This is a genomic window from Pandoraea terrae, from assembly GCF_902459695.1.
GTDB classification, from domain to species: Bacteria; Pseudomonadota; Gammaproteobacteria; order Burkholderiales; family Burkholderiaceae; genus Pandoraea; species Pandoraea terrae.
The window spans coordinates 1-55,094 of the sequence record NZ_CABPRZ010000028.1 but is presented as its reverse complement, the minus strand read 5'-3'; the positions used below and the strand labels follow the sequence as shown (position 1 = coordinate 55,094).

The 55,094-nt window shown below is 62.5% G+C and carries 62 protein-coding genes and 1 riboswitch (1 of these 63 running past the window's edge); of the genes, 8 read left to right on the top strand and 54 right to left on the bottom strand.

What is annotated here, in order from left to right:
• The 10 genes from PTE30175_RS23700 to PTE30175_RS23655 all read right to left on the bottom strand — a co-directional run.
• Positions 1–22, bottom strand: partial view of an STAS domain-containing protein gene (locus PTE30175_RS23700; RefSeq protein WP_150699528.1) — the 5' end (the start) only. Its footprint begins 236 nt before the window's first position; only the first 22 of its 258 coding nucleotides appear in the window; it begins with the start codon at positions 20–22; its stop codon lies off the left edge, out of view.
• 4 nt (positions 23–26) lie between these two features.
• Positions 27–647 carry an MlaC/ttg2D family ABC transporter substrate-binding protein gene (locus tag PTE30175_RS23695; RefSeq protein ID WP_150699527.1) on the bottom strand — a complete coding sequence of 207 codons (621 nt, stop codon included), beginning with the start codon at positions 645–647 and terminating at the stop codon, positions 27–29.
• Between the two features lie 132 nt (positions 648–779).
• On the bottom strand, positions 780–1,724 hold the full coding sequence (locus PTE30175_RS23690) for an MlaA family lipoprotein (protein ID WP_150699526.1): 945 nt from the start codon (positions 1,722–1,724) through the stop codon (positions 780–782).
• Positions 1,721–2,257, bottom strand: a complete 537-nt coding sequence (gene mlaD, locus PTE30175_RS23685) for an outer membrane lipid asymmetry maintenance protein MlaD (RefSeq protein ID WP_150699525.1) — start codon at positions 2,255–2,257, stop codon at positions 1,721–1,723. The genes PTE30175_RS23690 and mlaD overlap by 4 nt, the downstream gene beginning before the upstream one ends.
• An 18-nt stretch (positions 2,258–2,275) precedes the next feature.
• Entirely contained in the window at positions 2,276–3,046 is a 771-nt protein-coding gene (gene mlaE, locus PTE30175_RS23680; RefSeq protein ID WP_150699524.1) for a lipid asymmetry maintenance ABC transporter permease subunit MlaE, read from the bottom strand.
• A complete protein-coding gene (locus PTE30175_RS23675; RefSeq protein WP_224788945.1) occupies positions 3,043–3,855 on the bottom strand; it encodes an ABC transporter ATP-binding protein in 813 nt (270 codons plus the stop codon). Before PTE30175_RS23675 ends, mlaE begins: the two co-directional genes overlap by 4 nt.
• 328 nt (positions 3,856–4,183) lie before the next feature.
• Complete coding sequence (locus PTE30175_RS23670; protein ID WP_224788944.1) at positions 4,184–5,389, bottom strand: thiamine phosphate synthase; 1,206 nt, start codon at positions 5,387–5,389, stop codon at positions 4,184–4,186.
• Positions 5,386–6,255, bottom strand: coding sequence for a thiazole synthase (locus PTE30175_RS23665; RefSeq protein WP_150699561.1), 870 nt, complete (start codon positions 6,253–6,255; stop codon positions 5,386–5,388). Before PTE30175_RS23665 ends, PTE30175_RS23670 begins: the two co-directional genes overlap by 4 nt.
• Positions 6,256–6,271: 16 nt before the next feature.
• Positions 6,272–6,469, bottom strand: coding sequence for a sulfur carrier protein ThiS (gene thiS, locus PTE30175_RS23660; RefSeq protein WP_150699560.1), 198 nt, complete (start codon positions 6,467–6,469; stop codon positions 6,272–6,274).
• Between the two features lie 8 nt (positions 6,470–6,477).
• Positions 6,478–7,620: an FAD-dependent oxidoreductase gene (locus PTE30175_RS23655; protein WP_150699522.1), complete on the bottom strand. Its 1,143-nt coding sequence runs from the start codon at positions 7,618–7,620 to the stop codon at positions 6,478–6,480.
• A 58-nt stretch (positions 7,621–7,678) separates the two neighbouring features.
• Positions 7,679–7,798: riboswitch (TPP riboswitch) on the bottom strand.
• Between the two features lie 310 nt (positions 7,799–8,108).
• Between PTE30175_RS23655 and PTE30175_RS23650 the strand changes: the two genes are divergently transcribed.
• Entirely contained in the window at positions 8,109–9,815 is a 1,707-nt protein-coding gene (locus PTE30175_RS23650; protein ID WP_150699521.1) for an ABC transporter ATP-binding protein/permease, read from the top strand.
• A 205-nt stretch (positions 9,816–10,020) separates the two neighbouring features.
• On the opposite strand, the gene PTE30175_RS23645 is transcribed toward PTE30175_RS23650, so the two are convergent.
• From PTE30175_RS23645 to PTE30175_RS23635, 3 genes are all read right to left on the bottom strand, one after another.
• Positions 10,021–11,487: a glutamate synthase subunit beta gene (locus tag PTE30175_RS23645; RefSeq protein WP_150699520.1), complete on the bottom strand. Its 1,467-nt coding sequence runs from the start codon at positions 11,485–11,487 to the stop codon at positions 10,021–10,023.
• 94 nt (positions 11,488–11,581) lie between these two features.
• Entirely contained in the window at positions 11,582–16,297 is a 4,716-nt protein-coding gene (locus PTE30175_RS23640) for a glutamate synthase-related protein (protein ID WP_150699559.1), read from the bottom strand.
• Between the two features lie 420 nt (positions 16,298–16,717).
• Complete coding sequence (locus tag PTE30175_RS23635) at positions 16,718–17,419, bottom strand: transposase (RefSeq protein WP_150699519.1); 702 nt, start codon at positions 17,417–17,419, stop codon at positions 16,718–16,720.
• A 196-nt stretch (positions 17,420–17,615) separates the two neighbouring features.
• Between PTE30175_RS23635 and PTE30175_RS23630 the strand changes: the two genes are divergently transcribed.
• Positions 17,616–18,461, top strand: coding sequence for an OmpW/AlkL family protein (locus PTE30175_RS23630; RefSeq protein ID WP_150699518.1), 846 nt, complete (start codon positions 17,616–17,618; stop codon positions 18,459–18,461).
• A 255-nt stretch (positions 18,462–18,716) separates the two neighbouring features.
• Positions 18,717–19,478, top strand: coding sequence for an OmpW/AlkL family protein (locus PTE30175_RS23625; protein ID WP_150699517.1), 762 nt, complete (start codon positions 18,717–18,719; stop codon positions 19,476–19,478).
• Between the two features lie 100 nt (positions 19,479–19,578).
• On the opposite strand, the gene PTE30175_RS23620 is transcribed toward PTE30175_RS23625, so the two are convergent.
• From PTE30175_RS23620 to pilM, 5 genes are all read right to left on the bottom strand, one after another.
• Complete coding sequence (locus PTE30175_RS23620; RefSeq protein WP_150699516.1) at positions 19,579–20,715, bottom strand: deoxyguanosinetriphosphate triphosphohydrolase; 1,137 nt, start codon at positions 20,713–20,715, stop codon at positions 19,579–19,581.
• Positions 20,716–20,734: 19 nt separating this feature from the next.
• Complete coding sequence (gene aroB, locus PTE30175_RS23615; protein ID WP_150699515.1) at positions 20,735–21,811, bottom strand: 3-dehydroquinate synthase; 1,077 nt, start codon at positions 21,809–21,811, stop codon at positions 20,735–20,737.
• A 68-nt stretch (positions 21,812–21,879) separates the two neighbouring features.
• The gene (pilQ, locus tag PTE30175_RS23610) at positions 21,880–24,855 is read right to left on the bottom strand and encodes a type IV pilus secretin PilQ (RefSeq protein ID WP_191629193.1); all 2,976 of its coding nucleotides are present in this window, start codon (positions 24,853–24,855) and stop codon (positions 21,880–21,882) included.
• Positions 24,856–25,007: 152 nt separating this feature from the next.
• Complete coding sequence (locus PTE30175_RS23605; protein ID WP_150699513.1) at positions 25,008–25,616, bottom strand: PilN domain-containing protein; 609 nt, start codon at positions 25,614–25,616, stop codon at positions 25,008–25,010.
• Positions 25,613–26,665 (bottom strand): type IV pilus biogenesis protein PilM, encoded by a 1,053-nt coding sequence (gene pilM, locus PTE30175_RS23600; protein WP_150699512.1) that lies wholly within the window; start codon positions 26,663–26,665, stop codon positions 25,613–25,615. Before pilM ends, PTE30175_RS23605 begins: the two co-directional genes overlap by 4 nt.
• A gap of 248 nt (positions 26,666–26,913) precedes the next feature.
• Here pilM and PTE30175_RS23595 point away from each other — a divergent pair, with 248 nt between their 5' ends.
• The gene (locus PTE30175_RS23595; protein WP_150699511.1) at positions 26,914–29,313 is read left to right on the top strand and encodes a penicillin-binding protein 1A; all 2,400 of its coding nucleotides are present in this window, start codon (positions 26,914–26,916) and stop codon (positions 29,311–29,313) included.
• A gap of 87 nt (positions 29,314–29,400) precedes the next feature.
• Here PTE30175_RS23595 and cyaY read toward each other — a convergent pair whose 3' ends face one another.
• Entirely contained in the window at positions 29,401–29,721 is a 321-nt protein-coding gene (cyaY, locus tag PTE30175_RS23590) for an iron donor protein CyaY (RefSeq protein WP_150699510.1), read from the bottom strand.
• A 57-nt stretch (positions 29,722–29,778) separates the two neighbouring features.
• Between cyaY and lptM the strand changes: the two genes are divergently transcribed.
• Entirely contained in the window at positions 29,779–30,006 is a 228-nt protein-coding gene (gene lptM / locus PTE30175_RS23585) for an LPS translocon maturation chaperone LptM (protein WP_150699509.1), read from the top strand.
• Positions 30,007–30,070: 64 nt separating this feature from the next.
• Positions 30,071–31,342 (top strand): diaminopimelate decarboxylase, encoded by a 1,272-nt coding sequence (lysA, locus tag PTE30175_RS23580; protein WP_150699508.1) that lies wholly within the window; start codon positions 30,071–30,073, stop codon positions 31,340–31,342.
• 74 nt (positions 31,343–31,416) lie between these two features.
• Here the strand turns inward: lysA and ccsB are convergent, their stop codons facing one another.
• The 3 genes from ccsB to PTE30175_RS23565 all read right to left on the bottom strand — a co-directional run bounded on the left by ccsB (position 31,417) and on the right by PTE30175_RS23565 (position 35,539).
• Positions 31,417–32,601, bottom strand: coding sequence for a c-type cytochrome biogenesis protein CcsB (gene ccsB / locus PTE30175_RS23575; protein WP_150699507.1), 1,185 nt, complete (start codon positions 32,599–32,601; stop codon positions 31,417–31,419).
• A gap of 11 nt (positions 32,602–32,612) precedes the next feature.
• Positions 32,613–34,748, bottom strand: coding sequence for a cytochrome c biogenesis protein ResB (locus PTE30175_RS23570; RefSeq protein WP_150699506.1), 2,136 nt, complete (start codon positions 34,746–34,748; stop codon positions 32,613–32,615).
• Positions 34,749–34,882: 134 nt separating this feature from the next.
• On the bottom strand, positions 34,883–35,539 hold the full coding sequence (locus PTE30175_RS23565) for a c-type cytochrome (protein WP_150699505.1): 657 nt from the start codon (positions 35,537–35,539) through the stop codon (positions 34,883–34,885).
• Between the two features lie 252 nt (positions 35,540–35,791).
• On the opposite strand from PTE30175_RS23565, the gene yihA reads away from it, so the two are divergent.
• Both yihA and hemB read left to right on the top strand, forming a co-directional pair.
• Positions 35,792–36,478, top strand: coding sequence for a ribosome biogenesis GTP-binding protein YihA/YsxC (gene yihA / locus PTE30175_RS23560; RefSeq protein WP_150699504.1), 687 nt, complete (start codon positions 35,792–35,794; stop codon positions 36,476–36,478).
• Positions 36,479–36,793: 315 nt separating this feature from the next.
• Positions 36,794–37,792, top strand: coding sequence for a porphobilinogen synthase (gene hemB / locus PTE30175_RS23555; protein WP_150699503.1), 999 nt, complete (start codon positions 36,794–36,796; stop codon positions 37,790–37,792).
• A 77-nt stretch (positions 37,793–37,869) separates the two neighbouring features.
• Here hemB and dsbD read toward each other — a convergent pair whose 3' ends face one another.
• The 32 genes from dsbD to PTE30175_RS23395 all read right to left on the bottom strand — a co-directional run.
• Entirely contained in the window at positions 37,870–39,819 is a 1,950-nt protein-coding gene (gene dsbD, locus PTE30175_RS23550; RefSeq protein ID WP_224788942.1) for a protein-disulfide reductase DsbD, read from the bottom strand.
• Positions 39,812–40,144, bottom strand: a complete 333-nt coding sequence (gene cutA, locus PTE30175_RS23545) for a divalent-cation tolerance protein CutA (RefSeq protein WP_150699502.1) — start codon at positions 40,142–40,144, stop codon at positions 39,812–39,814. Before cutA ends, dsbD begins: the two co-directional genes overlap by 8 nt.
• A 146-nt stretch (positions 40,145–40,290) precedes the next feature.
• Positions 40,291–40,683 (bottom strand): 50S ribosomal protein L17, encoded by a 393-nt coding sequence (gene rplQ, locus PTE30175_RS23540; RefSeq protein WP_150699501.1) that lies wholly within the window; start codon positions 40,681–40,683, stop codon positions 40,291–40,293.
• Between the two features lie 153 nt (positions 40,684–40,836).
• Complete coding sequence (locus PTE30175_RS23535; protein ID WP_150699500.1) at positions 40,837–41,814, bottom strand: DNA-directed RNA polymerase subunit alpha; 978 nt, start codon at positions 41,812–41,814, stop codon at positions 40,837–40,839.
• Between the two features lie 106 nt (positions 41,815–41,920).
• On the bottom strand, positions 41,921–42,544 hold the full coding sequence (rpsD, locus tag PTE30175_RS23530) for a 30S ribosomal protein S4 (protein ID WP_150699499.1): 624 nt from the start codon (positions 42,542–42,544) through the stop codon (positions 41,921–41,923).
• A 148-nt stretch (positions 42,545–42,692) separates the two neighbouring features.
• Positions 42,693–43,097 carry a 30S ribosomal protein S11 gene (gene rpsK, locus PTE30175_RS23525; protein WP_150699498.1) on the bottom strand — a complete coding sequence of 135 codons (405 nt, stop codon included), beginning with the start codon at positions 43,095–43,097 and terminating at the stop codon, positions 42,693–42,695.
• Positions 43,098–43,114: 17 nt separating this feature from the next.
• Positions 43,115–43,480 carry a 30S ribosomal protein S13 gene (rpsM, locus tag PTE30175_RS23520; RefSeq protein ID WP_150699497.1) on the bottom strand — a complete coding sequence of 122 codons (366 nt, stop codon included), beginning with the start codon at positions 43,478–43,480 and terminating at the stop codon, positions 43,115–43,117.
• A 34-nt stretch (positions 43,481–43,514) separates the two neighbouring features.
• A complete protein-coding gene (gene rpmJ, locus PTE30175_RS23515) occupies positions 43,515–43,631 on the bottom strand; it encodes a 50S ribosomal protein L36 (protein ID WP_150699496.1) in 117 nt (38 codons plus the stop codon).
• Between the two features lie 20 nt (positions 43,632–43,651).
• Positions 43,652–43,870: a translation initiation factor IF-1 gene (gene infA / locus PTE30175_RS23510; protein WP_007869286.1), complete on the bottom strand. Its 219-nt coding sequence runs from the start codon at positions 43,868–43,870 to the stop codon at positions 43,652–43,654.
• 15 nt (positions 43,871–43,885) lie between these two features.
• A complete protein-coding gene (gene secY, locus PTE30175_RS23505; protein ID WP_150699495.1) occupies positions 43,886–45,223 on the bottom strand; it encodes a preprotein translocase subunit SecY in 1,338 nt (445 codons plus the stop codon).
• A gap of 30 nt (positions 45,224–45,253) precedes the next feature.
• Entirely contained in the window at positions 45,254–45,694 is a 441-nt protein-coding gene (gene rplO / locus PTE30175_RS23500) for a 50S ribosomal protein L15 (RefSeq protein WP_150699494.1), read from the bottom strand.
• Positions 45,695–45,705: 11 nt separating this feature from the next.
• On the bottom strand, positions 45,706–45,888 hold the full coding sequence (gene rpmD, locus PTE30175_RS23495) for a 50S ribosomal protein L30 (protein WP_023593832.1): 183 nt from the start codon (positions 45,886–45,888) through the stop codon (positions 45,706–45,708).
• An 11-nt stretch (positions 45,889–45,899) separates the two neighbouring features.
• Complete coding sequence (gene rpsE, locus PTE30175_RS23490; protein WP_150699493.1) at positions 45,900–46,418, bottom strand: 30S ribosomal protein S5; 519 nt, start codon at positions 46,416–46,418, stop codon at positions 45,900–45,902.
• Between the two features lie 11 nt (positions 46,419–46,429).
• Entirely contained in the window at positions 46,430–46,795 is a 366-nt protein-coding gene (gene rplR / locus PTE30175_RS23485; RefSeq protein WP_150699492.1) for a 50S ribosomal protein L18, read from the bottom strand.
• 11 nt (positions 46,796–46,806) lie between these two features.
• Entirely contained in the window at positions 46,807–47,340 is a 534-nt protein-coding gene (rplF, locus tag PTE30175_RS23480; protein ID WP_150699491.1) for a 50S ribosomal protein L6, read from the bottom strand.
• Between the two features lie 18 nt (positions 47,341–47,358).
• Entirely contained in the window at positions 47,359–47,754 is a 396-nt protein-coding gene (gene rpsH / locus PTE30175_RS23475; RefSeq protein ID WP_150699490.1) for a 30S ribosomal protein S8, read from the bottom strand.
• Between the two features lie 13 nt (positions 47,755–47,767).
• Positions 47,768–48,073, bottom strand: a complete 306-nt coding sequence (gene rpsN, locus PTE30175_RS23470; protein ID WP_150699489.1) for a 30S ribosomal protein S14 — start codon at positions 48,071–48,073, stop codon at positions 47,768–47,770.
• 7 nt (positions 48,074–48,080) lie between these two features.
• Positions 48,081–48,620, bottom strand: a complete 540-nt coding sequence (rplE, locus tag PTE30175_RS23465) for a 50S ribosomal protein L5 (protein WP_150699488.1) — start codon at positions 48,618–48,620, stop codon at positions 48,081–48,083.
• A 16-nt stretch (positions 48,621–48,636) separates the two neighbouring features.
• A complete protein-coding gene (rplX, locus tag PTE30175_RS23460; protein WP_150699487.1) occupies positions 48,637–48,948 on the bottom strand; it encodes a 50S ribosomal protein L24 in 312 nt (103 codons plus the stop codon).
• A 9-nt stretch (positions 48,949–48,957) separates the two neighbouring features.
• Positions 48,958–49,326, bottom strand: a complete 369-nt coding sequence (gene rplN, locus PTE30175_RS23455) for a 50S ribosomal protein L14 (protein WP_150699486.1) — start codon at positions 49,324–49,326, stop codon at positions 48,958–48,960.
• Between the two features lie 268 nt (positions 49,327–49,594).
• A complete protein-coding gene (gene rpsQ / locus PTE30175_RS23450; protein WP_150699485.1) occupies positions 49,595–49,867 on the bottom strand; it encodes a 30S ribosomal protein S17 in 273 nt (90 codons plus the stop codon).
• Entirely contained in the window at positions 49,864–50,058 is a 195-nt protein-coding gene (gene rpmC / locus PTE30175_RS23445) for a 50S ribosomal protein L29 (protein WP_150699484.1), read from the bottom strand. Before rpmC ends, rpsQ begins: the two co-directional genes overlap by 4 nt.
• Before the next feature lie 16 nt (positions 50,059–50,074).
• Positions 50,075–50,491, bottom strand: coding sequence for a 50S ribosomal protein L16 (rplP, locus tag PTE30175_RS23440; RefSeq protein ID WP_150699483.1), 417 nt, complete (start codon positions 50,489–50,491; stop codon positions 50,075–50,077).
• Positions 50,492–50,493: 2 nt separating this feature from the next.
• Positions 50,494–51,300, bottom strand: a complete 807-nt coding sequence (gene rpsC, locus PTE30175_RS23435; RefSeq protein ID WP_150699482.1) for a 30S ribosomal protein S3 — start codon at positions 51,298–51,300, stop codon at positions 50,494–50,496.
• A 9-nt stretch (positions 51,301–51,309) separates the two neighbouring features.
• A complete protein-coding gene (gene rplV / locus PTE30175_RS23430; RefSeq protein WP_150699481.1) occupies positions 51,310–51,639 on the bottom strand; it encodes a 50S ribosomal protein L22 in 330 nt (109 codons plus the stop codon).
• A 9-nt stretch (positions 51,640–51,648) separates the two neighbouring features.
• A complete protein-coding gene (rpsS, locus tag PTE30175_RS23425; protein WP_150699480.1) occupies positions 51,649–51,924 on the bottom strand; it encodes a 30S ribosomal protein S19 in 276 nt (91 codons plus the stop codon).
• Between the two features lie 11 nt (positions 51,925–51,935).
• Entirely contained in the window at positions 51,936–52,763 is an 828-nt protein-coding gene (gene rplB, locus PTE30175_RS23420; protein ID WP_150699479.1) for a 50S ribosomal protein L2, read from the bottom strand.
• Positions 52,764–52,765: 2 nt separating this feature from the next.
• The gene (rplW, locus tag PTE30175_RS23415) at positions 52,766–53,080 is read right to left on the bottom strand and encodes a 50S ribosomal protein L23 (RefSeq protein ID WP_150699478.1); all 315 of its coding nucleotides are present in this window, start codon (positions 53,078–53,080) and stop codon (positions 52,766–52,768) included.
• The gene (rplD, locus tag PTE30175_RS23410) at positions 53,077–53,697 is read right to left on the bottom strand and encodes a 50S ribosomal protein L4 (protein WP_150699477.1); all 621 of its coding nucleotides are present in this window, start codon (positions 53,695–53,697) and stop codon (positions 53,077–53,079) included. Before rplD ends, rplW begins: the two co-directional genes overlap by 4 nt.
• 2 nt (positions 53,698–53,699) lie before the next feature.
• Positions 53,700–54,356, bottom strand: coding sequence for a 50S ribosomal protein L3 (rplC, locus tag PTE30175_RS23405; RefSeq protein ID WP_191629192.1), 657 nt, complete (start codon positions 54,354–54,356; stop codon positions 53,700–53,702).
• A 174-nt stretch (positions 54,357–54,530) separates the two neighbouring features.
• Complete coding sequence (gene rpsJ, locus PTE30175_RS23400) at positions 54,531–54,842, bottom strand: 30S ribosomal protein S10 (protein WP_010804138.1); 312 nt, start codon at positions 54,840–54,842, stop codon at positions 54,531–54,533.
• Between the two features lie 114 nt (positions 54,843–54,956).
• The coding region (locus PTE30175_RS23395; RefSeq protein WP_476703890.1) for an EF-Tu C-terminal domain-related protein at positions 54,957–55,094 on the bottom strand (138 nt) is incomplete at its 5' end.

The following is a 55,094-nucleotide window of genomic DNA, read 5'->3' as shown; positions in this document are numbered from 1 at the left end:
GTTCGGTTTGCAGCGCCAACATGGGCTTACTTACCACTGCTTGCAAGCTGGCGATTGCGTTCCGTCAGGAATTTGATCAGGCCGTCGACGCCGCCGCGGCTGATCTGCTCGGTGAACTGGCCACGATAGGCTTCGATCAGCCATGCGCCCAGCACGTTGATGTCGTAGACCTTCCAGCCGGCCGGCGTCTTGATCAGGCGGTAGTCGATCTGGACCGGCTGGCCATTGTTGATGACTTCCGTGTAGATGACGGCGTCAGTGTCCGACGGTTGGCCGCGATACGGCTTGAACGTCACTTGTTGGTCGCGGATCTGCGCGATGGCGCCCGAATACGTGCGCAGCAGCAGTTGCTTGAACTGCTCGGCAATCAGTTGCTGCTGTTGCGGATTCGCACTTTGCCAGTTGCGGCCCATCGCCAGACGCGTGGTGCGCTGGAAATCGGCGTGCGGCATGATCTTCTGCTCAACCAGCGAAGTGATGTGCTGCAGGTCACCCTTGGAGATCGCCGGGTCCGACTTGGCCGCAGCCATGACTTCGCCAACGGTTTCCTTGACCAGCACGTCCGGTGCCTGCGCATCCTGCGCGAGCGCCGAGCCGGCGGCGAACGTCATGAACGCCATAACGGGAATAAGCCAGAATTTCTTCATCTTGCGTGTCCTTGTCCTAGTGCATGTTGACGGGTTTGAACCCGTGGCGCGCCGTGAGTTTCGTTTTCGCGGCGCGCGCCTTGTAACAAACTGTTGCCCGCGCCGCAGCGCGGGACGAAAACCGTTCGCCGGTCAGTGCTTGAACGGCAAGCTGCCGGGAATTGGGACGTGCAACGGCAACGGCGCGCCTTGCGGCGCTGCAGCAGGCGCCGACGCCGGCGTCGGCGCGGACGTCATGTCCCCGGAAGCCGGTGCCTGCGGCGCTGCGGCCGCCCCCGACGCCGGCATGGGTGCCGCAGATGCCCCGGAGGCCGGCGCCTCCTCTTCATAGTTCGGCAGCGCCGGCTTGCCGCCCGGGGTTTCGTCTTCGTAATTCGGCAATGCAGCCTTGCCTGCCGCCCCGCCGCTAATCAGGTAACGGCGCCGCTGCAGATAGGCGTCGCGCGTGAACGAATACGGATCCAGCGCAGCCGCCGCCAACAGGTCGGAGGCGTCGAGCAGGTTGGCGCGGGTGTTCACGACACGCACGCCGTACAGCGTGTAGCTGACCCAAGCCGGGTTCACGTAGGTCGTGGGATCGATGTACATGTTGCCGACCAGGCCGGCGGTATCGCGAATTGTGCTCGGGCCCAGGATCGGCAGCACCAGATACGGACCCGGCGGCACGCCCCACTTGCCGAGCGTCACGCCGAAATCCTGGCTGTGCTTCGGCAGGCCCGCCGGCGTGGCGAAATCGACCAGGCCGCCGACACCGAACACCGTGTTGATCGTCAGACGCATCAGATCCTGCGCGGCCGCCGTGATCTCGAGTTGCAGCAGATTGTTGACAACGTTGTACACGTCGCCGATGTTCGAGAAGAAGTTGGTGACCGAATCGCGCGCCGGTTGAGGCAACACAAACCGGTAGCCCTTGGCCACCGGCGTCAGCACGGCGCGGTCCACCGTGTCGTTGATCTGGTACATCGTCCGGTTGAACCCTTCAATCGGGTCCGCCGGATTGGGGTTGGTGACCGTCGCACACCCGGCGAGGGTCACGGCACCCGCCGCAAGCGCGGCAGAGGTTCGGAGACTGGTCATTTTTTATTTTCCTGAGGTGCCGTCGCGCCCGGCACGGCAGGCACGGCGGATGCCGGCGTACCGTTCTGGGCGCCACCTGCATCGGCGGCCTTGTTATACAGGAACTGGCCGATCAGGTTTTCGAGCACGATGGCAGATTGTGTCATCGTAATCGTATCGTTGGCTTTGAGCATCTGGTCGTCGCCGCCCGGCTCCAAACCAATATATTGTTCTCCCAGCAGACCCGACGTCAGGATCTTGGCCGACGAATCCTTCGGAAAGTGGTATTGCGCATCGAGGTTCAGCGTGACTTCGGCGATGTACCGCTTGTCGTCGAAGTTGATCGAGGCGACGCGGCCCACCACGACGCCGGCGCTCTTGACCGGCGCGCGCGGCTTCAAGCCGCCGATGTTGTCAAAACGAACCTTGACCGGGTAGGTGCTGTTGAACGACAGCGCACTCATATTGCCGGCCTTCAGCGCAAGAAACAGCAGCGCAGCGAAACCCAGTACCACGAAGAGGCCTACCCAGAAGTCGAGAGCGTGTTTTTTCATTATCAGTCGTCAAACGAATCAGTTACCGAACATCAGCGCGGTCAGGAGGAAGTCGAGGCCGAGCACGGCCAGCGACGCATACACGACCGTGCGCGTCGTCGCGCGAGCCACGCCTTCCGGCGTCGGCTGGGTTTCATAGCCTTGATAGAGCGCGATGAAAGTCACTGCAATGCCGAACACCACGCTCTTGAGCACGCCGTTCGCCACGTCGGCCCAGACATCGACGCCGCCCTGCATCTGCGACCAGAACGCACCGGCATCGACGCCAATCAGCTGCACGCCGACCAGATAACCGCCCATGATACCCACGGCCGAGAACATCGCCGCCAGAAACGGCATCGCGATCACGCCGGCCCAGAACCGCGGCGCAACCACACGCGAGAGCGGATCGATCGCCATCATTTCCATGGCCGTCAGTTGCTCGCCGGCCTTCATCAGTCCGATCTCGGCAGTCAGCGACGTGCCGGCGCGCCCGGCAAACAGCAGCGCCGTCACGACCGGCCCCAGTTCGCGCACGAGCGAAAGCGCCACCAGCAAACCGAGCGCCTGTTCCGAACCGTATTTGTTGAGCGTGTAATAGCCCTGCAGGCCGAGCACGAAGCCGACGAACAAACCTGACACGACAATGATGACGAACGAATAATTGCCGACGAAATGGACCTGGTCCGTCACCAGCCGCGGCCGGCGCAACAAGCCCCGGCTGACGCCCAATACCCGCAGGAACATGCGCGCCGCGTAGCCGGCGCTTTCGACCTGGGTACGGACCAGGCGCCCGAGTGCCGTGATCATGCCCGCCCCCCGATACCGAAGTCCTCGGCCAGCGGCGCTGCGCCGTAATGAAATTTGACCGGGCCGTCGGGCTGCGCGTCGATGAACTGGCGCACGCCCGGGTCGCTCGAGGCGCGCAATTCCGACGGCGTACCCTCGGCGGCAATCTGGCCTGCCGCGATGAAGTACACGTAGTCGGCAATCGCAAACGATTCCGGGACATCGTGCGTCACGAGAATCGACGTGGCCCCGAGGGCGTCATTGAGCTTGCGGATCAAGTTGGCGGTAATCCCCATCGAAATCGGATCGAGGCCGGCGAACGGCTCGTCGTACATGATCAGCGACGGATCGAGCGCGATGGCTCGCGCCAGCGCCACGCGCCGCGCCATGCCGCCGGAAATCTCGGCCGGCTTCAGGTCGCGCGCGCCGCGCAGACCCACGGCGTTGAGCTTCATCAGCACCAGGTCGCGGATCATCGTTTCGGGCAGACGCGTATGCTCGCGCAACGGAAACGCCACATTGTCGAATACCGTCATGTCGGTAAACAGCGCGCCGAACTGAAACAGCATGCCCATGCGGCGGCGCAGGGCATACAGCCCGTCCCGATCGAGCCCGCCGATGTCGCGGCCCTCGAACGCCACGGCCCCGCTGTTCGCGTGCACCAGGCCGCCGATCAGTTTCAGGACGGTGGTCTTGCCACAGCCGGAACCGCCCATTACCGCTACCACCTTGCCGCGGCCAAACCGCATGTTCAAGCCGGAAAGCACGAGCCGCTCGTTATAACCAAAGCTGACGTCGCGCAATTCGAGCAAATTTTCGGAAGCTGGGATAGGCACGTTGTCGGATTCTATAGTGCAGCGCAAAACGGCAATTATAGGGGGGAATGCGCTTCCATGCGCCGAACGGCGGCGCGCCCGATTCAAGGGTGAAACACTTTTGGAGAGCCTGCCAGCTGAATCGCCCGGGCAAGGCATGGCGCGCCGCCCCGCGCCCGCCTTGGCCGGACCGGCGCACAGACCGTCAACCGGACGAACGCGATATTGTTGCGAAATTGCTACAATATGCCGAAGTTCGCAATACAGTATTGATCCACATGACAATACGGCCGGCTTTCCGATGTTTGGGCGAATCCCCAAAAAGATGCCCTAAGCGAGTGCCCTAATCGCGATTCGCAAAGGTCGCCTGGAGTCCGTTGACCGCGCGCTCCGGATCTGCCGCTTCGGTGACGGCCCGCACGACGGCCGCACTGCCGACGCCGGTCGCCAGCACGTCCGCCAGGTTTCCCGCATCGATCCCGCCAATGGCCACGAGCGGGTAATGCGGCTGAATCAGACGGACGAATCGCGCCAGCTTGGCCAGCCCCTGGGGGGCCGTGGCGATCACCTTGGTGGTCGTCGGAAATACGGCGCCAACCGCCAGGTAGCTCGGCATGAAATGGTGTGCCGCGAGGATTTCATAGTAGCCGTGGGTGCTGATGCCGAGCCGCATGCCGGACGCGTGCAGCGCCGCCACGTCGTCCGCCGAGAGCGCCTCCATGTCTTCCTGCCCGAGATGCACCCCGTAGGCCCGCGCTTGCGCCGCCTGGCGCCAGTGGTCGTTGATGAAATATTGGCCGCCCGCACGTAACCCGGCCTCGACCGTTCGCGCGATTTGCGCCACGAGACCGGGGGTTGCGCCGTCTTTGATACGCAACTGCGCCGTCCTCACCCCATAGTCGGCCATCCGCTCGCACCATCCGGCATCGGGCAGCACCGGGTACAGGCCGAGTGCCGGGGCACAGCCCGGAAAGCGCCCCGGGCCCGGCTTGAGTCCGGTCACGCGCGGGAACGTCTGCAGCTTGACGGGCCAGTCGCCCAAGCCGTTGCCGGGTTCGGCGTGGCTGCCATCGCTGCGCCACGCGCGGCCCAACGCCAACGCATCCTGGGCGGCAAACCCGCAGTCGAGGAACGCCGCCATCGCCGGGAGAAAGGCCGGATCGCCGGCGCCCGCCAGGCGGTACACCACGCCATCGAGATGCAATTCGTCGGCCACTTCACCGCCCTCGGCGGGACGCGAAAGCAGCACGGCCGCCCCCGCTTCACACCACGCCGCGACCTGCGCGCGCGCATCGGCCCCTTCGGGGACGCTCGGCGGCCAGATCAAATCGCCCTTGCCGGCGCGCACCGGCATACCGGCATGCACGCGCCATGCGGGTGCTTCGGCAGCATCCGGCCAAGGGGCGAGCCGGGCGCGAATCGCCTCGGCCTCGGCCTGCCTTGCGCGCGAAACATCATCGCCGGCCGGCGCAAAGGTGACATTCGCCAACGCCTTGCGCGCTGCGTCAGGCGATACGGCGCCAAAGGTGGATGCGGCGGCCGGGTTCACGCGCCCGCCTGATGCCAGAACGGCACACCCACGACTGGCGTGCTTGCCTGGGCACTGTCGCGCTCGGCCATCGGACCGGCCAGCCACGCCGCACGTCCGGCACGAATTGCAGCGGCGAATGCGCCGGCCATCTCCACCGGCTGGGCCGACTGCGCCACGGCGGTGTTGAGCAGCACGCCGTCGAACCCCCACTCCATCACCTGACACGCATGCGACGGCAGGCCGAGACCCGCATCGACGATCAAGGGCGTGTCGGGCAGGCGATCGCGCAACAGGCGCAGGCCGTAGGGATTGATGACGCCCTTGCCGGTGCCGATCGGCGCGCCCCACGGCATCAGCGCCTGACAGCCGACGTCGAGCAGGCGGCGGCACAGCACCAGGTCTTCGGTGCAATACGGCAGCACCTTGAAGCCGGCCTGGATCAGCTGCTCGGCCGCGGCCACCAGGCCAAACGGATCGGGCTGCAGCGTGTAGTCGTCGCCGATCAGTTCCAGCTTGATCCAGTCCGTTTCGAACACTTCGCGCGCCATATGCGCCGTAGTCACGGCTTCCTGCACGGAATGGCAGCCGGCGGTGTTCGGCAACACGGGCACGTCGAGACGGCGCAGCGTGTCCCAGAAATGGCCGCCCGTCGACTGCGCGTCCTGGCCCGACAGCTGCCGGCGAAGCGCCACGGTCACCATGCCCGGACGCGCCGCGTCGATCGCATCGCCCAGTGTCTGCAACGACGGATACCGCGCCGTGCCAAGCAGGAAGCGGCTTGCGAAGCGGGTGTCGTAGAGCGTGAATGCGTCGCGCGGGCCGTTCACGCCAAAACTGCCGGCGGCATCGGCATGCGATCCCGTGTTCGGGTTCGTCTTTTGCATCGTTTGCGCGCTCATTTCAGCCTCCCGCGACCGGTTGCACAACGTCGATCTTGTCACCCTGGGCGAGTGCGTGCGCGGCATATTGGCTCTTCGGCACGAACAGCCCATTGATGGCCGCCGCGAACGGCGGTTTGGCGCCGTAGGCGCTCAGCGCCTCGGCGAGCGTAGCCGAATCGGCTACGGTCAGGGTGTCTTGATTGATCTGGATGTCCATCGTCTTGCTCATGCCTCCGTCTGACGGAACAGGTCCGGCCACGGCCGTCCTGCTCTCCATGTGTCCCAATCCAGCGTGCGCCCGGCGGTCGCGCCGCCCAGCAGCGCCTGCGCCAGCGCGCACGCTTCGCCCGTCACCGCCGGGGCCAGCAGGTAGCCGTGGCGGTACAGGCCGTTCACGCGCAGCGTACGCTTGCCGTCCCACTGCACGCGCGGCAGATGGTCCGGCAGCGCTGGCCGGCAGTTGACGTTCAATTCGAGGATGCGCGCCTCGCCGAACGCCGGATGCAGCGAAAAGGCCGCCGACAGCAACTCGAGTGCTGAACGTACAGTCATCGGCGACATGTCCTCCGACTCGAGTTCCGTGGCCCCGATCACGTACAGGTCGTTTTCTTTCGGCGCGATGTAGATCGGGTAGCGCGGATGCAGCAGCCGCACCGGCCGGCGTAGCCCGATGCCCGGCGCATGAATCCGCACCACTTCGCCGCGCACGCCGCGCAACGACGGCATCACGGGACGCGCCCCGAGCCCCCGGCAATCGATGACGAGCCCGGCGTCGGGCACATTCCCCTCGTCGATCGCGGTATGCCAATGCAGCTCGGCACCGGCCTTCTGCAGCCCGGCCCCGAGCGACTTCAGCAGTTGACGGTTATCGAGTTGCCCTTCGTTCGGCAACAGCCAGCCTTCCTGGAAGCGTCCGGCCAACGCCGGTTCCACGTTGCCCAGTTGTTGGCCGGACAAGCGTTCGACTCCGCCACGCAGCAGTTCCGGGGGCGCGTTCGCGCGCATGCGGCGGTCGAACATGACCGCCTCGGAACGATCCGGCTGATGCCAGACGACGAGCGTGCCGTTGCGTTGAAAGAAGACCGGATCGGGCAGCCCCTCGAGGAGGAACGGCCATTGCTCGAGCCCGGCAGCCCCCATGGCGACGATACTTGGCTCGGCGACGGCGGCTTCGGCCAGCGGCGCGAGCATCGCGGCGGCGACCCAGCCGGCGGCGGCCGAACCGTCGGCGCCGCCGCGCTCGTAAAGCGCGACGCGCAGCCCCGCGCGCACGAGTTGCCACGCGACGAGGCGGCCCGACAGCCCGCCGCCGAGAATGGCGACGTCCGGACGGGACGCGTTGGCGCTATGAAGTTCGAGGGATTGCATGGGGAACCTTTATGCCTGTTCGCAAAAAGGACGAAACGGTGATGGCCACCTTACCCCATTGGAGGAGTCGGAAACTTCCCACGCCGGTATTACCCGGGTCGGGTGCAAAGGGTCTCTCTCAGCCCCGCGCGGCGTGTCTGCCGACACCGCTTCGCACGAAGCACCCCTGTTTCGCCCGGAGTCATTACAACATAAACGCCGTTGGGCGTGCAATACGGACGGGGCCCGCATCGCAGTGCACAAACGTCCCGTTTTTCAATGTTTCCCTTATTGCGGGCGCTTGCGTCCTGCCGGGCATGTAACACGTGGTAAACGACAAACGCTGACATTTCCCGTCCGGGAAACCCATAATGCAACGCAGCATCGCCGCGCCGGTCCAACGGATCGTTGCGCCATTGTCCCGCGAACATCGGGGCCATGGTTCACAATGCGCTGTGAAGTCTGCCCCCCGCCCGTTCGCGGGCTTGCCTGTCGTCTCCAAGCACACTATGGCTCGTTCCTACCCGACCACCTGGCAGCTGATCCGCCCGTACTGGGTCTCCGAACAACGCTGGCAAGGCCGCGGCCTGCTGGCGCTCGTGATCGCGCTGAACCTCGGCATCGTCTTTATCAACGTCCGCATCAACGCGTGGAACACCAACTTCTATAACGCGCTCGAGAATCGGAACTGGCCTGTGTTCAAGTCATCGATCATCGAATTCACGATTCTCGCGTTCACGTTCGTCTTCCTTGCGACGTTCCGCATCTACTTCCGGCAGATGCTGGAAATCAAGTGGCGGCAGTGGCTCACCGACGTGAACCTGCGCAAATGGTTCGCGCGCCGCGCGTACTACCGCATCGAGCGCGATCACCTTGCGGACAACCCCGACCAGCGGATTTCCGAGGATCTGCGCTCGTTGACATCGACCTCGCTCGCGCTGTCTGTCGATTTGTTGTCGACGTTCGTCACGCTGCTGTCGTTCGTCACCATTCTCTGGACGCTCTCGGGCGCCGTGTCGTTCACGCTTGACGGCATGGGCGTGACAATCCCCGGCTATATGGTGTGGGTCGCCGCGGTGTACGCCATCGTCGGCTCGTTCATCATCTTTCGCGTCGGCCGGCCGCTCGTTGGCTTGAGCTATCGCCAGCAACAGGTCGAAGCCGATTTCCGTTTCCTGCTTGTGCGATTGCGCGAGAGCGCGGAGCAAGTCGCGCTGTACCGCGGCGAAGATGCGGAGCGTCACCGTTTGTGGGGCGCGTTCGACATGGTGCGCGAGAACTGGTGGAACATCATGCGCTACACGAAGCGGCTGATGCTGTCCAACTCCGTATATACGCAGGCGGCGATCATCTTCCCGCTGGTGGCTGCCGCGCCCCGTTATTTCGCCGGCGCCTTTACGTTCGGTGTGTTGATGCGCGTGACGGACGCCTTCGGCCAGGTCAGCGAGGCGTTCTCGTGGTTCATCAACAGTTTCGCGACGCTGGCGGAATGGAAGGCGACGGTCAACCGGCTGCGCGAATTCACGCGCGTCGTCGAAGCGCCGCCGGTGGATGGCGGCATCGTGCGCGAGACGGGTCACGCCCTCGCCACGAACAACCTGCGGCTGTCGTTGCCGGATGGTGCGCCCTTGTCTTCGGTGGGCTCGATGATCATTCCGGCCGGTGCGCGATGGCTGATTCGCGGGCCGTCCGGATGCGGCAAGAGCACGTTGCTGCGGGCGATGGCCGGGCTTTGGCCCTTCGGCAGCGGCCGTATCCGCGTGCCCGCCGATGCACGGCTGCTGTTCCTGCCGCAACAAAGCTATCTGCCGATCGGTTCGCTGAAAATGGCGCTGGCGTATCCGTCGGAGCCCGAGGCTTTCGATGACGCCGCCTGTCTCGACGTGCTTGACGCCGTGCGCCTCGCCCCGTATGCCTCGCAACTTCACACCGAGGCGCATTGGGCGCGACGGCTCTCCGGCGGCGAGCAACAACGGCTCGCGGCGGCGCGCGCGTTGCTGCAACAGCCGGATTACCTGTTCCTCGACGAAGCCACGAGCGCACTCGATACGGAGACCGAACAGCACATCTACGAAACGCTGCGCGACCGGCTGCCCAGGTCGACGATCGTCAGCGTCGCCCATCGCGAGACGCTGGCGGCTTTTCATGACCACACGGTCACGTTGGGCAAGACAGCCATCGCCGACGAAGCGGATCTGGTCGCCGTTCCGAATTAAATAACTTCAGAATCAAGAAACACGCGGCAAGGTGCTGACGACCGCCGAGGCCGCCCAGGGCTGATGCCCCCCGCTTACGCCAGCCAAGGAAGTCCGCAAGCGCCGGACAAAAAAACCGCCCGGAACGTTGCCGTCCGGGCGGTTCTCCGTGGTGTGGCAGCCTACCGCCGCACCCTCCTCCTCTCAACCTGTCCTCACTCGACGATCAGCGCGGCAGCTCCGAGTGTCCCATCAGGAACGCGTCGACCGTGCGTGCGCACTGACGGCCTTCGCGGATCGCCCATACCACGAGCGATTGACCGCGCCGCACGTCGCCGGCGGCGAAGACCTTCGGTACGCTGGTTGCGTAAGCGCGGTCGCCTTCCGTGGCGGCGCGCGCATTGCCGCGTGCGTCCTTCTCGACACCGAAGGCATCGAGCATCGTCTGGATCGGCGAAACGAAACCCATGGCCAGCAGTACCAGGTCAGCCTTGAGCTCGAACTCCGAGCCCGGCACTTCCTGCATCTTGCCATCCTTCCATTCGACGCGCACGGCGATCAGCTTCTCAACTTTGCCGTTCTTGCCTTCCAGACGCTTCGTGGCGACCGCCCAATCGCGCTCGCAACCTTCGTCATGGCTCGACGAGGTGCGCAGCTTGATCGGCCAGTACGGCCAGACCATCGGCTTGTTCTCTTCTTCGGGCGGCTGCGGCAGCAGCTCGAACTGCGTGATGCTCTTCGCGCCATGGCGGTTCGACGTGCCCACGCAATCCGACCCCGTGTCGCCGCCACCGATCACGATGACGTGCTTGCCCGTCGCGAGCATCTGGTTCGGCAGCTTGTCGCCGGCGTTGACCTTGTTCTGCTGCGGCAGGAATTCCATCGCGTAATGGACGCCTGCGAGCTCGCGGCCCGGCACCGGCAGGTCGCGCGGCTGCTCGGCGCCACCGGCGAGCACCACGGCGTCGAATTGCGCCTGAAGCTGCTCCGGCGAGATTGTCTCTTTCGAGAAGTTGTTGATGAACGCGTCGGGCGCTTCGCGGCCGATGTAGACACCGGTGCGGAACGTCACGCCTTCGGCTTCCATCTGGCGCATGCGGCGGTCGATCAGCCACTTCTCCAGCTTGAAGTCGGGAATGCCATAACGCAGCAGGCCGCCGACACGATCGTTCTTCTCGAACACGGTCACGTCATGACCGGCGCGCGCCAGTTGCTGGGCGACCGCCATGCCGGCAGGGCCCGAACCGACGACGGCGACCGTCTTGCCGGTCTTGTGCTTCGGCAATTGCGGCTCGACCCAACCCTCGCTCCAGGCCTTGTCGATGATCGCATGTTCGATCGACTTGATGCCGACCGCGTCGCTGTTGATGTTCAGCGTGCACGCCGCTTCGCAGGGCGCCGGGCAGATGCGGCCCGTAAACTCGGGAAAGTTGTTGGTCGAGTGCAGCACCTGGATCGCCGTCTTCCAGTCCTGGCGATACACCAGGTCGTTGAAGTCGGGAATGATGTTGTTCACCGGGCAACCGTTGTTGCAGAACGGAATGCCGCAGTCCATGCAGCGTGCGCCTTGCAGCTTGGCCTGTTCGTCCGACAATGCGAGCACGAACTCCTTGTAATGCTTGACGCGTGCGAGCGGCGCTTCGTAGGACTCATGCTGGCGCTCGAATTCGAGAAAACCTGTGACCTTGCCCATGTCTCTTCTATCGATAGATTCGTATTAACTCATGTCTGAGCCGGCGCGGCCGGCGCCGGGGCCCTCACCCCGTCGCCGCGCCGCGCTTGCGGTCTCAGGCCGCCAGTGCTTGCTTTTGCGTGGATTTCGCCATGTCGCCCAGGGCCCGCTTGTACTCGTTCGGGAACACCTTGACGAATTTGCGGCGTGCGCTGTCCCAGTCTTCGAGCAACGCCTTCGCGCGCGACGAACCGGTGTACTGGAAGTGGCGCTCGATCAGGTCGCGCAGCAAGGCTTCGTCGGTCTGGCCGCGATGCCACAGGCCCGTATCGACCGTGCGCTCCTGCTCGCCGTGCGGCAGCACCGGATCCAGCGCGACCATCGCCGTGTTGCACTTGGCGTTGAACGTGCCGTCTGCGTCATAGACATAGGCGACGCCGCCCGACATGCCGGCGGAGAAGTTGCGGCCCGTCTCGCCGAGCACGACCACCGTGCCGCCCGTCATGTATTCGCAGCCGTGATCGCCCGTGCCTTCCACGACCGCCGTGGCGCCCGAGTTGCGCACGCAGAAGCGTTCGCCGGCCACGCCGTTGAAGAACGCTTCGCCTTCGATCGCGCCGATCATCACCGTATTGCCGACGATGATGTTGTCTTCGGCGTCGCCGCGGAAATCGTTGGTCGGACGCACGATGATGCGGCCGCCGGACAGCCCCTTGCCAACGTAGTCGTTACCGTCGCCGACCAGATCGAGCGTGATGCCCTTCGCGAGGAACGCACCGAAGCTCTGGCCGGCCGTGCCCTTCAACTGAACGTGAATCGTGTCGTCCGGCAGACCGTCGTGACCGTAGCGCTTGGCGACTTCGCCCGACAGCATCGCGCCGACCGTACGGTTACGGTTGCGCACCGGCTGGATGAACGACACGTGTTCGCCCTTTTCCAGCGCCGGCAGCGCCTTCTCGATCAACGTGTGGTCGAGCGCATGCGACAGACCGTGATCCTGATTCTCCACGTGCAGGCGCGGCACCGCGTCTTCGACTTCCGGCAGATGGAAAATGCGCGAGAAGTCGAGGCCCTTGGCCTTCCAGTGATCGACACCCGACTTCGTGTTCAGAAGGTCCGCGCGGCCGATCAGGTCGTCGAACTTCGAGATGCCGAGTTGCGCCATGATTTCACGCACTTCTTCGGCCACGAAGAAGAAGTAATTGACGACGTGTTCCGGCTTGCCCTGGAATTTCTTGCGCAGCACCGGATCTTGCGTCGCGACGCCGACCGGGCAGGTGTTCAGATGGCACTTGCGCATCATGATGCAGCCCTCGACGACGAGCGGCGCGGTCGCGAAACCGAACTCGTCCGCACCAAGCAGTGCGCCGATCACGACGTCGCGGCCCGTTTTCATCTGGCCGTCGGCCTGCACGCGGATACGGCCGCGCAGACGGTTCAGCACCAGCGTCTGTTGCGTTTCGGCGAGACCCAGCTCCCACGGCGAACCGGCGTACTTGACCGACGACAGCGGCGAAGCGCCCGTGCCGCCGTCATGACCGGCGATCACGACGTGATCGGCCTTGGCCTTGGCGACACCGGCGGCAACCGTGCCGACGCCGACTTCCGACACCAACTTGACCGAAATCGACGACGCGCTGTTGACGTTCTTCAGATCGTGGATCAGCTGCGCCAGATCTTCGATCGAGTAGATGTCGTGGTGCGGCGGCGGCGAGATCAAGCCGACACCCGGCACGGCGTAACGCAGCTTGCCAATGTATTCCGTGACCTTGTGGCCGGGCAACTGACCGCCCTCGCCGGGCTTCGCGCCTTGCGCCATCTTGATCTGGATCTGGTCGGCCGACACGAGGTAATCGGCGGTCACGCCGAACCGGCCCGAGGCGACCTGCTTGATCTTCGAACGCAGCGAATCGCCTTCCTGCAGTTCGATGTCCGCTTCGATCACATCTTCACCGACGATGCCCGCGAGCGTCTCGCCCTTCTTGATGGGAATGCCCTTGAGTTCGTTGCGGTAACGGCGTGCGTCTTCGCCGCCCTCACCGGTATTCGACTTGCCGCCGATCCGGTTCATGGCGACGGCCAGCGTGGCGTGCGCTTCGGTCGAGATCGAGCCGAGCGACATCGCGCCGGTGGCGAAACGCTTGACGATTTCCTTCGCCGATTCCACCTGGTCCAGCGCAATCGCGCGCTGCGGATCAACGCGGAACTCGAACAGACCGCGCAGCGTCATCTGGCGCTTGCTCTGGTCGTTGATGAGGTTCGCGTATTCCTTGTACGTCTGGTACGAATTCGAACGGGTCGAGTGTTGCAGCTTCGCAATCGCGTCCGGCGTCCACATATGGTCTTCGCCGCGGATGCGATACGCATATTCGCCGCCGGTGTCGAGCATGTTCGAGAGCACCGGATCGTCGCCGAAGGCGTCGCGATGCAGACGCACCGCTTCCTCGGCCACTTCGAAGATGCCGATGCCGCCGACGTTCGACGCCGTGCCCTGGAAGTACTTGTTGACCAGTTCAGGCGACAGGCCGATGGCTTCGAAGATCTGCGCGCCCGTGTACGACATGTACGTCGAGATGCCCATCTTCGACATGACCTTGTGCAGGCCCTTGCCGACCGCCTTCACGAAATGCTTGACCGCCTTTTCCGGGCTCAGGTCGCCGCCCTGCTTCTTGGCGATCGACGCCAGCGTTTCCATGGCGAGGTACGGATGCACCGCTTCCGCGCCGTAACCGGCCAGCAGCGCGAAATGATGCACTTCACGCGCCGAACCCGTCTCGACGACGAGACCCGTGCTCGTGCGCAGCCCTTGCGCCACCAGATGCTGGTGAACGGCCGATGTGGCGAGCAGTGCCGGGATCGCGACCTGATCGCGGTTGGTCAGGCGATCCGAGACGATCAGGATGTTGTAGCCCGACTTGACCGCATCGATGGCTTCGGCGCACAACGAGGCCAGACGCGCCTCGATGCCTTCCTTGCCCCAGGCGGCCGGATAGCAGATGTTCAGTTCGTACGAACGGAATTTGCCGCCCGTGTACTTGTCGATGTGACGGATCTTGGCGATGTCCTTGAAGTCCAGCACGGGCTGGGACACTTCGAGACGCATCGGCGGGTTGATGTTGTTCGTATCGAGCAGGTTCGGCTTCGGGCCGATGAACGAGACAAGCGACATCACCAGGTTTTCGCGGATCGGATCGATCGGCGGGTTCGTGACCTGCGCGAACAACTGACGGAAGTAATGATAGAGCGTCTTGTTCTTGTTGCTCATGACGGCCAGTGGGCTATCGTTGCCCATCGAGCCGACCGCCTCTTCGCCGGCGATCGCCATCGGCGTCATCAGCATCTTCACTTCTTCCTGCGTGTAGCCGAACGCCTGCTGCAGGTCGAGCAGCGGCGTGGCCGTGTCGTGATGCGCGACGACTTCCTCGACCTTCGGCTCGATTTCATCGAGCTTGATGCGCACGGCATCGATCCAGCTCTTGTACGGCTTGGCGTTGGCGAGGTTGTCCTTCAGTTCCTTGTCGTCGATGATGCGGCCCTGTTCCATGTCGATCAGGAACATCTTGCCCGGCTGAAGACGCCACTTCTTGACGATCTTCGACTCCGGCACCGGCAGGACGCCGGATTCCGAGGCCAGGATGACCATGTCGTCGTCGGTGATGCAATAACGTGCCGGACGCAGACCGTTACGGTCGAGCGTCGCGCCGATCTGGCGGCCGTCGGTGAACGCGATTGCCGCGGGGCCGTCCCACGGCTCCATCATCGCGGCGTGGTATTCGTAGAACGCGCGGCGGTTGTCGTCCATCAGCGTGTGCTGCTCCCAGGCTTCCGGGATCATCATCATCACGGCGTGCACGAGCGGGTAGCCAGCCATCGTCAACAGTTCGAGACAGTTATCGAACGACGCAGTGTCCGACTGGCCCGGATAGATCAGCGGCCACAGCTTTTGAAGATCGGTGCCGAGCACGGCCGACGAGATCGCGCCGGTACGTGCATTGAGCCAGTTGACGTTGCCCTTGACCGTGTTGATTTCGCCGTTGTGGGCGACCATGCGGTACGGGTGGGCGAGTTCCCAGGCCGGGAACGTGTTCGTGGAGAAGCGCTGGTGCACGAGCGCCAGCGCCGAGACCGTGCGGGCGTCGGACAGGTCGCGGTAGTAGCGGCCAACCTGATCGCACAGCAGCAGGCCCTTGTATACGATGGTACGCGCCGACATCGACGGCACGAAGTATTCCTTGCCGTGCTTGAGCTTGAGGGCCTGGATGCGGTGGCTTGCCGTCTTGCGGATGACGTACAGCTTGCGCTCGAGCGCGTCCGTCACCATGATGTCCTGGCCGCGGCCGATGAAGATCTGGCGGATGACCGGCTCGGTTGCCTTCACCGCGGGTGACATCGGCATGTCGTGGTCGATGGCGACATCGCGCCAGCCGAGCACGACCTGGCCTTCCGCCTTGACCGTACGCTCGAGTTCCTGCTCGCACGCAAGGCGCGACGCATGCTCCTTCGGCAGGAAGATCATGCCGACGCCATATTCGCCGGCCGGCGGCAGGGTCACGCCCTGCTTGGCCATTTCTTCGCGGTAGAACTGATCGGGGATCTGCAGCAGGATGCCTGCGCCGTCGCCCATCAAAGGATCGGCGCCAACGGCGCCGCGGTGATCGAGATTCTCGAGGATCTTCAGACCCTGCTCGACGATGGCGTGGCTCTTGATGCCCTTGATATGGGCGACGAAACCGACGCCGCACGCATCGTGTTCGTTGCTCGGGTCATACATGCCCTGCGCCTCGGGCGCACCAAACACCTCGCCCGACAGTTGCGTGTCTGCCGTTGCCATCGGTTGCTGTTTCATTTCCACGAGTTACACCGTCTTTAGGCGAGGCCGCCAGCGAAAACGCCGCTGACAGCCGGGTTAAGTGGGGTTGCCGGACACAGGCGCCTGCCCGCGTCGAACACCGGACCGTACGCTGGATCGCTCTGCGGATCACTCATCAGTACGCACCGGGGCCCGTCCGACGCACGCGCACGCTATTTTGCGCATCGCACCATCGACCGAAGTTTGGAATATACGCGATGGTTTTCAGAATTACAAAGACTTTAATTAGGGTCAGACACCAATTAAAAACAGCACCAAAAGGAGGCCCTCATTAATTAGGGTCGGATTATTTTGGGGCATGTTTCCAGGTCGGCTTTCCTCCACTGTAACAACGGGTTACCTACGAATCCAGCGTCTGGCCGCAACCGGCCGGCGTCATGATCAGGATGACGACGCGGGAGTTCGGCGCGGGCGTCCGCGCGTCAACGGGCTGATCCGGCGGTTGGCCGCGAGGGTCATCCGCGCCTGATATTCGGGGCTGCCGAGCAACCACCCCTTTTGCGTAGCTGTACGCAATGCGTCGAGATCGGCGGCGGAAATCGGCTGCGCGAACGCCTCTGCGTAGCTGCGCTGCCGTTCGAACGGCGTGTTGCCGAGCGCCCAATAAAGGGCATGGTCGGTGACAAGACTATCCACCGTCACACCGACGTGGTGGTTGTAGCTCGACCAGAGAAAATTCCCGGGCGCGTCGGTCAGCCCGGTGCGCACCGGATTGAGTTCGATATACCGGCTGCACAACAGCAGATACCGCTCGGCCTCGATGACGGTCGCACGGTAGCGTCCTTCCCAAAGCGTGCCCGTGCGCTGGTGGCGGCGGTTGAAGTACAGCACGTAGTGACGGCCGACCGATTGCAGCGTCGCCGGCAGGCTGCGTTCGTCCGCAGGCGTTGCCAGCAAATGCAGATGGTTCGGCATCAGGGCATACGCGTGGATCGCGAGCCCGTGCGCGCGCGCCGCCTCTCGCAGGCGGTCGTGAAAAGTGCGACGGTCTTCGTCGTCGGCAAAAATCGCTTGCCGGTTATTACCGCGCAGAATCACATGCTGCGGCTGACGGGGAATGAAAAGACGCGGTAGTCGGGCCATGCGAACGAAGATGAACCTTTAAAACTGAACATTTCACTTTTCGAGGCAATTCAGCCAATCGAAAAGCCTTTAAATACGGACACCTAGCGTATTTAGCCACATTCGTACAAAAGCTCTAGAGTCGCGTGTTGCGTTGCCGGAACGCAAGCGCATAATGCTCCGAAAAATCAAACTAATAATCTTGGGAGGATGGACAATGACAACTCGGACTTTATCGTCCGTGGCGCGCCTTTGCGCGCTCGGCCTTTGCACCTTCACTGCGACCGGCGCGTTCGCCCAGCATGCAGGCGACAGCGTCATCAGTACCGGCTGGTTCCATATTGCGCCGCAGGACTCCAGCAAGCCGATGACGACGCACGTCAATCAGGACTTTATCAATCCGCTGATTATCCCGCCGAGCTTCACATCACCGGGCTCGGGCGCGAAGGTGAGCAACTCCGATACGCTCGGCCTGGTGTTTACCCACTTCCTGACCGACAACATCGCCATGCAGACGGTCGCCGGCGTGCCCGCGAAGTTCAAGCTCAATGGCCAGGGCGTCATCGCCCCGCCAGGCATCGCCGGCGCGCTGACCAGTATCGACCTCGGCGCGCCCGCGAACAATCCGATCGTGCAAAGCGTGCGCCAATGGAGCCCGGCGCTCGTCTTTCAGTACTATTTCCGCGACGCCGACGCCAGTCTTCGCCCGTTTCTCGGTCTCGGCGTCAGCTATACGTTCTTCACGGACGTTAAGCTGAATCCGAACTTCGAAGCGCAATTGAACCGCAATTTTGGCGACGTGCTTGCCTCGACCTCCGGCCACAACGGCCCCACGCGCGTGGAAGCGAAATCGTCGTCGTCATGGCAGCCGGTGCTCAACGCCGGCGTCGGCTACACGTTCGACAAGCACTGGATTGCAACCGCATCGGTCTCCTACGTGCCGCTGAAGACCACGGCGAACATCAAAATCAAGGCGGCTGACGGCACTGTCCTGTCCTCGTCGGACGCGGAGATTAGGCTTAATCCGATTGTGACGTTCGTTTCGCTCGGCTACAAGTTCTAAAGCCAGCACGCGGGACTGCCCCCCCCCGGCGGCACGGCAATCCGCCCGAAACGCGCGGCCATAGGGCCGCGCGTTTTATTTTGTCCACACCTTTTTTCCCTTAGGGGACCTGTGCGACGATGCAGGAAAACAACAACTTTAGAGCCCAACCTCCATACTGACGCTACCTCGGCCTTCAACCGGTCGGCATAATGGCTTGGAATTTCAAGTTTCGGAATTCTCGACAACAAAGAATCTTGAGCAGGAGACAACTCAATGAAGTTGAAGTATCTGACCATCGCCGCTCTGGCCATGCTGACGGCATCGGGCACCGCACTCGCACAAAAGGCAGGTGATAACGTCGTCAACGTGGGGTGGTTCCACTTCACGCCGCAAGATTCCAGCGATCCGCTGCAGATTACCGGCAGCACGATTCTGCCGCCGGCCTTCCAGGGGGCCGTGAACCAGCGTCTGCAAAACTCCGGCGCCAGGGTCGACGATGCGGATACCGCCGGCCTCACATTCATGCACTTCTTTACCGACAACATCTCTGCGGAAGTGGTGCTCGGCGTTGCGCCGAAGTTCAACCTGACGGGTACCGGCGCGCTTACCGCCCCCGATGGCCAGCCGCTGGCGTCCGCCACGCAGTGGAGCCCGGCCGTGCTGGTGAAATACTATTTTGGGCAGGCAGCCGACACGTGGCGTCCGTTCGTGGGCTTGGGCGCGAGCTACTTCTTTTACTCGAACATCAACATCCATTCGAACCTGCAGGCGATGGCAGCCCAGTCCTTGGGCGGCGGCCAGCCGACGGCATTTACGACGGCCAAGCTGAAGAATTCGTGGGCGCCGGTGTTCAATGCAGGTATCAACTACAACATCGACAAGCACTGGAGCATGGCTTTCTCCGTGTCGTACGTCCCGGTGAGCACCACCGCCACACTGACCACGTCGCTGCCCAACGGCGCCGCGACCGTCAGCCAATCCAAGGTGCGTCTGAACCCGGTCATCACGTTCCTGTCGCTGGGCTACACGTTCTAAGCGTCAGACACTTCCGACAGAAGGCGCCGCCGTGTGCGGCGCTTTTCTTTTGTGCTCGAAATACATGTAACTTTGACGACGCCTGAACGCCCGGCTGCTGTTACAGCACCGGCTCGATCGTGAACAGACGCCGATATTCCTTGATCGCGTAACGGTCGGTCATGCCGGCGATGTAATGCGAGATCCAGCGAGGCTGGTCCGCGGCATCGCCCGGCCGATACGATGGCGGCAGCAGGCGCGGATCGTCGAGAAATGCGGAAAACAACTCGCTGACAATGCGTCCGGCCTTGCCTGTCATGCGCATGACGACGTAGTGACGGTAGAGGTTGTCGAACAGGAAGCACTTGAGTTGCGTGGCGTCCTCCCGCATCTTCGCGCTGAACGCGACGAGCGGCCCAAGCAGGCGCACATCATCGGGCGAACTGGGCGACGCATCAGAAATATGCTGGCGTGTCGTGGCGATCAGGTCCACGATCAACGCGTTGATGATGCGTCGCGTGGTCTCATGTACCAGCCTGCGCCCGGTGATCCCCGGCCACGCGAGGCGCGCTTCATCGCAGAAGTGCCGCCACAGCGCCACCTCGTCGAGCTGTTCGAGCGTGAGCAGGCCGGAACGGAGACCGTCATCGATATCGTGATTGTTGTAGGCGATTTCGTCGGCGAGATTGGCGATCTGCGCCTCGATCCCCGGCTGATGTCCGCGCAGGAAACGCTGCCCCAACTCCCCGAGCTTGGTCGCGTTGGCCCGCGAGCAATGCTTCAGGATGCCCTCGCGGGTCTCGAAGCAGAGGTTCAGGCCATTGAATCCGCCGTAATGCTCTTCAAGCTCGTCGACCACCGTCAAGCTTTGCAGATTGTGCTCGAAACCGCCGTACTCGCGCATGCACGCGTTCAGCGCGTCCTGTCCCGCATGCCCGAACGGCGTATGGCCGAGGTCGTGCGCGAGCGATACCGCTTCGACGAGGTCTTCGTTAACCCGCAGGTTTCGGGCGATGGCACGTGCGATCTGCGCCACTTCGAGACTGTGCGTTAGCCGCGTGCGGAACAGATCCCCCTCGTGGTTCACGAAGACTTGCGTCTTGTACTCGAGGCGGCGAAATGCCGTCGAGTGGATAATCCTGTCGCGATCGCGCTGAAACTCGCTGCGCGTGGGCGGTTCAGGCTCAGGATATCGGCGCCCCCTGCTGTCAGCGGAGCGTGCCGCGAAAGGGGCCAGGGAAGCTTCGTAATCGATCATCGCCTGCGCCCCCGGTCCGCTAAACGCCCGCGCGCAGCGTCGCGCGCAAGTCGTCGTCGGGCACGCTCGTCATGAACGCTTGGCCAAGCCGGTTGAGCAGCACGAAGCGGATATCGCCGCCTTCGGCCTTTTTATCGACGCGCATGAGATCGACATAGCGATCCTCTCCGAGCGCCGGGCCCTTGACGGGCAACCGCGCGGCAGCCACCAGCGCACGCACGCGCGCGGTCAACGCCGGTTCGACAAAGCCGAGGCGAGCGGAGAGATCCGTTGCCATCACCATGCCGCAACCGACTGCCTCGCCGTGCAGCCACTCACCGTAACCGAGCCCGGCTTCGATGGCGTGGCCAAACGTATGGCCGAAATTGAGCGTGGCGCGCAGCCCCTGCTCACGTTCGTCGCTCGCCACCACGTGCGCCTTGATTTCGCACGAACGCTGGACAGCCCACGTCAGCGCCTGCGGGTCGCGAGCATTGAGCTTGTCGATGTTCGCCTCGATCCACGTGAAGAATTCGGCGTCGGCAATGGCGCCATGCTTGATGACCTCTGCGAGTCCCGCTGCCAGTTCGCGCTCCGGCAACGTCTGCAGGGTGCCGATATCCGCGAGCACAGCGCTGGGCTGCCAGAAGGCGCCGATCATGTTCTTGCCCAGGGGATGATTGATGCCCGTCTTCCCGCCCACCGAAGAATCGACTTGGGCAAGCAGCGTCGTCGGTACCTGAACGAACGGCACGCCACGCATATAGGACGCAGCCGCGAATCCGGTCATGTCGCCGACGACACCGCCGCCCAGCGCAACCAGCGTGGTCTTGCGATCGGCTTGTGCACCGAGCAGTTGATCGAAGATCAGGTTCAGCGTTTGCCAGTTCTTGTACGCCTCGCCGTCAGGCAGCGTGACGGTCACGACCTGCTTGCCCAGGCTCGCAAGCGACTGCGCGACGTGCTCGGCGTAGAGCGGCGCCACGGTCGTATTGGTGACAATGACCGCGTGGCGGCCACGGACATGTGGCGCAAACAGGTCGGCTTGCGCGAGCAGGCCGCTGCCGATGTGGATGGGGTAACCGCGTTCCCCGAGGTCGAGTTTTAGCGTGATCATGGGCGATATTATGCCGTGTTTGGGCGCCGCGGCCCGCCATCGCGCTGCCGCCGGGCCAGTCTCGCCGTTCAGCTGGATGCCGCCGACGGTTCGTCCACCGGCGCGGCAGGCGGCACGATGCCGGCGACTTCGAGCTGCATGAGTACCATGTTGACCAGCGCGGTGACGCTCGGCCGCCCCGTTTCGATCACGAACGTGGCGCATTCGCGATACAGCGGGTCGCGCTCCTGGAACAGTTGCTCGAGGCGTCCGCGCGGGTCAGCGGTCTGCAACAGGGGCCGATTCTTGTCCCGGCGCGTGCGCAGCCACAAATCGTGCGGGTTGGCACGCAAATACACGACCGTGCCGCGCTCCTTCAGGTATGCGCGATTCTCGGCGCGCAAGACAGCGCCGCCGCCCGTGGCGATCACCACGCCGCTGCGTTGCGTCAGCTCGTCGATCGTCTGCATTTCACGCAGACGAAAGCCGTCCTCGCCTTCGTGTTCGAAGATGATCGGGATACGGACACCGGTGCGGGCTTCGATTTCATGGTCGGAGTCGAAGAACGGCCGTCCCAGCCGGCGCGCAACGGCGCGGCCCACGGTCGTCTTTCCGGCGCCCATGAGACCGACGAAAAATACGTTTTCCAGCATAAATCGCTGCAAATTAGGTTCGATTTCAAGATCATACCGGGATATGTCACGCATGTGCGGACCACATCGGCGTCGCGGGCGCTCCGATCGTGTCCATGGCGACCGGCGAGCGGGCGGATTTTCGTACGGTTCCGGATCCTCCGGGACGCCGTTGGGGGCGCCTTCGCGCGTATCCGGCGCAGCATCGGCCGGGCGCCCGTCAAGGACGGCCGGCAACCGGTCGGCGCCCGCCCGGACAGGCCACGGAACGTCGGCGCCGGCGTCCGGAACGATGCTCGGGGTGAGAAACACCAACAATTCCGTACGCCGGTCGTTGGCCGACCGATTGCGGAACAAATTCCCGAGCAACGGCAGATCCCCGAGTCCGGGCACCTGCGCCGTCGCGCCGCGCCGCTCCTGCTGGTAAATGCCGCCAATTGCGACGGTGCCGCCACTTTCGACCTGAACCTGCGTTTTCACATGCTTCGTATCAATCGCGAAACCGTTGGCGGTTTCCTGGCCGACGCTGTCCTTGCTGACGTCGACATCGAGAATGACGCGGCCATCCGGCGTAATTTGCGGGGTGACTTCCAGGCGCAGGCTTGCCTTGCGAAACTGAACGGAAGACGTGTTCCGGCGCCCGCCACGCTGCGAATACGGCAATTCCGTACCCTGCTCGATGATGGCCTGCACCTTGTCGGCGGTCACCACCCGCGGGCGCGACACCACACGTCCGCGGCCCGCCGCCTCCAGCGCGGACAACTCGAATTGCAGCATGTGGCTTGCCGCGCGCCCGAACAGGGTGATCGCCAACGAGGGCGCCACAAAGCCGCTCAAATCGCCGGCCGGCAGCGCGATCCGGGCGGCCTGCCCGCCTGGGCGCGTGTCCCGGGAGGCGTCCGGCGAGGGGGCCGCAGCGCTGTCCGTCGATGCGGCATGGCCGGACGGACCCCGTTCTTCCCTGCTTTCGCTTCCCAGCCGCCCGGCCAGCCGGACGCCGAGGTTGCGGCTGAAGCGGTCGTCGGCTTCGACGATGCGCGCTTCGATCAGGACCTGCCGTACAGGAACATCGATGCGGGCAATCAGCGCAGCCACCTCGTCGAGTTTCTCTGGCAGGTCGGAAACGAACAGCTGGTTCGTCCGAGGATCCGCAATCAGGTTGCCGCGTGTCGACAGCAGGCGATGTCCTGCCTCCCCCATCAGGACTTTCCGTAAATCCGCCGCCCGTTGGTAATTGAGTGCGAATCGTTGGCTGGCGAGCGGCATCAACGCATCGCGTTTCGCCCGGGCTTCCAACTGTTGCCGCTCATCTGCCACCACGTCGGCACGCGGCGCGATCCATACGACCCCGTCCAACCGACGTTGCTCCAGACCGGCCGCGCGCACCAGCACGTCGAGCGCTTGTGCCGGCGCGAGACCGTCGAGTGAAATATCGAGTCGCCCTTTCACACGCTCGCCGATGACGAGGTTGGTCCCGGTCAGCTTCGCAAACGCCCGCAGGACATGGGGGATATCGGCACCGGCCACGTGCAGCGACACGGCGCCGGCCGGCGGCGACGGCATGCGCATCAACGCTGGCCATGACGTGCGATCCGTTGCCGCCGTGACTTCGCCCGTGCCTGTCAGGGCCAGCGCCCGGTCGCCGTAGTGCATCACCCCGAGCCAGCCGGACGCCGAGGGCGACGCATCACTCCCCTTCGCTGCCGTTGCCGCACGCTCGGCCGGGCGGCTGCGGATGCCCAGCGGCATCACGAACGGGTCCGTCATTTCAGACGGCACGTCTAGCGGCGGGCTGGATTCAGGAAGATCGGGCAACGTCGCCAAGTCATCCGTTGTACGTTGCGCCGTTTCATCCACGCTGCCCTCGTCGTCCGGCCGGTGCCGCGCATCGTTGCGCCAGGTATGGGTTGCCAACACCAGCGTCAGTTGCAGAACGTTTGACGCGGCACCGGGCGCCGAGTCCGGGATCCCCACGTGTGGTGGGGCTTCAAGCGTCAACTGTTCGATGGAAATGAGACGCGGCAGTCGCTCAACGGCCCCCAGGAACCGCACCACATCTGCGAATGCGCCTCGCAGGCGCCAACTTGCGCGATGGCGCGTGCCGTGGGGCGTCGACTTTTCACCTGCCGGTTGCACGGCATCGAACGCGAGTCCGTAGTGCCCTGCGAGTCCGTCGACATCCGCGAGCCAAGCCTGAGGCGATGGGATGTCGTCGACGCTTGCCGCCGGCAACCGCGCATTCAGCGCCGCCGCGGCCGCCATCCCTTCCCGATCAAGCGCCCGCAGTTGCGGCAAATCGGCCACGCGTACCGCGTCTGCCTCGCGCGCCTGACGCCATTCCGCCTCCTTCTGGACCAGCGCCGCCCGCGCTGGCGAACGGACCACATGCCACGCCCCGTACCCGAGAAACGCAGACATCGCGACGACCAACATCGACAACCCCGCATGCCAAGGTCGAGGCCACTCTTCCGGCGACATTGCCCGGAAAGTGTTGAAAAATGCAGTCAGCAGCGATAGCAGGCGCCGACGCACCGCCGTCGTTGCGGTCCCGTCCCGGGGCGAGCCGCTCCCCGAATGGTCGGCGCTCATGCGGCGCCCCCGACGTCCTGATCGGGGTTCTGTGCTCCGTCGTGCACGGCGTCAAGTTTCAGCGTGAACCGACGAATGCCTTGTAAGCGGGACATCCCGCCTGCACTGCCCGCTGACACTGGCGTCATGCGCATATCGACAACCGTAACGCGCCGGACCCACGGCAGGGTGCGCAGCGCGCGCTGATACTCCTTGACGCGCGCCTGCGCAGACGTGACGCCTTCCACGCGCAGTTCACCGGGATGCCCGGAAATTTGGTCGAGACGCATGCCGAACGGCACAAGTTTCGCGAGATCAATCAGTGCGGCGGGCGATTTCCAACGCTGTTCGTGAATCGCAATGGCCGCCAACCGGTGCGACCGCGCTTGAGCCAGCCTCCGTGTCAGCGCCTCCCATTCGCGCAGATCCTCCTGCATGGCATGGCTGATCACGCCGGCCGCCTTCACGCGGGACGCTCGCGCCGTCAGTGCGCGCTCGCCGGACAGGATGAGGCCGCCTGCAATCACGAGTCCCGCGAAGGAAAACACCGCCATGGCGCGAGCGAGCCGAAGATACGCCGCGCGCAAACGTTGGCCGCAGGTTGGCAGCAGGTCCAGGTGATTCATCGCAAGGGCATGCCGCGCTGGGCCAATCCACGCAATGCCAGTCCGCACGCGGTGGCAAGTGCGGCGCGCTGCGCAAGGGTGTTGCGGACTCGCCCCACCGCGCCGACGGTGTCGAGGCCGGCGAGTGGGTCAAATGTATGTACCGGCACGGACAATGTCTCCGACACCGCGTCGCAGAAGGCATTTGCCGTCTGCTGAGGCAGACTGCCGGGCGACACGTGCAAGCGCTGCGGCGCCACGGGCAATTCTCGGCAAATATGATGCACGGCATCGGCGAGCCGCATCGGCGTCGCGCCTTCGGCGGCCACCGGGACGCGCCTTTCCGATAGGCACTCGGCGGCGTCGAACACGCCGACGTCGACGCCATGTTCGTCGATCTGTACGAGTCCGTGTAGTCGCGTCGCGTCGCATGTTTCCGCATGCGTTGGCCCATCGCTCCCCCATAAGTACGCGCGCCGGACCGCGAGCGGCGCGGCATCGACCGCATGGACCGGCAAGCCTGCCATTTCCATGATGGCGAGCCGGTCGTCGACGGTCTCGCCCGCGCACGCGAAGACCCGCAGCGACCGCCTGCCGGCCCCTGCCCAAGTGGCGCCCACGCGCCGGCGTCCGCCGTCGTCGTTGAGCAGCGCCGCAGCAAAGCGCTCGCCCCATGCACGCGCGGCACGCGGCGCCATCTCGCGTGGACAGACAACCGTTTCCGTCACGAGCGTATAGGCAGGCACGGCAATCACCGCGGTATCGCGACGCCGGACGTCGGTGGCCGACAGCCCCAGCCGCTCGCAAACCTCGGCCAATGTCCGCGCAACGGCTTCGGGCTTCCTGACGCGCCCCGCACGGACCGCCCCCTCCGGCAATGCCGCGCCCCCGCACGCCGTGAGCCGGGCGCGCGCAGGCCCGGGAATACGCGTCAGCCGCACGACCTGCACTGCGACATCATCGAAATAGACACCGCACCCGCCGCTGTCGCCGGCGGAAACGCCCGCGTCCGCGCGAAATGCCGCCGATTTCGCGATGCGCGTTGCCCGGCGGAGAAACTCTGTGACCATTGCACCACTCCCAGTCATATGAATCCTGTCGATGGAAGGACATGCTAGCCACGCAGCCGGCCGGCCCCAATCGGCGGATTCCTATTCCTGGCGGCCTCTGCCGGCGATGCGGAAAAACGGCATGACGTCCGAACGCAACTGCCGACGTTCCGAGCAAAGACATCGGAAAAAGCCGCAATTCTGTGCCCCCCGGATGGCTCGCCGGGAGCGGACGCTATAATCGGGCCAACGTTGACTCCCGCTCCCCCATGGCAAGCACTCCCGAAACCGATACCTCGCGCGACCGCCGCCCGCCCCCCGCACGCCGCCCGCTCTGGCTCCGGCTTGTTCTGTGGTTCGCCGGCCTGATTGCCGCCATGTTCGTGTGCGGCGCGTTGCTTGCCGGGTACGTGCTGGTGGTGATGACGCCGCAACTGCCGTCGCTCGACACCATCGTCGACTACCGGCCGAAGATTCCGCTGCGCATCTATACGGCGGACGAGATCCAGATCGGTGAATTCGGCGAGGAACGCCGGAACCTTGTTCGCATCAATGACATTCCCGAGGTGATGAAGAAGGCCGTGCTCGCGATCGAGGACGACCGTTTCTACCAGCACGGCGGCGTCGACTTCGTCGGCATTTTCCGCGCCGGGGTCATGAACGTCGTCAAGGGCGGCGCGTCGCAGGGCGCCAGCACGATCACCATGCAGGTCGCGCGCAACTTCTTCCTGTCGAGCGAGAAGACCTATACCCGCAAGATCTATGAGGCGCTGCTGGCGTACAAGATCGAATCGCGTCTGTCGAAGGATCAGATTCTCGAGCTGTACATGAATCAGATCTATCTTGGCGAGCGCGCCTACGGTTTCGCGAGTGCCGCGCGGGTGTACTTCGGGAAGGATCTGAAGGACATCACGCTCGCCGAGGCCGCGATGTTGGCAGGTCTGCCGAAAGCCCCGTCCGCGTACAACCCGATCGTGAACTACAAGCGGGCGCGCGTTCGCCAGGAATACATCCTGAAGCGCATGTTTGACCTGGGCTACATCAGCAAGGATCAGTACGAAACGGCAGTTTCACAGGAACTCGCGGTGCGCGGACTGGGCAGCGAGTTCAGCGTGCATGCCGGCTATGTCGCGGAAATGGTGCGCCAGTTGCTGTATGCGCAATTCAAGGACGAAATCTACACGCGCGGCTTCAACGTCTACACCACGATCAACTCGGCCGACCAGGAAGCCGCCTATGAGGCGTTACGCGCCGGCGTCATGAGCTACGAACTGCGGCACGGTTACCGCGGCCCGGAAGCCAACATCGACCTGCCGGCCGACGCGGACGAACGCGAGCAACTGATAGACGACACGCTCGTCGAGCATCCGGACAGCGGCGACCTGGTGGCTGCCGTCGTACTCTCGGCGTCGCCGCAGAAGGTCAAGGCCGTGCTGCTCAATGGCGACGAGCTGAATATCACGGGCGACGGTTTGCGCTTCGCCGCGGCCGGGCTCAACGCCCGTGCGCAGCCGAAGCAGAAAATCCGCGACGGCTCGGTCATTCGCGTCAACAAGGATGCCAAAGGCAACTGGCGAATTTCGCAGATGCCGGATATCGAAGCCGCATTCATTTCGCTCGATCCGCAGAATGGCGCAATCCGTTCGCTCGTCGGCGGATTCGACTTCAACCGCAACAAGTTCAATCACGTGACCCAGGCGTGGCGTCAACCGGGCTCGAGCTTCAAGCCGTTCATCTATTCGGCGGCCCTGGAAAAGGGCTTTGCCCCTGCCACGATCATCAACGACGGCCCGCTGTCGTTCTCGGCGGCGCAAACAGGCGGGCAGCCATGGGAGCCGAAGAACTACGGCGGCGGCTTTGACGGACCGATGCCCATGCGTGTCGCGCTGATGAAGTCACGCAACCTCGTATCGATCCGCATTCTGCAGAGTATTACGCCGGCCTACGCGCAGCAGTACATCGGGCGCTTCGGTTTCGAGGCGGACAAGCACCCGGCGTACCTGCCAATGGCGCTAGGTGCCGGCGTCGTGACACCACTGCAGATGGCCGGCGCGTACGCGGTCTTCGCCAATGGCGGCTTCCGCGTGAACCCGTTCCTTGTCGCGCGCATCACCGACTCGAAGGGCAACACCCTCATGGAAGAAAAGCCGGTCGTGGCCGGCGACGAATCGATTCGCGCCATTTCCACGCGCAATGCGTTCATCATGAATTCCATGCTGCACGACGTCGCCACGCGCGGCACGGCCGCCAAGACGAACATGCTCAAGCGCAGCGACCTGGCGGGCAAGACCGGCACCACCAACGATTCGCACGATGCCTGGTTTGCCGGCTATCAGGCGCAACTGGTGGGGGTTGCCTGGATCGGCTTCGACCAGCCGCGCAATCTCGGCGATCGCGAAACAGGCGGCGGCCTCGCCCTGCCGATCTGGATCGACTATATGCAGAAAGCCTTGCGCGGCGTGCCTGAGCAGACGCGCCCCGTGCCCGATGGCGTGATTCAGGCCAACGGAGACTATTTCTTCGACGACTATCCGCCGGGCAAGGCCGTCAGTACGGTGGGGTTGACGCAGGACACATCGGGGGACGGCGCTTTGCTGCCGAATCAGCCGTCCGGGCCGGTCGAAACGCAGGAACGCCAGCGCATCCTCGACCTGTTCAAGCAGCCATAAATTGCTGCGGCGGCCGCAGCGCCGGGCGACCACGGCCGGCAGCCGCCGGCCGCGCCCTCGCATCAGTGTGGCGAGGACTGATGCGGCTTACGCCGCGCGCAACGTGACCGGTTCGCCGGCTTGTTGCGTGGCGAAACGGGACAGCGCCTCAAAGAGTTCGCTGTTGTCGCGCGTATCGCGCCACTGATCGCCCTGCAGGCGGTAATGGAAGCCACCCGAACGCGCCGCCACCCAGATTTCGCTCATCGGCGTTTGCAGATTGACGATGATCTTGCTGCCATCGTCGAATTCAAGCGTCAGCACGTTGCCGCTGCGCTCGCAATCCATATCCGCGCCGCTGTCCTCGACAGCCGCCTCCACCTGCGCCAGAACCGCCTCGGCGATGGCCAGGAATTCACTTTCCGTCATGCTAAACTCCACGGTTTGCGTCACTGTATACACACCGCCCCGTGCGGTTTCTACCCCATGACTGCACCTATTCGAACCAGCGCGATTGTAGCGTCGATTGCGATCCTGAGCGCGTTGGCCGGCTGCGGTCAGGCCGGCCCGCTGTACCTGCCGGCCAAACCGCCGCGTCCGACCGCACCGCCGGGCGAGCCGCTCGCGCCGCCCGCCGTGGTGCCCGCGCCCGCACGCGGCCCGTCCGTCGAAGTGCCGCCAGCCGCCTCCAAACCGGCCGCCAAACCGGAATAACGCCCCGGCGGGTTGTGTCCCTGAGTTTTATCCGAGTTTCGCGTGTTTTTGTCCGAGTTTCGCTATGACCGATGCCTTTTTCGCTTACCGTGACGGCGTGCTGCACGCTGAATCGGTCTCGTTGTCCACCCTTGCCGCACGTTTCGGCACGCCGCTGTATGTCTATTCGAAGGCCGCGCTGACGCAAGCATACGGCGCCTACGCCAAGGCATGCGAGGGGCGCAACGCGGCCGTACATTACGCGGCAAAAGCGAATTCCAACCTCGCGGTGCTCGGCGTGTTCGCCAAGCTGGGCGCGGGCTTCGACATCGTGTCGGCCGGCGAGCTCGCACGCGTGATCGCCGCCGGGGGCGATCCTCGCCGTGTCGTGTTCTCGGGCGTCGGCAAACATGCCGACGAAATGCGCTTCGCGCTCGAAAAAGATGTCTTTTGCTTCAATGTCGAATCACGCCCCGAACTGGCGCGCCTGAACGACGTTGCCGGCAGCATGGGGCGCCGTGCACGCGTCTCGCTGCGCGTGAATCCCGACGTCGACGCCAAGACGCATCCGTACATTTCCACCGGCCTGCGCGGCAACAAGTTTGGCGTGGCCTACGAGGAAGCGCTCGCCGCCTACCGTGAGGCGTCGCAACTGCCGCACCTCGAAGTGGTCGGCATCGACTGCCATATCGGCTCGCAGATCACGGAAGTGTCGCCGTATCTCGACGCGCTGGACAAAGTGCTTGATCTCGTCGAACGCCTTGACGCCGAGAACATCAAGATTCATCACATCGACGTCGGCGGCGGTCTGGGCATCACCTATACCGACGAAACGCCGCCCGATATCACCGCGTTCGCCACGCAACTGCTCGACCACGTCGCCCGGCGCGGCCACGGTCATCGCCAGGTGCTGTTCGAGCCGGGCCGCTCGCTGGTCGGCAATGCCGGCGTGTTGCTCACGCAGGTCGAGTTCCTGAAGCCGGGCGAAACGAAAAACTTCGCGATTGTCGATGCGGCCATGAACGATCTGGCGCGTCCCGCCATGTACGAGGCGTACCACGGCATCGTCCCGGTCACGCAACGCGACAGCGGTGACAGTACCGTATATGACGTCGTCGGCCCGGTGTGTGAAAGCGGCGATTGGCTGGGCCGCGATCGCGCGCTGAACGTCGAAGCGGGCGACCTGCTCGCCATTCATTCGGCCGGTGCTTACGGCTTCACCATGAGCTCGAACTACAACACGCGTCCGCGCGCCGCCGAGGTCATGGTCGACGGCGACGTGGCGCATCTGGTGCGCGAACGGGAAACGGTCGAGTCACTGTTTGCCGGCGAGCGCCTGCTGCCAACAAACGGCTGATCCAGCGATAGCAAAAAAAGCCGCCGGGAGGCCCCCCGGCGGCTTTGCTTTATCGTGACAACCACCTGCGGGCGTCAGAGCTGGCCGTAGCTATGCAGCCCCGACAGGAACATGTTGACCCCCAGGAACGCGAACGTCGTGACGAGCAGGCCGGTGAGCGCCCACCACGCGGCGACGGCACCGCGCAGGCCCTTCATGAGACGCATGTGCAGCCATGCCGCGTAATTGAGCCAGACGATCAGCGCCCACGTTTCTTTCGGGTCCCAGCTCCAGTAGCCGCCCCAGGCGTCGGCCGCCCACAGTGCGCCGAGAATCGTGGCGATCGTGAAGAAGGCAAAGCCGACGGCGATCGCCTTGTACATCAAGTCATCGAGCAGTTCGAGCGACGGCAGGCGCGACGAGAAAAAGCCGGTACCGAGCGGCGCGCCGGCAATGGCAAGCTTCTTCTGTTCGCGCGCCTTGAGCAGATACGCGACGGCGACCATCGCTGCGAGGGCAAACGTGCCATAGCCGATGAAGTTCGCCGGCACGTGGATCTTCATCCACCAGCTTTGCAGTGCAGGCACCAGCGGCTGGATTTCAAACGCGCCGCGCGCCACGCTGTACCAAAGCAGGAAACCGACCGCCGCGCTGATCACGAGCAAGACGAACGGCCCGAGGGCGCGCGTCTCATAGCGCTGTTCGTAATACAGGTAGAACAGCGCGGTGATCATGCAGAACAGCACAAACACTTCATACAGGTTCGAAATCGGAATATGGCCGACGTCTACGCCGACCAGATACGACTCGTACCAGCGCACCATCATGCCCGTAAAACCGAGCAGCACGGCAGCCCAGCACAGCGTCGAGCCGAGGCTGGAACCGACCGGCGAGCGCGCGATCAGCCCGCCCCAGTAGAAGATCGTGGCGAGGAAGAACAGCGCGCTCATCCACAGGATGGCCGACTGGCTCGACAGGAAATACTTGAGGAAGAACGCCTGATTGGCGCGTGCGAGATCGCCGTGATAAAGCGAAATGCCCGACAGCGCGAAGAAGGCGATGCCGGCCATCAGCACGCGTGATGCGCGCCAATGCCAGCCGAGCAACGCAAACACCGGCACGGCGCCGATCAGGATGGCATTCTCGTAATAATCCATGAAATGGCCATAGCGGTTCAGCGCGAACAGCGCGCCCGCGAGCAGCGCTGCCGCAAACAGCCAGTCGGCCCACGTTCGCCGCCGCAGCCACGAGACCTCGGAATAGCCTTGGGAGAGCTCCATATTCGTCACCTTCATCGTTTTGCGACCAGCGTTTCAATGTCCGCTTTCATACGGTCGAATTCCTTGTCGAAGTCCATCGTGCGGCGCGTCGTCGACGCGGCCATCAGCACTGAGCTGCCGCCGTCGTCCGTATCCTTCAGCCAGAGCCACAGGCGGCGCTCCCGCACATAGAACATCGAAAAAATACCGAGCACCAGCAGCAAGCTGCCAAGATACACGATCTTCTTGCCCGGCGAGCGCGTCAACTGGAAGACGCTCGCCTGGATCTGATCGAACGAATCAAGCTGCAGGAACACCGGCGCGCCGTAAAGGAAGTTGTCCGACAGCGCGTTGACAGCCGTGTGCGTGAAGCGATCGTTCTCGGGCGTGGAGGCCGCTACCGGCAAACCGCTGCGCTCGCGCGCTATTTGCCACAATTGCCAGACCGTCCCGTCCAGAATACGCCTGAACATTTCGGCCGCGCTCGACTGCTGATCCTGCGGCACGCGCTCGCCGACCAACTCCGCGATGGCCTGCAAGCCGCCCGTCGGCTCACGCCCCGCGACTACAGGGGTCGCGGCGGCAAACAGGTCGAGCCCGCGCTTCGCGCTTTCCTGCAATTGCGCACGCAACTCGGGCGCGGAACCCGCCGGCAACGATTGCGCGGCGAACCGGCGGGCCGCTTCGGCGCGCGCGCCAGCGTCGAACAGCGCCGCGCGCAGCATCATCCACTGTTTGACGGAACCGTCGGCGTCGGCGGGAATGCGCAGATACTGGAACGGGCCATCCGGCGTATCGCGCACGCCGGTCATGAACACCCGTTCGCCGCCCTCGACCCGAATGGGCAGCATGTAGTTACGATACTCCTTCGCCTGCCCGGCCGTGTCGCGCACCTTGTACTGCACGGACGGCCCGACATTGCGCAGATTCTTGTCGACGGCAGACGGCGCCCCGGAGCCGAGATGCTTGCTCAGGTCTTCGCTCAGCGACCGCCTCGCCACGCCGCGCACGTCGCGCTCGCCGCTGCCGTTGCTGATGTTTTCGACGTTGATTGCCCGGAAATCGCTGAACTCGATCGTGTAGTCGCCCTTGCCGGGTGCGCCGGCCTTGAGCGCGGTCTTGCCGCCGACCTCGCCCGAGAAGTCGAACGGCGCACTCCCCGAGCCGGTCATCGGATAGCCGGTCAGCTTGAGCTTGCTGCCGCCATCTTCGAAGCTCGACTGGTAGATCGCCACGCCCTTGTAGATGAACGGCTCGTTCACCTTGACCGTCGCATTCATCGTCTTGCCGTTATCGGGGTCCGTGACGACGATGTCGCTCGCAAACAGCTTGGGCATGCCCGTCGAGTAATAATCGACGTGAAACTTCTTCAATTCAATCGAGAACGGCAGGTCCTGCACCAGCGACCCATCCTGAAAATTGAGGATCGCCGTCGAAGACTTGCTGCCTTCCGGAATGAACGAATACCCGCGAAACGCCGGATTTCCGGACGACAAGCGGTGGTCTTCCGGAATTTGCGCAATCACCGCATTGCCTTGCAGCGGCGACTTGCCAAAGAGATGCATTTGGAAGCGGATCAGCAAATCGCTGTCGACGAGCCCGCCCAGACAGATGATGACGATCGCGCTGTGGGCGAAGATGTAGCCGATCTTGTTGACCGCGCCGGCCTTGGCGGCGATGAGCGTCGCACCGTCGCGCTCGCGCACGACCAGGCGATAGCCGCGGCGCCCGACATACTGCGTCAGGCGCGCGAGCATTTCGGCGCGCGGCGACGGCCCCTTGTATTCGGCCTTGTGCCCGAAGGCGCGCAGGCTGCCTTCGCGCACATGATCGCGCCAGCTGCGGATATCGGCGATCATCTTGGGGGCGTTCCGGATGACGCACAGCGACGTCGAGATCATCAGGAACCCCAGGATCGTCAGGAACCACCACGAGCTGTAGACGGCGAACAAGCCCAGCGCGCGGAAGATATCTGCCCAGAACGGTCCGAACTGATTGACGTAGTTGGGGTAGGGGTCGCCCTGCTTGAGCACGGTGCCGACGATGCTGGCGATGGCGAGCACCGTGAGCAGGCTGATGGCGAAACGCATCGAACTGAACAGTTCGACGCTGTCGCGAAACCAGCGCTGAGTCCCCTTGACCTGCATACCTGATGTACTGACGCTCATCCCGATTCTTTTCCAGACCCGACAACAAAAAAGGGTGGACGGCGCCCTCGCGCCAGCCACCCTATGCTAAACCACTTGAGGTCGGCCGCATCGATGCGACTCGCCCGATTTTGTTATAAGCAACCGAATATGTCTTACCGCAGGCCGGCAATATAGTCTGCCACGGCCTTGATCTCCTTGTCGGAGAGGCGCGAGGCCACGGCATGCATCGGTGCGTTGTTGGTACGTGTTTCGTCGCGGAAGGCCACGAGCTGCGCTTGCGTGTAGTCGGCCCACTGGCCGCCCAGACGCGGATATTGCGCCGGCATCCCCGCGCCCGCCGGGCCGTGGCAGGCCGCGCACGCCGGCACGCCCTTGTCGGCCAGGCCGCCGCGGAAAATCTTCTGACCTAGCGCGACCGAATCCTTGTTGCGTGCAAAACCCGGCTTTTCCTTCTGCGATTCGAAGAAAGCCGCGACGTTGCGCATGTCCTGGTCGTTCAGCGCACCGACCATGCCGGCCATGATCGCGTTGTTCCGCGCAGGGGCTTTCGCGCCCGACTGCACCTTGAAATCCGCGAGCTGCTTGTAAAGATAGTCGGCGTGTTGGCCGGCCAATTTCGGATAAGCACCACCGCTGCTATTGCCGTCGGCGCCATGACACGACGCGCAGACCTGGCTTGCGATGGCTTGCCCCCGGTTCAGGTCCGGCTTGACCGGCGCCGGGGCGTCCGCGGCGTGGGCCACACTGCTTGCGGCGAAAATCGCCAGGGCAAATGGTGTTGCTGCGAGAGACGTCCAAACTCGGTTCATTCGCACACCTTGTATCGTTTTTGTCGGGAAATCAGTGGTACTGGCCATACAGTCCGGCGCCGTATTCCTCCTCCACATCACGACGCGCGAGACATTCGGCTAACGCCTGGGGCGGACCCAGGTTAACTTTCATATTGTACAATAAAGACTCGCCCCGGATTACGGGGTTTCCATGTAGATGTCGCAGTACGGGGCCCTCCTGAGCGCCTTGAAGCGCGCGTCGGATCCGTTTGCGCGCCGCGCTCCCAGCCCATGTCCCTACTCCATCAAGCCAAATTCTTCACCACCGTCAATCATCTGCGCGACCTGCCGCCCACGGCGGTCCCGGAAGTCGCGTTTGCCGGACGCTCGAACGCCGGCAAGTCCAGCGCGATGAACATCCTGTGCAACCAGAAGCGCCTCGCGTTCGCCAGCAAGACGCCCGGGCGCACGCAGCACATCAACTATTTCGAAATCGCCAATGCGAAGGCCGAGCATACCTACGGCTATCTGGTCGACTTGCCGGGCTACGGCTACGCCCAGGTGTCGGGAGGCGCGAAGCTGCACTGGCAGCAGCTGCTCGGCGATTACCTGGTGCAACGGCCGCAACTGCGCGGGCTGGTACTCGTGATGGATTCGCGCCGCCCGTTCACCGAGCTCGATCTCAGGCTGGTCGAGTGGTTCCTGCCGACCGGACGCCCGATCCACGCGCTGCTGACCAAAGCCGACAAGCTGTCGCGCCAGGAAGCCACGAACGCCCTGCGCAATGCGAAGCAGGTCTTCGGCCGCTATCCGCGCACCGACGGTCTGCCGCCGGACGATCCCGCCACCCCGCCGCAATTCACGGCCCAGTTGTTTTCCTCGTTGAATCGCACCGGCGTGGATTCCGCGCAGCGTCAACTCGAAGCCTGGCTCGAAATTCCGGAACGCCCCCAACCGGCAAAGCCGGCGGTAAAGTAACCCCGGTAACCCCGCGCGGGAAAACGCACGAACATGCGGAAATTGCGCACATAAAAAAACCGCCGTGTAGGCACGGCGGGTTTAAATAAGCCTAATCGTAGAACGACAGGCGCCCGCTCAGGGAGGAGAAGCGGGGGACACTGCACGCAGTGCATGCATCCGGTTGGTATGATATACCATGCGTTCGAAAGTTTCCCGGAGTCCATCGTTTTTTTGCGCCGTTTTGCCCGTACGCTGGACGGCGCAAACCGGCAAGCGACTGCCGGTCTGCACGACGCTCACACCACGCACTCCCCCAGCCAGAGGTCCGATCGCATGAGCACATTTCCCCTGCTTCGCCCGCGCCGCATGCGCCGCGATGATTTCTCCCGCCGCCTGATGCGCGAAAACCGGCTGACGACCGACGACCTGATTTACCCGGTCTTTGTCGTCGAAGGACAAAACCGCCGTGAGTCCGTCGATTCGATGCCCGGCGTCGAGCGCCTGTCGGTCGATGAACTGCTGCGCGTGGCCGACACCTGCGTCACGCTGGGCGTGCCGGTGATCGCCCTGTTTCCGAACATCGAGCCGTCGCTGAAGACGCCGGACGGCATGGCCGCCACGGACCCGGCGGGCCTGATTCCGCGTGCCGTACGCGAACTGAAGCGCAGCTTCCCCGAGCTTGGCGTGTTGACCGACGTCGCGCTGGATCCGTACACGAGCCACGGCCAGGACGGCGTGCTCGACGAAGAAGGCTACGTGATCAACGAGGCGACCACCACGATCCTGGTTCAGCAGGCGCTGGTGCAGGCGGAAGCGGGCGTGGACATCGTTGCCCCGTCCGACATGATGGACGGCCGCATCGGCGCTGTCCGCGTCGCGCTCGAGGAGCACGATTTCATCCATACGCGCATCATGGCTTACGCCGCGAAGTATGCGTCCGCGTTCTACGGCCCGTTCCGCGACGCCGTCGGCTCGGCCGCGAGCCTCGGCAAGGGCAACAAGATGTCGTACCAGATGGACCCCGCCAATTCGGACGAAGCGCTGCGCGAAGTCGCGCTCGATATCGAGGAAGGCGCCGACATGGTGATGGTCAAGCCGGGCATGCCGTATCTGGATATCGTGCGCCGCGTGAAGGACCAATTCCATTACCCGACGTATGCCTACCAGGTCAGCGGCGAGTACGCGATGATCAAGGCTGCTGTACAGAACGGCTGGCTCGACCACGACAAGGTGGTGCTCGAATCGCTGTTGGCGTTCAAACGCGCCGGCGCCGATGGCGTGCTGACATATTTCGCGCTCGACGCAGCCCGCCTGATCAAGGCCCGGGGCTGATTACACGCGAAACGAAAAAGCGGCCGCCCCGAACAGGGTGCGGCCGCTTTTTTACGGGCGGCGCCACTACCGAACGATTACGTCGCCGCCGCCCCCAACGCCTTGTCGAGGCTGCGCAGGAACTGATCGGCCGATTGGAAGCCGATCACGCGGCCGCCCGCCACTTCCTTGCCCGATGCGTCGAAGAAGATGATGCCGGGCGGCCCGAACAGGCCAAAACGCTTGAGCAATGCCTGGTCGTCGGCGGAGTTGGCGGTCACATCGGCCTGCAGGATCAGCATTTGGCCCAGGCGGGCCCGCACGCGCGGATCGGTGAAGGTGAAACGCTCCATTTCCTTGCAACTGATGCACCAGTCGGCATAGAAATCGAACATCACCGGCTTGCCGGCGGCGGCGACCTGCCGCTCCAGATCGGCCAGATCACGCACACGCGTGACGGGCAATGCGTGCGTGTCGGATGCCGCTTGCGCACCTGCGCCCGCCACACTCCCTGTCAGTCCTGCAAGCGGCTGCAAGGGGTCACGCGCCCCCGAGGCGGCGCCGACGAGCGCTACGGCACCCAACATTGCTACCACCACGCCGAGCCCCTTCAGCAGCCGCCTGAAGCCGCTGGCGCCATCCGGCAGGCTGTCGAACACCCGCAGGAAGCTCGCGCACACGAGCAACAGGACACCCCAGCCCAGCAGCAGCACCGGCGTCGACACGAGCGGGCGAACGATCCACAACGCCACGCCAAGCAGCACCACTCCGAAGAAACGCTTGACGCCTTCCATCCAGGCGCCCGCCTTGGGCAACAAGGCGCCCTCGCCGGCGGCGACGATGACAAGCGGCACCCCCATGCCGAGCGACAGCGCGAACAGCGTCGCCCCGCCGAAGACCGCGTCGCCGGTTTTTGCAATGAACGCCAAGGCAGCCGCCAGCGGCGCGGTCACGCACGGGCTGACGATCAGCCCCGAGAGCACGCCCATGACCGCCGCGCCAACCCACTGGCCCGACGCCTGCCGGCGGGCCGCGTCGTCGATGCGCTCGCGCAGGGCGGCGGGCAGTTGCAGTTCGTAGAACCCGAACATCGAAAGCGACAGGGCCACCATCAGGAGCGCAAAGAGCACCAGCACCCAAGGCGCCTGCAGCGCAGCCGTTAGCCCTTGTCCCAGCAGCCCGGCAGCCACGCCAATGGCCGTATTGACGACGGCCATGCCGAGTACATACGCGACTGACAAGCCCACGGCGCGGCCACGGCCGGCGCCTTGCCCGACCACGATCGATGACAGAATCGGCACCATCGGCAGTACGCACGGCGTGAACGCCAGCAGCACGCCAAGCCCGAAGAAGATGGCCAGCGCCGTCATGAAATTCCCGCCGGCAAGCACGCGTTCCAATTGGCCGAAATCGTCGCGTGCCGCAAGCCAGCCGCCCGCATCCGCGCCGATCGCACGGGTCCCATCGCGCGCACCGGCCGCAGGCGCAGCCGTCATCACCCCTGCCGGCGCGACGGACATCGCCGCACCGCCTGCCGAGGAAGACGCCTTCGCGCCCACCGCCGCCGAGATCTTCAGCGGCTTTTCCATCGGGGGATAACAGATCCCTTTCTCGGCGCAGCCCTGCATCGTCACATTGAGCGTGAACGGCGCGACGATACCGGTGACAGGCAAACGCACGTCGATCGGTTCGTGATAGACCTCCATGTCCTTGCCGAAGGTCTCGTCGTGCTTCACCTCGCCCTTGGGAAACTGCGGCGCGCCCAATTGCGCCAAGCCGCTCCCGACGGCAAATGCCATGCGTTCGCGGTACAGGTAGTAGCCTTTCGCGACATCGAAATGCAGTACGACCGCGCCCGGCGTCTCGCTCGCGGACACCTTGAACGCGACGTCGGGATCGAGGAATTCGTCAGCGGCACGCGCCGCAGGCGCCATCCAGCCGAACAGCAACGCGGCCAATATCAGCCACACGAATGCCGCGCCGACACCTTGTGAACGCACGCCCCGCTGGCGCACGCCACTGGCCATTCCCAGCCGCCCCTCAGACATGCAACTCCCCCCGGGTTTCCGCTTCGACCCAACGCGCGTACGCCGGCAACGCCGCACTGGCAGGCCAGGCAACGATCTCGGGCACGTCGTACGGATGATGATCCTTGATGAATTGTTCCAGCGCCGAATAGCGCGCGGCCATTGTCTTGATCAACAACGGCACCTCCTCGGACGTCTCCCGCTTCCCCTCCCAGCGATAGCTCGAGCGCACCGTCGGCAACTGCTGCACGCAGGCGGCGAGCCGTGCGGCCAGCATGCCGTCGGTGGCCGCTTCGGCGCTGGCCTCGTCGGGAAACGTCGTCATGACGATGAGCAAGGCGTCCATGGTGTGAAAGACTCGGAATGGCATCAAACGTTCACTTTACACCGGCCCGCAGCACTGCGTGAGGCCGGCGCACCAAAATGGAAAAAGCCAGGTCAAAGACCTGGCTTTCTCACGAATCCGCTAGGCGGCTATCGTCGAGCAATGACTTACTCGGCGATTTCCACGGCTTCTTCTGCAACTTCCGGACGGTCCAGCAGTTCGACGAACGCCATCGGGGCGTTATCGCCGACACGGAAACCCATCTTCAGGATACGCAGGTAGCCACCCGGACGGTTGGCAAAACGCGGGCCCAGCACGTCGAACAGCTTGGCGACGGAATCACGGTCGCGCAGGCGGTTGAATGCCAGACGGCGGTTGGCCAGCGACGGCTTCTTGCCCAGCGTGATCAGGGGCTCGACGACCTTGCGCAGTTCCTTGGCCTTCGGCAGCGTGGTCTTGATCGCTTCGTGTTCGATCAGCGAGTTCGACATGTTACGCAGCATGGCCAGACGGTGGCTGCTGGTACGGTTCAGTTTACGCAAACCATGACGGTGACGCATTTCAACTTTCCTTTAAACAGAGTTTTCGACCAGCTCTTCTATCGGCAACAACGCCGCGGGCCGGTATCGGTTCAATCGGGCAACACACGGCGATACCGCACGTTGGCCCAGGTAACGACACGGCCGCCCCAGGGGCGGCCATGCCTTCACAACTTACTTCTCGAGACCAGCCGGCGGCCAGTTTTCGAGCTTCATGCCGAGCGTGAGACCACGCGAGGCAAGCACTTCCTTGATCTCGTTGAGCGACTTGCGACCCAGATTCGGGGTCTTGAGCAATTCGTTCTCGGTACGTTGGATCAGGTCGCCGATGTAGTAGATGTTTTCGGCCTTCAAGCAGTTGGCCGAACGCACCGTCAACTCCAGGTCGTCCACCGGACGCAGCAGGATCGGATCGATCTGCGGCGCGCGCGACGGCGCTTCGCTGGCAGCTTCCGTGCCTTCCAGGGCAGCGAACACCGACAGTTGATCCACCAGAATGCGCGCCGATTGACGGATCGCTTCTTCCGGCGAAACCACACCGTTGGTTTCGATGTTCATGACCAGCTTGTCCAGGTCGGTACGCTGTTCCACACGGGCCGATTCGACCGCATACGAAACACGCTTGACCGGCGAGAACGACGCATCGAGAACGATGCGGCCGATCACCTTGGCGTTGTCGTCGCCGTAACGGCGGACATTGCCCGGCACATAGCCACGGCCCTTCTCGATCTTGAGCTGGACATCGAGCTTGCCGCCCTTGGCCAGATGCGCAATCACGTGATCGGGGTTGATCAGTTCTACATCATGCGGCACTTCGATATCCGAAGCGCGCACCACACCTTCACCATCCTTGCGCAGCGTCACCGTGACTTCGTCGCGGTTATGCAGCTTGAACACAACACCCTTCATGTTCAACAGGAAGTTGACAACATCTTCCTGGACACCGTCGATGGTGGAGTATTCATGCACGACGCCGGCGATCGTCACTTCGGTCGGGGCATAGCCGACCATCGACGACAGCAGCACACGGCGCAATGCGTTGCCCAAGGTGTGGCCATAACCGCGCTCGAACGGCTCCATCACCACTTTTGCGTGGTGCTCGCCAACGGGTTCAACCGCAATGATCTTGGGCTTCAACAAACTGGTTTGCATAGGTTTCCTTTTCAATACCCTCGGCTCGTTACACCGATAAGGCTGACGGGTGACAACCTGCACGGGAACGCAAAAACGCGCCGTGCCGGCGCGTCATGCGAACGAATTAACGCGAGTAAAGTTCGACGATCAAGCTTTCGTTGATGTCGCCCGCGATATCGCTACGTTCCGGCAGCTGTTTGAAGGTACCTTCCATCTTCTTGGCATCTACCGAAACCCAGATCGGGAATCCAACTTGCTCGGCCAGCGACAGCGATTCTTGAATGCGCACTTGCTTCCTGGCCTTTTCACGGATGGCGATCACGTCGCCAGCCTTGACTTGCAGCGACGGGATGTTGGCAACCTGACCGTTGATCACGATCGCCTTGTGGCCGACCAACTGGCGCGCTTCAGCGCGGGTCGAGCCAAAGCCCATGCGGTAAACGACATTGTCCAGACGCGATTCGAGCAGTTGCAGCAGCTGTTCACCCGTGTTGCCACGGCGGCGATCGGCTTCCGCGAAATAACGGCGGAATTGACGCTCAAGCACGCCGTAGATGCGCTTGACTTTCTGCTTTTCACGCAGCTGGTTGCCGTAGTCCGACGTACGGGCACCCGAGGTGCGGCCGTGTTGACCAGGCTTGCTATCCAGCTTGCACTTGTCTGCCAGCGAGCGGCGGGCGCTCTTCAGGAAGAGGTCGGTACCTTCACGACGGGAGAGTTTGGCCTTCGGGCCGATATAACGTGCCACGTTGCTTTCCTTTTTTCAATAACTGACGCAGCGGTTGTTCCACTGCGCAAGTCCGGCACCGGTGTGCCGGACGGTGGTCTTATGAACATCAAGCACTCCGGGGCGCAAAATCATGCGCGCCGAAGTGCAGCCTGCGATTATAGCAGGATTAGATACGACGACGCTTCGGCGGACGGCAGCCGTTGTGCGGCACCGGCGTCACGTCCGAAATCGCCGTGATCTTGATACCGAGCGCGTTCAGCGCGCGAACCGCGGATTCGCGACCCGGACCCGGGCCCTTGATGCGAACTTCGAGGTTCTTCACGCCGTATTCCAGCGCAACACGGCCGGCCGACTCAGCAGCGACCTGGGCAGCAAACGGCGTCGACTTACGCGAGCCCTTGAAGCCTTGGCCACCCGACGTCGCCCATGCCAGTGCATTGCCTTGGCGATCGGTGATCGTGATGATCGTGTTGTTGAACGAAGCGTGGACGTGGACGACGCCTTCGGCAACGTTCTTCTTGACCTTCTTGCGAACGCGCTGCGAAGCGGCGTTGTTCTGTTGCTTAGCCATGAGTTCCTATCCTCTGGTTACTTCTTCAGCGAAACGCCGGCCTTACGCGGTCCCTTGCGGGTACGCGCGTTCGTACGGGTACGCTGACCACGGACCGGCAGGCCCTTGCGGTGACGCAGACCACGATAGCAACCGAGGTCCATCAGGCGCTTGATGCTCATCGTGGTTTCACGACGCAGGTCGCCTTCGACCGTCAGCTGACCAACCTGGTCACGCAGTTTTTCCAGATCGTTGTCGTCGAGGTCCTTGACCTTCTTCGAGAACGGCACACCGGCAGCTTCACAGATCTGACGAGCGCGCGTGCGGCCAACACCGTAAATGGCCGTCAGGCCGATTTCGGTATGTTGGTGATTCGGGATGTTAACCCCTGCGATACGAGCCATTCGTTATTCCCCAACTAAATAGCGTTAAATGCGATCAGCCCTGACGTTGCTTGTGACGCTGATCCGAGCTGCAAATCACACGCACGACGCCATTACGCTTCACAATTTTGCAATTGCGGCACATGCGCTTAACCGAAGCCATTACTTTCATGACAATCCCTCTCTCTCTAATCACTTCGCCCGGAAGACGATCCGCGCACGCGACAGATCGTAGGGCGTCAACTCTACCGTCACCTTATCCCCGGGAAGGATGCGGATGTAATGCATCCGCATTTTTCCGGAGATATGTCCGAGTACTACATGGCCATTTTCCAGCTTTACCCGGAAGGTGGCGTTGGGGAGGTTTTCAACAACCTCACCCTGCATTTGAATAACGTCGTCCTTCGACATGGTCAAAAGCCAAGCTTAGCGAAGCGTCATGTTATTGCCGCCCTTGAAATTCGCCTTGCGGAGCAGCGACTCATATTGTTGCGACATCACATACGACTGCACTTGCGCCATGAAGTCCATCGTGACGACCACGATGATCAACAGGGATGTGCCACCGAAATAGAACGGCACATTCCAGCGCAGCACCAGGAACTCTGGCAGCAAGCAGACCAACGTCACGTAAGCGGCACCGGCCAGCGTCAGGCGCATCAGGATCTTGTCGATGTACCGTGCCGTCTGGTCGCCCGGGCGAATCCCCGGCACGAACGCCCCGCTCTTCTTCAGGTTGTCCGCGGTTTCCTTGCTGTTAAACACCAGTGCGGTGTAGAAAAAGCAGAAAAACACGATGGCCAGTGCGTACAGCATCACGTAGATCGGCTGACCCGGCGACAACTTGCTCGCGATATCCTTGAGCCAACGCGTGCTTTCGCCTGCGCCGAACCAGTTCGCGATCGTTGCCGGGAACAGGATGATCGACGATGCAAAGATCGGCGGAATCACGCCTGCCATGTTCAGCTTCAACGGCAGGTGCGAAGCCTGACCGCCGTACACCTTGTTACCGACCTGACGCTTGGCGTAGTTGACCAGGATCTTGCGTTGACCCCGTTCGACGAACACCACGAAGTACGTCACCAGCACCACGAGCGCGCAGATAATGATCGCCGAGAAGTAGCCGATCGCGCCGGTATTGACCAGCTCGAACAGACCGCCCACCGCGTTCGGAAGACCTGCAGCAATCCCGCCGAAAATGATGATCGAAATACCGTTGCCCAGACCACGCTCGGTGATCTGCTCACCCAGCCACATCAGGAACATCGTACCGGTGACCAGGGTAATGACCGTCGTCAGGCGGAACAGCATGCCTGGATCGATCACAAGGCCCGGCTCACTCTCGAGCGTCACTGCGATCGCCAATGCCTGGAAGAGCGCGAGCAACACCGTGAAATACCGGGTGTACTGCGTGATCTTGCGCTGTCCGGACTGACCTTCCTTGCGCAATGCTTCCAGTTGCGGCGAAACCATCGCCAGCAGCTGCATGATGATCGACGACGAGATGTACGGCATGATCCCCAATGCGAAGATCGTGAACCGCGACAACGCACCACCCGAGAACATGTTGAACATGCCCAGGATCCCGCCCGACTGGCGCTGGAACAGCTGCGCCAGATGATCGGGGTCGATGCCCGGCACCGGGATATGCGCACCAGTTCGGTAGACGATCAACGCCAGCAGCAGGAAAACCAGCCGCCGGCGCAGATCCGCATACTTCGGGCCCTGCGTACCAGGCTTAGCGAGATTAGGAGACTTGGCCAATGACGGCTCCGCGTGCTCTAACCGTTACCGTCAGGCGACGTCAGCGACCGAACCGCCGGCCGCTTCGATCGCTGCACGTGCACCCTTCGTGGCGCCAACGCCCTTCAGAGTGACCTTGCGCGACAGTTCGCCAGTGGCGATAACCTTCGCGGACAGCGACAGCTCGCTGATCAGGCCAGCTTGCTTGAGTACCAACAGATCGATCTCGTCGACCGGCAGGCCTTGCAAGTCCGACAGGCGCACTTCACCCACGAAGCGGCGCGTCAGCGACTTGAAGCCGCGCTTCGGCAGACGGCGTTGCAGCGGCATTTGACCGCCTTCAAAACCGACCTTGTGGAAGCCGCCCGAACGCGACTTCTGACCCTTGTGACCACGGCCGGCGGTCTTACCCAGACCCGAACCGATACCACGGCCAACGCGGCGCTTGGCGTGCTTGGCGCCTTCTGCCGGCTTGAGGTTGTTCAATTCCATGATGACCTCGCTCAGTCGACGATCTTCACAAGGTACGAGACCTTGTTGATCATGCCCCGCACTGCGGGCGTATCCTGCAACTCGCTGACCGAATTGAGGCGGCGCAGGCCCAGACCCTTGACGGTCGCGCGATGGTCTTCACGCGTGCCGATCAAGCTCTTGACCAACTTAACTTTTACAGTTTGCTGCGACATATTGATCACCCTTAGCCGAGGATCTCTTCCACCGACTTGCCACGCTTGGCGGCGATATCGGCAGGAGTCGATTGTTTCTTCAGGCCGTCGAGCGTGGCGCGGACCAGGTTGTACGGGTTCGTCGAGCCAAGGCTCTTCGTCACCACGTTGGTCACGCCCATCACTTCGAACACCGCGCGCATCGGGCCACCGGCGATAACACCGGTACCATCCTTGGCCGGCGACATCATCACTTTCGATGCGCCATGCTGGCCAAAAACGGAGTGTTGCAGGGTGCCGTTCTTCAACGGAACCTTGACCATGTTGCGGCGGGCTTGCTCCATTGCCTTCTGAACGGCAACCGGCACTTCCTTCGCCTTGCCCTTGCCCATGCCGATGCGGCCATCGCCGTCACCAACCACGGTCAACGCGGCAAAACCGAGAATACGGCCACCCTTCACAACCTTCGTGACGCGGTTGACCGAGATCATCTTCTCCCGAAGGCCGTCGTCGCGTTCGTCAGCCTGAACTTTCGCTTGCATCTTTGCCATGACGGATATCCTTAGAACTTGAGGCCAGCTTCACGGGCTGCGTCGGCCAGGGCCTTCACGCGACCGTGATAGCGGAAGCCTGCGCGGTCGAAAGCAACGCTTTCAACGCCGGCAGCCTTCGCCTTTTCGGCGATACGACGGCCGATCAACGCAGCGGCGGCAGCATTGCCACCCTTGCCTTCCTTGTCGCCCAGTTCCTTGCGCACTTCGGCTTCGAGGGTCGAGGCGCTTGCCAGGACTTGCGTACCGTCTGCCGAAAACACTTGCGCGTAGATGTGCAGGTTGGTGCGATGCACGGAAAGGCGATGCACCTTGAGTTCGGCCAGCTTGATACGGGTCTGGCGGGAACGGCGCAAACGGGATTGTTTCTTGTCCATGTTTCGCACCCTTACTTCTTCTTGGTTTCTTTGAGGATCACCACCTCGTCCGCATAGCGGACGCCCTTGCCCTTGTAGGGCTCGGGCGGACGGTAACCGCGAACTTCCGCAGCCACTTGTCCGATGCGTTGCTTGTCAACGCCCTTGATGATGATCTCCGTCTGCGTCGGCGTTTCGGCCTTCACGCCTTCCGGCAGCGAATAGACGACGTCGTGCGAGAAGCCGAGTTCCAGCTTCAACGACGTGCCTTCTGCCTTGGCACGATAACCCACGCCAACCAGCTGAAGCTTCTTCTCGAAGCCCTTGCTGACACCCGTCACCATGTTGTTGACGAGTGCGCGCTCCGTACCATACAACGCATTCGCTTCACGGCTTTCGTCAGCCGGGGCGAAGGTGATGGTGTCGTTTTCAATCTTTACGTTGACCAGGACATTCACGCCGCGCGTCAGCGAACCCAGCGGGCCCTTGACGGTCAGCACGTTGCCGGCCAGCGACGCTTCGATACCCTTGGCCAGGGCGATCGGGCTTTTACCTACTCGAGACATGTTCTTCTCCTCGGGCGGTTAAGCGACGTAGCAGATGACTTCGCCGCCCACGCCGGTGGCGCGTGCCTTGCGATCGGTCATCACGCCCTGCGGGGTCGAGACGATGGCAACGCCGAGGCCGTTCATGACCTGCGGAATGTCGTTGCGGCTCTTGTACACACGCAGACCCGGGCGCGAAACGCGTTCGAGGCGCTCGATGACCGGACGGCCAGCGTAGTACTTCAGTGCAATGTTCAGCACCGACTTTGCGTTTTCTTCCTTAACCGCGTAGTCGTCGATATAGCCTTCGTCCTTGAGGACCTTGGCGATCGAGACCTTCAGCTTGGACGAGGGCATTGCTACGTTTGCCTTCTCGACCATTTGCGCATTGCGGATACGGGTCAGCATATCGGCGATAGGATCGCTCATGCTCATAGTGCTTCTCCTATTACCAGCTGGCTTTGGTCACACCCGGGATTTCGCCACGGAAGGCGATTTCACGGATCTTGCTACGTGCCAGACCGAATTTGCGGAACGTGCCGCGGGGACGACCGGTCAGGTCGCAACGATTGCGTTGACGCGTCGGGTTTGCGTTGCGCGGCAGCTGTTGCAGTGCCAGGCGCGCTTCATAACGCTCTTCTTCCGACTTGCTCGTGTCTTCGATGGTCGCTTTGAGGGCGGCGCGCTTGGCAGCGAACTTCTCAGCCAGACGTGCGCGTTTCTTTTCGCGTTCGATAAGTGCCAGTTTAGCCACGATTACCTCAGTTACGGAACGGGAATTTGAACGCCGACAGAAGAGCCTTGGCTTCTTCGTCAGTCTTCGCAGTCGTCGTGATGCTGATGTTCAGACCACGCAGTGCGTCGATTTTGTCGTACTCGATTTCGGGGAAAATGATCTGCTCTTTCACACCGACGTTGTAGTTACCACGACCATCGAACGCGCGGCCCGAAATACCACGGAAGTCACGCACGCGCGGCAGGGCCACGGTGATGAAACGATCCAGGAATTCGAACATACGCTCACCGCGCAGCGTCACCATCGTACCGATGGGGTAGCCTTCGCGGATCTTGAAACCTGCGATTGCCTTGCGTGCCTTGGTCGTCACCGGCTTTTGACCGGCGATCTTCACCAGGTCGCCCGTGGCGTTATCGATGATCTTCTTGTCAGCGACGGCTTGACCAAGACCCATGTTCAGGGTGATCTTGGTGATGCGCGGCACTTCCATGACAGACTTGTAACCGAACTGAGTCATCAGTTCCGCGACAATCTTGTCTTTATAGAGTTGTTGCAAACGAGCCATTCTCTAAACTCCTTGCTCAGGCACCGGCGACGACCGCACCGGTCGTCTTGAGGAAGCGGACTTTCTTGCCATCTTCCACCTTGATGCCCACGCGCGACGGCTTGCCTTCGGCATCCACCAGCGCAATGTTCGAGATGTGAATGGGCATCGTCTTGTCAACCACACCGCCTTGCGTACCCTTCATCGGGTTCGGCTTGACGTGCTTCTTGGCAACGTTGACGCCCTCGACGACCACCTTGTCGCCGTCGACTGCCAGCACGGTACCGCGCTTGGCCTTGTCTTTGCCGGTCAGAACGATGACCTGGTCACCCTTGCGAATCTTGTTCATATTGGCTCCTTACAGCACTTCCGGGGCCAGCGACACGATCTTCATGAACTTCTCGGTACGCAGTTCACGCGTGACCGGTCCGAAGATACGCGTGCCGATCGGCTCGAGCTTGGCATTGAGCAGGACGGCTGCATTGCCGTCGAACTTCACCAGCGAACCGTCTTGGCGGCGCACGCCCTTGGCGGTACGCACGACCACTGCGTTGTAGATCTCGCCTTTCTTGACGCGACCACGCGGCGCAGCATCTTTCACGCTGACTTTGATGATGTCGCCAATGCCGGCATAACGGCGCTTGGATCCACCCAACACCTTAATGCACATGACTTCGCGCGCACCGGTATTGTCGGCTACGTCGAGCCGGGTTTCTGTCTGAATCATGGTGTTATCTTCCCAACTTAATCCGGCGCTAGGCGTCGGTCAGTCTTGGCCCCGTCAGCGCCAACGGCACTGTTTGGGTTGAGTCGTTCAAAGTGGACAACTTTGCCGCCTGGATCGCTGCACTCAGTCATTGCACTGAAGCACATTTCACCTGGGGGCGGCCATCCACCTCTTACCGAAACCAAAGACCGGTTTTGGCGAAAGAAGCGGAAAGTCCGGAATTATAACCTGATAATTCCGGACTTGCAAGCTTGCTTGTAAAGACGCCTTAGATGATGCGGGCGGCTTCCAGCAGACGGGAAACGGTCCAAGCCTTGGTCTTCGACAGCGGACGAGTTTCTTGAATCTCGACCTTGTCGCCTTCCTTGAATTGGTTCGTCTCGTCGTGCGCGTGGTACTTCTTCGAACGCACGATGTACTTGCCGTACAGCGGGTGCTTCTCCTGACGCTCGACCAGCACCGTCACCGTCTTGTCCATCTTGCTGCTGACAACCGTACCCACCAGGGTACGCTTCAGCGCAGTCTTAGCGGTATCGTTCATTTCTGGCTCGCCTTCTCGTTCAACACGGTACGCACGCGCGCGATGTCGCGGCGGACCTTCTTCAGCTGGCTCGTGTTGCTGAGCTGCTGGGTGCCCGCCTGCATGCGCAGACCGAATTGGGCCTTCAGCAGATCGGACAGTTCCTTGTTCAGGGCGTCCTGATCCTTGTCGCGAAGTTCGGATGCTTTCATTTCAAATTCTCTCCACTCAAGCGCCGAGCTGACGTTCAACGAACACCGTCTGGATCGGCAGCTTGGCAGCCGCGAGGCGGAAAGCCTCACGAGCCAGCGTGACGTCCACACCGTCCATTTCGTACAGCATCTTGCCCGGTTGAATCTCGGCGACGTAGTACTCCGGGTTACCCTTACCGTTACCCATACGCACTTCTGCCGGCTTTTGCGAGATCGGCTTATCCGGGAAGATACGAATCCAGATACGGCCACCACGCTTGATGTGACGGGTCATGGCACGACGTGCCGCTTCGATCTGGCGAGCCGTCAGGCGACCACGACCGACCGCCTTCAGACCGAAGTCACCGAATGACACTGCGTTGCCACGGGTGGCGACGCCGGTGTTACGGCCCTTCTGTTCCTTGCGGTATTTTCTACGCTTCGGTTGCAGCATGTTTATTCTCCAGTCTTGGCGTCGCCGTTAGGCGCACCAGCCGGGCGGCGCGGGCCACCGCGCTTGACGCCGGGCTTGTCGCCACCAGCGTCGTCGCGACGGCCGCGACGGTCACCCGGACGCGCGTTGCGGCGCGGACGCTTTTCTTCCGTCGGCTCTTCAGCCACCGGCGCGTCGTTGCGGCCCAGCGTGTCACCCTTGTAGACCCACACCTTGATACCGATGATGCCGTAGGTCGTCTGCGCTTCCGCGGTCGCGTAGTCGATGTCGGCGCGCAGGGTGTGCAGGGGCACACGGCCTTCGCGATACCATTCGGTACGGGCGATTTCGATACCGTTCAGACGGCCCGAGCTCATGATCTTGATGCCTTGGGCACCCAGACGCATCGCGTTCTGCATCGCGCGCTTCATTGCGCGGCGGAACATGATACGGCGCTCAAGCTGCTGAGCGATCGAGTCGGCGATCAGCTGCGCATCGGTTTCCGGCTTGCGGATTTCCTCGATGTTGACGTGCACGGGCACGCCCATGCGCTTTTGCAGCTCCGTCTTCAGGATTTCGATATCCTCGCCCTTCTTGCCGATCACGACACCAGGACGCGAGCTGAAGATCGTGATACGTGCGTTCTTTGCAGGACGCTCGATGATCACGCGGCCAACCGAAGCGTTTTTCAGCTTCTTCTTCAGGTATTCGCGAACGCCGATATCTTCCTTCAGCATTTGTGCGAAGTTCTGGTTGTTCGCGTACCAACGCGAAGCCCAGTTACGACTGACAGCCAGACGGAAGCCAGTCGGATGAATTTTCTGTCCCATCGTGACCCCTTAGTTGCCCAGCGTCACAGTAATGTGACAGGTTTGCTTCTCGATCTTGTTACCACGGCCTTTTGCACGCGCCGTGAAACGCTTGAGCGAGGTACCCTTGTCGACGTACACGCCCTTGACACGCAGCTCGTCGATATCAGCGCCTTCATTGTGCTCGGCGTTGGCGATTGCCGACTCGACCACTTTCTTCAGAATGACGGCAGCCTTCTTCGGCGAGAACGTCAGGACGTTCAGTGCACGTTCGAGCGGCAGGCCGCGGATCTGGTCGGCGACCAGACGCGTCTTCTGCGCCGAGATGCGAGCACCTTTATGAATTGCTTTCACTTCCATGATCGCCCCTTATTTCTTCGCCTTCTTGTCGGCCGCATGGCCTTTGAAGGTACGAGTGAGCGCGAACTCACCCAGCTTGTGGCCGACCATGTTTTCCGACACATACACCGGAACGTGTTGACGGCCGTTATGAACGGCGATCGTCAGTCCGATGAAATCGGGCAGAACGGTCGAACGACGCGACCAGGTCTTGATCGGCTTCTTGTCACGCGTTGCTTGCGCCGCTTCAACTTTCTTCAGCAAGTGAGCGTCGCAGAACGGACCTTTTTTAACAGAACGTGCCATTTGCTAGCTCCTTATCGCTTGTTGCGGCGCTGGACGATCATGCTGCCCGTGCGCTTCGTGCTGCGAGTACGCTTGCCCTTGGTCTTCAGGCCCCACGGGCTAACCGGATGACGGCCAGCTGCAGTACGACCTTCACCACCACCGTGCGGGTGATCGACCGGGTTCATTGCGACACCGCGAACCGTCGGACGAATACCACGCCAACGCGTTGCACCGGCCTTGCCGATTTGACGCAGGCTATGCTCTTCGTTACCGACTTCACCGATCGTGGCACGGCACTCGATGTGCACGCGACGGATTTCACCCGAACGCAGACGCACTTGAGCGTAGGTGCCTTCACGGGCCAGCAGCATCGCCGAGGCGCCAGCGGCACGTGCGATTTGCGCACCCTTGCCCGGCAGCATTTCGATGCAGTGGATCGTGGTACCGACCGGAATGTTGCGAATCGGCAGCGTGTTACCCGACCGGATCGGCGCTTCCGAACCGCTCAACACTTGCTGGCCGACGGTCATGCCGCGCGGTGCAATGATGTAACGGCGTTCGCCATCCAGGTAGCACAGCAGTGCGATGTTCGCGCTACGGTTCGGATCGTATTCCAGACGCTCAACCTTGGCCGGCACGCCGTCCTTGTTGCGACGGAAGTCGATCACACGATAGTGCTGCTTGTGACCGCCACCCATATGACGGGTGGTGATGTGACCGTTGTTGTTACGGCCGGCGGTCTTGCTCTTGACGTCGAGCAGCGGGGCGTACGGCTTGCCCTTGTGCAGGTCTTTGTTGACGACCTTGACCATCGAGCGACGGCCCGGCGACGTCGGTTTCGTTTTGACGAGTGCCATGATTACTTGGCCTCCGCTTCAAAATTGATTTCCTGACCCGGCTTCAGGCTCACGTAGGCCTTCTTCTCGTGGTCACGACGACCCATGAAGCGGCCAAAGCGCTTTTGCTTGCCCTTGCGGTTCAGGATCTGCACCGACTCGACTTCAACCTTGAAGAGCAGCTCGACAGCAGCTTTCACTTCTTGCTTGTTCGCGTCACGCGCAACTTGGAATACGACTTGCTCGTTCTTGTCCGCCACCATGGTCGCCTTTTCGGAGATCACGGGCGAGAGCAGAACTTGCATCAGACGATGGTCATTTTTGCGAACGTCGCTCATCCCAGCATCTCCTCGATTTTGGCGATCGCACCCTTGGTCACCAGGATCTTCTTGAAGTAGATCAGCGACAGCGGGTCTGCGAAACGCGGCTCGGTCACAGCGATGTTGGGCAGGTTGCGCGAGGCGAGGAACAGGTTCTCGTCCACGGTATCCGTAATCACCAGCACCGACTCAAGACCCATGGCCTTGATCTTTTCTGCGAGCAGTTTGGTCTTCGGGGCTTCGAGCTTGATCTCTTCGACCACCGACAGACGACCTTCACGGGCGAGCTGCGACAGAATCGAGCAAACACCAGCGCGGTACATCTTCTTGTTGACTTTGTGGCTGAAGTTTTCTTCCGGCGAATTCGGGAAGATACGGCCACCGCCACGCCACAACGGGCTGGACGACATACCGGCACGAGCACGGCCCGTACCCTTCTGACGCCACGGCTTCTTGGTCGTGTGCTTGACCTGTTCACGGTCTTTCTGCGCACGATTGCCGCTGCGGGCGTTGGCTTGATAAGCCACAACCACTTGGTGGATCAACGCTTCGTTGTAGTCACGGCCGAACACGACGTCCGACGCGGACACGCCTGCGCCTTCCTGACCTTGCTCATTCAGGAGCTTCAGTTCCATTGTTACGCTCCCTTCGCGAGTTTGGCCTTGACTGCCGGCGTCACGAAAACCTTGCCTTCCTTGGCGCCGGGAACGGCACCCTTGATGAACAAGAGTTTGCGATCGGCGTCAATGCGCGCGATTACGAGGTTCTGCACCGTCTTCGTGACGTCACCGAGGTGACCAGTCATGCGCTTACCCGGGAAAACACGACCCGGATCCTGCGCCATACCGATCGAACCCGGCACATTGTGCGAACGGGAGTTACCGTGGGAAGCACGGCCCGAAGCGAAGTTGTAACGCTTGATCGTACCGGCGTAGCCCTTACCGATCGACACGCCTTGCACGTCAATCTTCTGGCCCACTTCGAACAGATCAACGCCGACGACCGAACCCGGCTGCAGTTCAGCAGCTTTGGCGGCGTCAACGCGGAATTCCTTCAGGATTTCACCGGCTTCAACGCCCGCTTTCGCGAGGTGGCCAGCGATGGCTTTGGTCACGCGCGAGGCGCGACGGGCGCCGAAAGTAACTTGAACAGCCGTGTAGCCGTCCGTTTCATCCGTCTTGATTTGCGTCACGCGGTTGTCAGACACATCCACCACGGTAACGGGGATCGAATCGCCGTCTTCCGTGAAAATACGCGTCATGCCAACCTTGCGACCGACAAGTCCAAGGCTCATGATTTTCTCCATTCCCGACTACGATTGGCCGGGGCTAAATGACAAAAGGATGGATCACGGGCGTGATCCATCTCTTCAAACTACAACTGAGCCCACGATTATAGACGAGCTCTTTGCGCTTGACAAGGTCCAGCAATTCGCTTAGATACAACACCCTAAGCGGGGTGCCAGGCCTTACTGCAGCTTGATTTCGACGTCCACGCCAGCCGGCAGGTCCAGCTTCATCAGCGCGTCGACAGTCTTGTCCGTCGGATCGACGATGTCCATCAGGCGTTGGTGCGTGCGGATTTCCAGCTGATCGCGCGACGTCTTGTTGACGTGCGGCGAACGCAGGATGTCGAAACGCTCGATACGCGTCGGCAGGGGCACCGGACCCTTGACGATTGCGCCCGTGCGCTTTGCGGTTTCGACGATTTCAGCTGCCGATTGGTCGATCAGGCGGTAGTCGAAAGCCTTCAGGCGAATGCGGATTTTCTGGTTTTGCATGAGATTTCTCCAAAGAGCGCGGCAACCCTCGTTCGGGCGCCAGGGTACTTCACAAAGAGCAACAGATTTCGAGAAGGGCGGCACCGAAGTGCCGCCCTGCCCGTTCATTCGCTATCAGGCGATGATCTTGGCAACCACGCCGGCGCCGACGGTACGGCCACCTTCGCGGATTGCGAAACGCAGACCTTCTTCCATGGCGATCGGGTGGATCAGCTTGACCGTGATCGACACGTTGTCACCCGGCATGACCAT

Excerpts from the sequence above, each read along its gene's own strand:
- rpmJ (WP_150699496.1), bottom strand. The coding sequence starts at position 43,631 with ATGAAAGTAATGGCTTCGGTTAAGCGCATGTGCCGCAATTGCAAAATT.
- rplE (WP_150699488.1), bottom strand. The coding sequence starts at position 48,620 with ATGGCTCGTTTGCAACAACTCTATAAAGACAAGATTGTCGCGGAACTG.
- PTE30175_RS23645 (WP_150699520.1), bottom strand. The coding sequence starts at position 11,487 with ATGGGCAAGGTCACAGGTTTTCTCGAATTCGAGCGCCAGCATGAGTCC.
- rplC (WP_191629192.1), bottom strand. The coding sequence starts at position 54,356 with ATGAGCCTTGGACTTGTCGGTCGCAAGGTTGGCATGACGCGTATTTTC.
- lptM (WP_150699509.1), top strand. The coding sequence starts at position 29,779 with ATGACTGCACCTATTCGAACCAGCGCGATTGTAGCGTCGATTGCGATC.
- rpsM (WP_150699497.1), bottom strand. The coding sequence starts at position 43,480 with ATGGCTCGTATCGCAGGGGTTAACATCCCGAATCACCAACATACCGAA.
- PTE30175_RS23565 (WP_150699505.1), bottom strand. The coding sequence starts at position 35,539 with ATGAACCGAGTTTGGACGTCTCTCGCAGCAACACCATTTGCCCTGGCG.
- pilQ (WP_191629193.1), bottom strand. The coding sequence starts at position 24,855 with ATGTTGGTCGTCGCGATGTCTGCGTTTCTCGGGTACGGGGCGTGGCAT.
- rpsH (WP_150699490.1), bottom strand. The coding sequence starts at position 47,754 with ATGAGCATGAGCGATCCTATCGCCGATATGCTGACCCGTATCCGCAAT.
- rplB (WP_150699479.1), bottom strand. The coding sequence starts at position 52,763 with ATGGCACTCGTCAAAACGAAACCGACGTCGCCGGGCCGTCGCTCGATG.
- aroB (WP_150699515.1), bottom strand. The coding sequence starts at position 21,811 with ATGATCACGCTAAAACTCGACCTCGGGGAACGCGGTTACCCCATCCAC.
- PTE30175_RS23620 (WP_150699516.1), bottom strand. The coding sequence starts at position 20,715 with ATGATCGATTACGAAGCTTCCCTGGCCCCTTTCGCGGCACGCTCCGCT.
- PTE30175_RS23535 (WP_150699500.1), bottom strand. The coding sequence starts at position 41,814 with ATGCAAACCAGTTTGTTGAAGCCCAAGATCATTGCGGTTGAACCCGTT.
- rplW (WP_150699478.1), bottom strand. The coding sequence starts at position 53,080 with ATGAGCGACGTTCGCAAAAATGACCATCGTCTGATGCAAGTTCTGCTC.
- rplR (WP_150699492.1), bottom strand. The coding sequence starts at position 46,795 with ATGGACAAGAAACAATCCCGTTTGCGCCGTTCCCGCCAGACCCGTATC.
- lysA (WP_150699508.1), top strand. The coding sequence starts at position 30,071 with ATGACCGATGCCTTTTTCGCTTACCGTGACGGCGTGCTGCACGCTGAA.
- cutA (WP_150699502.1), bottom strand. The coding sequence starts at position 40,144 with ATGGACGCCTTGCTCATCGTCATGACGACGTTTCCCGACGAGGCCAGC.
- dsbD (WP_224788942.1), bottom strand. The coding sequence starts at position 39,819 with ATGTCTGAGGGGCGGCTGGGAATGGCCAGTGGCGTGCGCCAGCGGGGC.
- cyaY (WP_150699510.1), bottom strand. The coding sequence starts at position 29,721 with ATGACGGAAAGTGAATTCCTGGCCATCGCCGAGGCGGTTCTGGCGCAG.
- PTE30175_RS23650 (WP_150699521.1), top strand. The coding sequence starts at position 8,109 with ATGGCTCGTTCCTACCCGACCACCTGGCAGCTGATCCGCCCGTACTGG.
- PTE30175_RS23640 (WP_150699559.1), bottom strand. The coding sequence starts at position 16,297 with ATGGCAACGGCAGACACGCAACTGTCGGGCGAGGTGTTTGGTGCGCCC.
- rplD (WP_150699477.1), bottom strand. The coding sequence starts at position 53,697 with ATGGAACTGAAGCTCCTGAATGAGCAAGGTCAGGAAGGCGCAGGCGTG.
- rpmC (WP_150699484.1), bottom strand. The coding sequence starts at position 50,058 with ATGAAAGCATCCGAACTTCGCGACAAGGATCAGGACGCCCTGAACAAG.
- pilM (WP_150699512.1), bottom strand. The coding sequence starts at position 26,665 with ATGGTCACAGAGTTTCTCCGCCGGGCAACGCGCATCGCGAAATCGGCG.
- PTE30175_RS23690 (WP_150699526.1), bottom strand. The coding sequence starts at position 1,724 with ATGACCAGTCTCCGAACCTCTGCCGCGCTTGCGGCGGGTGCCGTGACC.
- thiS (WP_150699560.1), bottom strand. The coding sequence starts at position 6,469 with ATGGACATCCAGATCAATCAAGACACCCTGACCGTAGCCGATTCGGCT.
- PTE30175_RS23635 (WP_150699519.1), bottom strand. The coding sequence starts at position 17,419 with ATGGCCCGACTACCGCGTCTTTTCATTCCCCGTCAGCCGCAGCATGTG.
- rplO (WP_150699494.1), bottom strand. The coding sequence starts at position 45,694 with ATGGAATTGAACAACCTCAAGCCGGCAGAAGGCGCCAAGCACGCCAAG.
- hemB (WP_150699503.1), top strand. The coding sequence starts at position 36,794 with ATGAGCACATTTCCCCTGCTTCGCCCGCGCCGCATGCGCCGCGATGAT.
- PTE30175_RS23625 (WP_150699517.1), top strand. The coding sequence starts at position 18,717 with ATGAAGTTGAAGTATCTGACCATCGCCGCTCTGGCCATGCTGACGGCA.
- rplN (WP_150699486.1), bottom strand. The coding sequence starts at position 49,326 with ATGATTCAGACAGAAACCCGGCTCGACGTAGCCGACAATACCGGTGCG.
- PTE30175_RS23595 (WP_150699511.1), top strand. The coding sequence starts at position 26,914 with ATGGCAAGCACTCCCGAAACCGATACCTCGCGCGACCGCCGCCCGCCC.
- yihA (WP_150699504.1), top strand. The coding sequence starts at position 35,792 with ATGTCCCTACTCCATCAAGCCAAATTCTTCACCACCGTCAATCATCTG.
- rpsQ (WP_150699485.1), bottom strand. The coding sequence starts at position 49,867 with ATGAACGATACCGCTAAGACTGCGCTGAAGCGTACCCTGGTGGGTACG.
- rpsS (WP_150699480.1), bottom strand. The coding sequence starts at position 51,924 with ATGGCACGTTCTGTTAAAAAAGGTCCGTTCTGCGACGCTCACTTGCTG.
- rplQ (WP_150699501.1), bottom strand. The coding sequence starts at position 40,683 with ATGCGTCACCGTCATGGTTTGCGTAAACTGAACCGTACCAGCAGCCAC.
- mlaE (WP_150699524.1), bottom strand. The coding sequence starts at position 3,046 with ATGATCACGGCACTCGGGCGCCTGGTCCGTACCCAGGTCGAAAGCGCC.
- rpmD (WP_023593832.1), bottom strand. The coding sequence starts at position 45,888 with ATGTCGCAGCAAACTGTAAAAGTTAAGTTGGTCAAGAGCTTGATCGGC.
- rplF (WP_150699491.1), bottom strand. The coding sequence starts at position 47,340 with ATGTCTCGAGTAGGTAAAAGCCCGATCGCCCTGGCCAAGGGTATCGAA.
- rpsJ (WP_010804138.1), bottom strand. The coding sequence starts at position 54,842 with ATGCAAAACCAGAAAATCCGCATTCGCCTGAAGGCTTTCGACTACCGC.
- infA (WP_007869286.1), bottom strand. The coding sequence starts at position 43,870 with ATGTCGAAGGACGACGTTATTCAAATGCAGGGTGAGGTTGTTGAAAAC.
- PTE30175_RS23655 (WP_150699522.1), bottom strand. The coding sequence starts at position 7,620 with ATGCAATCCCTCGAACTTCATAGCGCCAACGCGTCCCGTCCGGACGTC.
- PTE30175_RS23605 (WP_150699513.1), bottom strand. The coding sequence starts at position 25,616 with ATGAATCACCTGGACCTGCTGCCAACCTGCGGCCAACGTTTGCGCGCG.
- rpsK (WP_150699498.1), bottom strand. The coding sequence starts at position 43,097 with ATGGCTAAGCAACAGAACAACGCCGCTTCGCAGCGCGTTCGCAAGAAG.
- mlaD (WP_150699525.1), bottom strand. The coding sequence starts at position 2,257 with ATGAAAAAACACGCTCTCGACTTCTGGGTAGGCCTCTTCGTGGTACTG.
- rplX (WP_150699487.1), bottom strand. The coding sequence starts at position 48,948 with ATGAACAAGATTCGCAAGGGTGACCAGGTCATCGTTCTGACCGGCAAA.
- rpsE (WP_150699493.1), bottom strand. The coding sequence starts at position 46,418 with ATGGCAAAGATGCAAGCGAAAGTTCAGGCTGACGAACGCGACGACGGC.
- PTE30175_RS23665 (WP_150699561.1), bottom strand. The coding sequence starts at position 6,255 with ATGCAAAAGACGAACCCGAACACGGGATCGCATGCCGATGCCGCCGGC.
- rpsC (WP_150699482.1), bottom strand. The coding sequence starts at position 51,300 with ATGGGACAGAAAATTCATCCGACTGGCTTCCGTCTGGCTGTCAGTCGT.
- PTE30175_RS23630 (WP_150699518.1), top strand. The coding sequence starts at position 17,616 with ATGACAACTCGGACTTTATCGTCCGTGGCGCGCCTTTGCGCGCTCGGC.
- PTE30175_RS23570 (WP_150699506.1), bottom strand. The coding sequence starts at position 34,748 with ATGAGCGTCAGTACATCAGGTATGCAGGTCAAGGGGACTCAGCGCTGG.
- PTE30175_RS23695 (WP_150699527.1), bottom strand. The coding sequence starts at position 647 with ATGAAGAAATTCTGGCTTATTCCCGTTATGGCGTTCATGACGTTCGCC.
- rplV (WP_150699481.1), bottom strand. The coding sequence starts at position 51,639 with ATGGAAGTGAAAGCAATTCATAAAGGTGCTCGCATCTCGGCGCAGAAG.
- rplP (WP_150699483.1), bottom strand. The coding sequence starts at position 50,491 with ATGCTGCAACCGAAGCGTAGAAAATACCGCAAGGAACAGAAGGGCCGT.
- ccsB (WP_150699507.1), bottom strand. The coding sequence starts at position 32,601 with ATGGAGCTCTCCCAAGGCTATTCCGAGGTCTCGTGGCTGCGGCGGCGA.